45 protein-coding genes and 1 pseudogene (2 of these 46 running past the window's edge) are annotated in these 57671 nt (G+C 73.4%); 18 read left to right on the plus strand and 28 right to left on the minus strand.

Going from position 1 to position 57671, the window contains the following annotated elements; translation table 11 throughout:
- The 3 genes from tilS to dacB all read right to left on the minus strand — a co-directional run.
- Window positions 1-642: the 5' portion of a tRNA lysidine(34) synthetase TilS gene (gene tilS / locus LIX60_RS13755; RefSeq protein WP_227958663.1), read on the minus strand. The gene continues 546 nt to the left of window position 1, outside the view; only the first 642 of its 1188 coding nucleotides appear in the window; the start codon lies at window positions 640-642; the stop codon falls past the left edge of the window.
- 286 nt (window positions 643-928) lie between these two features.
- Complete coding sequence (locus LIX60_RS13760; RefSeq protein WP_227958664.1) at window positions 929-2068, minus strand: zinc-dependent metalloprotease; 1140 nt, start codon at window positions 2066-2068, stop codon at window positions 929-931.
- A 193-nt stretch (window positions 2069-2261) separates the two neighbouring features.
- The gene (gene dacB / locus LIX60_RS13765; RefSeq protein WP_227962764.1) at window positions 2262-3656 is read right to left on the minus strand and encodes a D-alanyl-D-alanine carboxypeptidase/D-alanyl-D-alanine-endopeptidase; all 1395 of its coding nucleotides are present in this window, start codon (window positions 3654-3656) and stop codon (window positions 2262-2264) included.
- A 188-nt stretch (window positions 3657-3844) separates the two neighbouring features.
- Between dacB and LIX60_RS13770 the strand changes: the two genes are divergently transcribed.
- Both LIX60_RS13770 and LIX60_RS13775 read left to right on the plus strand, forming a co-directional pair.
- Complete coding sequence (locus tag LIX60_RS13770) at window positions 3845-4339, plus strand: inorganic diphosphatase (protein ID WP_019707647.1); 495 nt, start codon at window positions 3845-3847, stop codon at window positions 4337-4339.
- Window positions 4340-4557: 218 nt separating this feature from the next.
- Entirely contained in the window at window positions 4558-6270 is a 1713-nt protein-coding gene (locus tag LIX60_RS13775; protein WP_227958665.1) for a threonine/serine exporter ThrE family protein, read from the plus strand.
- Window positions 6271-6387: 117 nt separating this feature from the next.
- Here the strand turns inward: LIX60_RS13775 and LIX60_RS13780 are convergent, their stop codons facing one another.
- Window positions 6388-7590 carry a DedA family protein gene (locus tag LIX60_RS13780; RefSeq protein ID WP_227958666.1) on the minus strand — a complete coding sequence of 401 codons (1203 nt, stop codon included), beginning with the start codon at window positions 7588-7590 and terminating at the stop codon, window positions 6388-6390.
- Window positions 7591-7839: 249 nt separating this feature from the next.
- Here LIX60_RS13780 and wrbA point away from each other — a divergent pair.
- Window positions 7840-8465, plus strand: a pseudogene (gene wrbA, locus LIX60_RS13785) (NAD(P)H:quinone oxidoreductase).
- A gap of 108 nt (window positions 8466-8573) precedes the next feature.
- Here the strand turns inward: wrbA and LIX60_RS13790 are convergent.
- The 4 genes from LIX60_RS13790 to LIX60_RS13805 all read right to left on the minus strand — a co-directional run bounded on the left by LIX60_RS13790 (window position 8574) and on the right by LIX60_RS13805 (window position 12497).
- Window positions 8574-9245 (minus strand): PadR family transcriptional regulator, encoded by a 672-nt coding sequence (locus LIX60_RS13790; protein ID WP_227958667.1) that lies wholly within the window; start codon window positions 9243-9245, stop codon window positions 8574-8576.
- 94 nt (window positions 9246-9339) lie between these two features.
- Window positions 9340-9915, minus strand: coding sequence for a DinB family protein (locus tag LIX60_RS13795; protein ID WP_227958668.1), 576 nt, complete (start codon window positions 9913-9915; stop codon window positions 9340-9342).
- Between the two features lie 201 nt (window positions 9916-10116).
- A complete protein-coding gene (locus LIX60_RS13800) occupies window positions 10117-11574 on the minus strand; it encodes an aldehyde dehydrogenase family protein (RefSeq protein ID WP_227958669.1) in 1458 nt (485 codons plus the stop codon).
- Between the two features lie 86 nt (window positions 11575-11660).
- Window positions 11661-12497: a helix-turn-helix transcriptional regulator gene (locus LIX60_RS13805; RefSeq protein WP_227958670.1), complete on the minus strand. Its 837-nt coding sequence runs from the start codon at window positions 12495-12497 to the stop codon at window positions 11661-11663.
- Window positions 12498-12842: 345 nt separating this feature from the next.
- Between LIX60_RS13805 and LIX60_RS13810 the strand changes: the two genes are divergently transcribed.
- Window positions 12843-13385 (plus strand): ATP-binding protein, encoded by a 543-nt coding sequence (locus LIX60_RS13810; protein WP_227958671.1) that lies wholly within the window; start codon window positions 12843-12845, stop codon window positions 13383-13385.
- A gap of 380 nt (window positions 13386-13765) precedes the next feature.
- The gene (locus LIX60_RS13815) at window positions 13766-16273 is read left to right on the plus strand and encodes an ATP-dependent Clp protease ATP-binding subunit (protein ID WP_308101291.1); all 2508 of its coding nucleotides are present in this window, start codon (window positions 13766-13768) and stop codon (window positions 16271-16273) included.
- A gap of 292 nt (window positions 16274-16565) precedes the next feature.
- Here LIX60_RS13815 and LIX60_RS13820 read toward each other — a convergent pair whose 3' ends face one another.
- Window positions 16566-16805, minus strand: a complete 240-nt coding sequence (locus LIX60_RS13820; RefSeq protein ID WP_030543907.1) for a DUF397 domain-containing protein — start codon at window positions 16803-16805, stop codon at window positions 16566-16568.
- A gap of 598 nt (window positions 16806-17403) precedes the next feature.
- On the opposite strand from LIX60_RS13820, the gene LIX60_RS13825 reads away from it, so the two are divergent.
- Both LIX60_RS13825 and LIX60_RS13830 read left to right on the plus strand, forming a co-directional pair.
- On the plus strand, window positions 17404-18945 hold the full coding sequence (locus LIX60_RS13825; RefSeq protein ID WP_227962766.1) for an ATP-dependent DNA ligase: 1542 nt from the start codon (window positions 17404-17406) through the stop codon (window positions 18943-18945).
- 129 nt (window positions 18946-19074) lie between these two features.
- Window positions 19075-19338 carry a GlsB/YeaQ/YmgE family stress response membrane protein gene (locus LIX60_RS13830; RefSeq protein ID WP_227958672.1) on the plus strand — a complete coding sequence of 88 codons (264 nt, stop codon included), beginning with the start codon at window positions 19075-19077 and terminating at the stop codon, window positions 19336-19338.
- A gap of 219 nt (window positions 19339-19557) precedes the next feature.
- Here the strand turns inward: LIX60_RS13830 and LIX60_RS13835 are convergent, their stop codons facing one another.
- The 4 genes from LIX60_RS13835 to LIX60_RS13850 all read right to left on the minus strand — a co-directional run bounded on the left by LIX60_RS13835 (window position 19558) and on the right by LIX60_RS13850 (window position 24791).
- Complete coding sequence (locus tag LIX60_RS13835) at window positions 19558-20436, minus strand: 1-acyl-sn-glycerol-3-phosphate acyltransferase (RefSeq protein WP_227958673.1); 879 nt, start codon at window positions 20434-20436, stop codon at window positions 19558-19560.
- Window positions 20437-20498: 62 nt separating this feature from the next.
- On the minus strand, window positions 20499-21251 hold the full coding sequence (locus LIX60_RS13840) for a GNAT family N-acetyltransferase (RefSeq protein ID WP_227958674.1): 753 nt from the start codon (window positions 21249-21251) through the stop codon (window positions 20499-20501).
- A 108-nt stretch (window positions 21252-21359) separates the two neighbouring features.
- Window positions 21360-22310 carry a LacI family DNA-binding transcriptional regulator gene (locus tag LIX60_RS13845; RefSeq protein ID WP_227958675.1) on the minus strand — a complete coding sequence of 317 codons (951 nt, stop codon included), beginning with the start codon at window positions 22308-22310 and terminating at the stop codon, window positions 21360-21362.
- Window positions 22311-24791 (minus strand): glycoside hydrolase family 2 protein, encoded by a 2481-nt coding sequence (locus tag LIX60_RS13850; RefSeq protein ID WP_227958676.1) that lies wholly within the window; start codon window positions 24789-24791, stop codon window positions 22311-22313.
- Window positions 24792-24969: 178 nt separating this feature from the next.
- Here LIX60_RS13850 and LIX60_RS13855 point away from each other — a divergent pair, with 178 nt between their 5' ends.
- The gene (locus LIX60_RS13855; RefSeq protein WP_227958677.1) at window positions 24970-27189 is read left to right on the plus strand and encodes an alpha-galactosidase; all 2220 of its coding nucleotides are present in this window, start codon (window positions 24970-24972) and stop codon (window positions 27187-27189) included.
- 111 nt (window positions 27190-27300) lie between these two features.
- On the opposite strand, the gene LIX60_RS13860 is transcribed toward LIX60_RS13855, so the two are convergent.
- The 4 genes from LIX60_RS13860 to LIX60_RS13880 all read right to left on the minus strand — a co-directional run bounded on the left by LIX60_RS13860 (window position 27301) and on the right by LIX60_RS13880 (window position 33107).
- Window positions 27301-28302, minus strand: a complete 1002-nt coding sequence (locus tag LIX60_RS13860) for an ABC transporter ATP-binding protein (RefSeq protein ID WP_227958678.1) — start codon at window positions 28300-28302, stop codon at window positions 27301-27303.
- On the minus strand, window positions 28299-30347 hold the full coding sequence (locus tag LIX60_RS31945) for a dipeptide/oligopeptide/nickel ABC transporter permease/ATP-binding protein (RefSeq protein WP_374117852.1): 2049 nt from the start codon (window positions 30345-30347) through the stop codon (window positions 28299-28301). Before LIX60_RS31945 ends, LIX60_RS13860 begins: the two co-directional genes overlap by 4 nt.
- Window positions 30348-30364: 17 nt before the next feature.
- A complete protein-coding gene (locus LIX60_RS13875) occupies window positions 30365-31354 on the minus strand; it encodes an ABC transporter permease (protein WP_227958679.1) in 990 nt (329 codons plus the stop codon).
- A gap of 73 nt (window positions 31355-31427) precedes the next feature.
- Entirely contained in the window at window positions 31428-33107 is a 1680-nt protein-coding gene (locus LIX60_RS13880; protein WP_227958680.1) for an ABC transporter substrate-binding protein, read from the minus strand.
- A 386-nt stretch (window positions 33108-33493) separates the two neighbouring features.
- On the opposite strand from LIX60_RS13880, the gene LIX60_RS13885 reads away from it, so the two are divergent.
- Window positions 33494-34801, plus strand: coding sequence for an ROK family transcriptional regulator (locus LIX60_RS13885; protein WP_227958681.1), 1308 nt, complete (start codon window positions 33494-33496; stop codon window positions 34799-34801).
- A 214-nt stretch (window positions 34802-35015) separates the two neighbouring features.
- Here LIX60_RS13885 and LIX60_RS13890 read toward each other — a convergent pair whose 3' ends face one another.
- Entirely contained in the window at window positions 35016-35678 is a 663-nt protein-coding gene (locus LIX60_RS13890; RefSeq protein WP_227958682.1) for a sigma-70 family RNA polymerase sigma factor, read from the minus strand.
- 184 nt (window positions 35679-35862) lie between these two features.
- Between LIX60_RS13890 and LIX60_RS13895 the strand changes: the two genes are divergently transcribed.
- Window positions 35863-37152, plus strand: coding sequence for a MerR family transcriptional regulator (locus tag LIX60_RS13895; RefSeq protein ID WP_227958683.1), 1290 nt, complete (start codon window positions 35863-35865; stop codon window positions 37150-37152).
- A gap of 203 nt (window positions 37153-37355) precedes the next feature.
- On the opposite strand, the gene LIX60_RS13900 is transcribed toward LIX60_RS13895, so the two are convergent.
- Window positions 37356-38729, minus strand: a complete 1374-nt coding sequence (locus tag LIX60_RS13900) for a deoxyribodipyrimidine photo-lyase (RefSeq protein WP_227958684.1) — start codon at window positions 38727-38729, stop codon at window positions 37356-37358.
- A gap of 531 nt (window positions 38730-39260) precedes the next feature.
- Here LIX60_RS13900 and LIX60_RS13905 point away from each other — a divergent pair.
- Genes LIX60_RS13905 through LIX60_RS13920 form a run of 4 tightly spaced genes read left to right on the plus strand, consistent with a single transcriptional unit; the run spans window position 39261 to window position 44275 of the window.
- A complete protein-coding gene (locus LIX60_RS13905; RefSeq protein WP_227958685.1) occupies window positions 39261-40550 on the plus strand; it encodes a polyprenyl synthetase family protein in 1290 nt (429 codons plus the stop codon).
- 5 nt (window positions 40551-40555) lie between these two features.
- On the plus strand, window positions 40556-42136 hold the full coding sequence (gene crtI / locus LIX60_RS13910) for a phytoene desaturase family protein (protein WP_227962767.1): 1581 nt from the start codon (window positions 40556-40558) through the stop codon (window positions 42134-42136).
- Window positions 42123-43217: a phytoene/squalene synthase family protein gene (locus LIX60_RS13915; protein WP_227958686.1), complete on the plus strand. Its 1095-nt coding sequence runs from the start codon at window positions 42123-42125 to the stop codon at window positions 43215-43217. Before crtI ends, LIX60_RS13915 begins: the two co-directional genes overlap by 14 nt.
- Window positions 43217-44275, plus strand: coding sequence for a DUF5914 domain-containing protein (locus tag LIX60_RS13920; RefSeq protein ID WP_227958687.1), 1059 nt, complete (start codon window positions 43217-43219; stop codon window positions 44273-44275). The genes LIX60_RS13915 and LIX60_RS13920 overlap by 1 nt, the downstream gene beginning before the upstream one ends.
- A gap of 166 nt (window positions 44276-44441) precedes the next feature.
- On the opposite strand, the gene LIX60_RS13925 is transcribed toward LIX60_RS13920, so the two are convergent.
- From LIX60_RS13925 to LIX60_RS13950, 6 genes are all read right to left on the minus strand, one after another.
- Window positions 44442-45479, minus strand: a complete 1038-nt coding sequence (locus LIX60_RS13925; protein ID WP_227958688.1) for a sodium:calcium antiporter — start codon at window positions 45477-45479, stop codon at window positions 44442-44444.
- A gap of 143 nt (window positions 45480-45622) precedes the next feature.
- On the minus strand, window positions 45623-47242 hold the full coding sequence (locus tag LIX60_RS13930) for an FAD-dependent oxidoreductase (protein WP_374117853.1): 1620 nt from the start codon (window positions 47240-47242) through the stop codon (window positions 45623-45625).
- A 136-nt stretch (window positions 47243-47378) separates the two neighbouring features.
- Window positions 47379-48602 carry a lycopene cyclase family protein gene (locus tag LIX60_RS13935; RefSeq protein WP_227958690.1) on the minus strand — a complete coding sequence of 408 codons (1224 nt, stop codon included), beginning with the start codon at window positions 48600-48602 and terminating at the stop codon, window positions 47379-47381.
- Window positions 48603-48987: 385 nt separating this feature from the next.
- The gene (locus LIX60_RS13940; RefSeq protein WP_227958691.1) at window positions 48988-49173 is read right to left on the minus strand and encodes a hypothetical protein; all 186 of its coding nucleotides are present in this window, start codon (window positions 49171-49173) and stop codon (window positions 48988-48990) included.
- On the minus strand, window positions 49170-50573 hold the full coding sequence (locus LIX60_RS13945; protein WP_227958692.1) for an OFA family MFS transporter: 1404 nt from the start codon (window positions 50571-50573) through the stop codon (window positions 49170-49172). The genes LIX60_RS13940 and LIX60_RS13945 overlap by 4 nt, the downstream gene beginning before the upstream one ends.
- Before the next feature lie 117 nt (window positions 50574-50690).
- Window positions 50691-51020, minus strand: a complete 330-nt coding sequence (locus tag LIX60_RS13950) for a hypothetical protein (RefSeq protein ID WP_227958693.1) — start codon at window positions 51018-51020, stop codon at window positions 50691-50693.
- A gap of 498 nt (window positions 51021-51518) precedes the next feature.
- On the opposite strand from LIX60_RS13950, the gene LIX60_RS13955 reads away from it, so the two are divergent.
- Together LIX60_RS13955 and LIX60_RS13960 are read left to right on the plus strand one after the other, a co-directional pair.
- Complete coding sequence (locus LIX60_RS13955) at window positions 51519-52313, plus strand: helix-turn-helix transcriptional regulator (RefSeq protein WP_227958694.1); 795 nt, start codon at window positions 51519-51521, stop codon at window positions 52311-52313.
- On the plus strand, window positions 52306-52527 hold the full coding sequence (locus LIX60_RS13960; protein WP_227958695.1) for a DUF397 domain-containing protein: 222 nt from the start codon (window positions 52306-52308) through the stop codon (window positions 52525-52527). The genes LIX60_RS13955 and LIX60_RS13960 overlap by 8 nt, the downstream gene beginning before the upstream one ends.
- Before the next feature lie 84 nt (window positions 52528-52611).
- Here LIX60_RS13960 and LIX60_RS13965 read toward each other — a convergent pair whose 3' ends face one another.
- Together LIX60_RS13965 and LIX60_RS13970 are read right to left on the minus strand one after the other, a co-directional pair.
- Window positions 52612-53754 (minus strand): Fic family protein, encoded by a 1143-nt coding sequence (locus tag LIX60_RS13965; protein ID WP_227958696.1) that lies wholly within the window; start codon window positions 53752-53754, stop codon window positions 52612-52614.
- Between the two features lie 98 nt (window positions 53755-53852).
- Entirely contained in the window at window positions 53853-54389 is a 537-nt protein-coding gene (locus LIX60_RS13970; RefSeq protein ID WP_227958697.1) for a GNAT family N-acetyltransferase, read from the minus strand.
- Between the two features lie 204 nt (window positions 54390-54593).
- On the opposite strand from LIX60_RS13970, the gene LIX60_RS13975 reads away from it, so the two are divergent.
- Window positions 54594-56138 carry a fused MFS/spermidine synthase gene (locus tag LIX60_RS13975; RefSeq protein WP_374117854.1) on the plus strand — a complete coding sequence of 515 codons (1545 nt, stop codon included), beginning with the start codon at window positions 54594-54596 and terminating at the stop codon, window positions 56136-56138.
- 85 nt (window positions 56139-56223) lie between these two features.
- Here the strand turns inward: LIX60_RS13975 and LIX60_RS13980 are convergent, their stop codons facing one another.
- The gene (locus tag LIX60_RS13980; RefSeq protein ID WP_227958699.1) at window positions 56224-57252 is read right to left on the minus strand and encodes a LacI family DNA-binding transcriptional regulator; all 1029 of its coding nucleotides are present in this window, start codon (window positions 57250-57252) and stop codon (window positions 56224-56226) included.
- A gap of 220 nt (window positions 57253-57472) precedes the next feature.
- Between LIX60_RS13980 and LIX60_RS13985 the strand changes: the two genes are divergently transcribed.
- On the plus strand, window positions 57473-57671 hold the 5' end (the start) of the coding sequence (locus tag LIX60_RS13985; RefSeq protein ID WP_227958700.1) for an ABC transporter substrate-binding protein. It continues 1175 nt past the right edge of the window; only the first 199 of its 1374 coding nucleotides appear in the window; the start codon lies at window positions 57473-57475; the stop codon falls past the right edge of the window.

Consider the following 57671-nt stretch of genomic DNA (forward strand, 5'->3'; position numbering starts at 1 on the left):
GGGGCGCCGGTAGCGGCCGTCCCTGCCGGAGACGGCGGCCATGCCGGAGAGCGAGCGGATGCCGGAGCCGCGGGCGAGGCCGAGGAGAACGGTCTCGGCCTGGTCGTCGCGGGTGTGGCCGAGCAGGACGGCGCGGGCGCCGTACCGCTCCGCGACGGAGTCCAGAGCGGCGTAGCGGGCGTCGCGGGCCGCGGCCTCGGGGCCGCCGGAGCGGCCGACGTCGACCGCGACCGTCTCGACGGGGTCGAGACCGAGTTCGCGCAGGCGTGCGGCGACCTCCTCGGCGCGCTTCGCGGAGCCCGGCTGGAGGCGGTGGTCGATGGTGACCCCGCCGGCGCGGATGCCCAGCTTGGGGGCCTCGAAGGCGAGCGCGGAGGCGAGCGCGACGGAGTCGGCGCCGCCGCTGCAGGCGGCGAGCACCAGCGGGGCGCCGGGGGCGCTCGGGGCCGGACGGCCGGACGGCTCGGGGCGTCCGGCGGGCAGGGCTGCGGGCGGCGTCGGGGAAGGGGCGGAGGGAGCGGAGGCAGAGGCGGGCGGGGAGGGAGTGGCGAGCGTGCCGGCGCCGGCGAGCTCGGCGAGGAGGTCGTGGAGCGTGCGGCGGACCGCCAGGCGTATCGCCGCGACCGCTGGATGGGGACCCATGTCCGGTTCCCTTCCTGTCAGGGGGGAGATGTCTCGGGGGCCGTGCGGACCGGGGGCGGTGGACCGCCCGACGGCACTCGGCCTTCCGTCACACTGTGTGTGTAGATGGTGACAGAGGCGAGCCATTACCCGAGCATCGCACGCCTTCCGGGGTCGCACGGTCCCTCGGACGGGTGATCCGCAGGACTTCCATTCGGCTCCCGGCCCCCGGCTCCGGTCCGGATCGGCCCCGGACCGGAGCCTGGGCTCGCGGGCGGGGCCGGACGGGGAGGGGCGGACCTGCGGGTCAGCTCTCCTTGCGGTGCACCCGGGCGACCCACTCGGCCGGGGCGGCGATCTCCGCCTTGGTCGGCAGGGTGTTGGGCGAGGTCCACACCCGGTTGAAGCCGTCCATGCCGACGTCCTTCACCACGGCCCGGACGAAACGCTCGCCGTCGCGGTACTGGCGGAGCTTGGCGTCGAGGCCGAGGAGCTTGCGCAGGGCCTGGTCCAGCCGACCCGCACCGCTCGCCCGGCGCTGCTGGAACTTCTCGCGGATCTCCGCCACGGAGGGGACGACGTCCGGGCCGACCCCGTCCATGACGAAGTCGGCGTGGCCCTCCAGCAGGGACATCACGGCGGTGATGCGGTCGAGGACCTCCCGCTGGGCGGGGGTCTGCACCAGTTCGACGAAGCTGCGCCCGCCGTCCGCCTCGCCCTCCGCCCGGCCGCCGGCGAGGGACTGGGCGGCCTCGCGGACGCGTTCCAGAAGGGTGCCGGGGTCGATGTCGGTCTCGGCGAGGAAGGTCTGGATCTCGCCCTCGATGTGGTCGCTGAGCCAGGGGACGGCCGAGAACTGGGTGCGGTGGGTCTCCTCGTGCAGGCAGACCCAGAGCCGGAAATCGTGCGGTTCGACGTCGAGTTCCCGCTCGACGTGGACGATGTTCGGGGCGACCAGGAGCAGGCGGCCGCCGTTCGCCCCGGCGGGCAGGTCGCGGCCCGGCGGGGCGAAGGTCTCGTACTGGCCGAGGACGCGGGAAGCGAGGAAGGAGAGCAGGGCCCCCAGCTCCATGCCGGTCACCTTGGAGCCCACGGCGCTGAGCACGGCTCCGCCGGGGCGGCCGGCCCGGCGGCCCTCGACCTTCTCCAGCAGGGGTTTCAGCAGCTCGCGGAAGCCGGCCACATTGGCGCGGATCCAGCCCGGCCGGTCGATGACGAGGACCGGGGTGCCGCCGCCGGGGGCCGGTGCCACACCGTCGGCGGGCGGAGCCGCCATCCGGGTGAAGGCGCGCACGTGTTCCTCGGAGGAGCGGGCGTGCCGGCGCAGCTCGGACACGACCGCGCGTGCCTCGTCACGGCTCACCTCGGGGCCCGGCCGTACCAGCCGGGTCGCGGTCGCGACCGCGAGATTCCAGTCGACCATCTGGGCACCGCCGAAACTCGTCATGACTTCACCGTACGTGGCGCGCGGAGAGAGCGGGAGGAGTGCACGTCGGGGGTGCGGCCCGGCGCCTCCCGCGGCTCCGGCGGGGCCGGTGCGCCCCGCCCGTCCCGTCCGTCCCGCCGGGCGAGGGGGGCGGGCGTCACGCGGGCGGCCGCCGCCGCGGCGCTCCCGGGCGGGTCCGGCCGTGCCGGGGCGGTCAGCGGCAGCCGCAGTTGGCCAGGGCCGAGGCCAGGCGGTCCAGGGCCGCCTGGGCACCGTGGGCGTCGGTGCTGCCGTTGGTGATGAACGCGAAGGCCAGCAGCCGGCCGTCGGCGTCGACGACCGTGCCGGCGAGGGCGTTCACGCCGGTGAGGGTACCGGTCTTGGCGCGGACCATGCCGGTGCCCGCGGAGGCGTCCGCGTAGCGGCTGCGGAGGGTGCCGCTGAATCCGGCCACGGGCAGTCCGGTGAGGACCGGGCGGAGCTCGGGGCGCTCGGGGTCGGTGGCCCGGACCAGCAGCTGGGCGAGGAGGGCCGCGGAGATCCTGCCGTCCCGGTCGAGGCCGCTGCCGTCGGCGAACCGGGCGCCCTTGAGCGGCAGGTCCAGCTCGGCGAGCCGGTCCCGTACGGCCTTCTCCGCGCCGGTGAAGCTCGCCGGTCTGCCGTCGGCGACCGCCGTCTCCCGGGCGAGGGCCTCGGCGATGTCGTTGTCGCTGTTGGTCAGGGCCCGTTCGACGAGGGCGGAGACGGGCATGGAGCGGACGGCGGCGACCCGCTCGGCGTCCTCTCCGGCCTTGGCGCGGCGGGGCTCCCCCTTGATCTTGACGCCGCGGTCGCGGAGGAGGTCCGCGAAGGTCTTCGCGGCGTCGGCGGCCGGATCGGCGGAGCGGGGCGCCGGGCCGCGGTGGCTGTCGTCGAGGCGGCCCGCGTCGGTGCTCAGCGGGACGACCGGGGCGATGTTGTCGTTGAGCCCTATGGGGTGCCGGTCGGGTCCGGACCAGCGCGAGGTGTCGTACGCCAGGACGGCCTTCCCGGTGCCGTCCTCCTTGAGGGCGCGCGCGGTGCGGTCGGCCAGGTCGCGCAGCCTCGCCGGGCTGCCGGGCTGCCGGGAGCCGCGGGCCGTGAGGGTCGGGTCGCCGCCGCCGACCAGCACGATCTCGCCCTCGCCGGAGCCGGTGACGACCTCGGTGGTCAGCCGGTGGTCGGGGCCGAGCGCGGTGAGGGCGGCCACCGCCGTCGCGATCTTGATGGTGGAGGCGGGTACCGCCGGGGTGTGCGCCCGGGTGCCATGGACCAGTTCGCCGGTGACGGCGTCCGCCACCGCGGTGCTGCTCAGCGAGCCCAGGGCCGGGTCCTCCAGCAGCGGGGTGAGGGCGTCCTCCAGACCCGTCGCGGTGGGCGGCGGGGCGGCTCCGGACGAGCCGGTGGCGCCGCCGAGGGCGGCGAGGACCGCGGTGGCCGCGGGCGCCGACTCGTCCGTGGCCGACGTGCCGGGTGACCGGCCATCGTGACGCTCACCACCCTCGCCGTTCCAGTGGGCCGCGCGGGCCCGCTCGGCCGTACGCTGTCCGGAGTCCCATGGGCCGGCCGCGGTCACCGCTCCGGCCGCCATGACGAGCCCGAGTACGGCGGAACCCGCCGCCAGGTGCCACGGCGGCAGGGCCAACCACCCGCCGACGGGCCATCTGTACCGCCACCATCCGGCCTCGGGCACTTCGGACCAGCCCCTTTCGCACCCACGCCCCCGCGTAAGGGACACTTAACCATCAGAATTATGGCCTGATCATGGAGGAGCCACCCGTGGAGTTCGACGTCACCATCGAGATCCCGAAGGGTTCGCGCAACAAGTACGAGGTGGACCACGAGACGGGCCGTATCCGCCTGGACCGCCGGCTCTTCACCTCGACGAGCTACCCGGCCGACTACGGGTTCGTCGAGAACACCCTCGGCGAGGACGGCGACCCGCTGGACGCCCTGGTCATCCTGGACGAGCCGACCTTCCCCGGCTGTCTCATCAAGTGCCGCGCGATCGGCATGTTCCGGATGACGGACGAAGCGGGCGGTGACGACAAGCTCCTGTGCGTGCCGGCCTCGGACCCGCGCGTCGAGCACCTGCGCGACATCCACCATGTCTCGGAGTTCGACCGCCTGGAGATCCAGCACTTCTTCGAGGTCTACAAGGATCTGGAGCCCGGCAAGTCGGTCGAGGGCGCCAACTGGGTGGGCCGCGCCGAGGCCGAGGCCGAGGTCGAGGCGTCGATCAAGCGCCTGGAGGCCTCCGGAGGGGCGCACTGACGACGGTCGCGCCGGAGTGATCCGGCCACGGTGCCGCCGACGCGGCGGCACCGTATGACGGTGGTATGGGCGGGCGGCGCACTCCTCGGGGTGCGCCGCCCGCTCGCTGCCCGGACCCGGCGGACGGGACATACCGGGCGAGCGCCCCGGGAATGCGCCATGGTGGCCTGAGGGGCGCGGGATGCATACGAGTTCTACGAGGAGGAACGGAGCACGTGGTGGCGGACGCCCAGCGGCACGGCGGTGCCCCCGGGTCGGAGCGAGCGGAGGAACCCGAGGACCGCAAACCGCAGTCCGACGAGGCGCGCAGCGCCTTCACACCACCGCTCGGCCTCCCCCTGCCGCCGCCCCCGGAGGAGGAGCACCCCACCTCGGAGTTCGCCCTCCCCACGGGGCTGGCGCCGGAGCCGCCGCCCGAGCCCGAGGGCTCGGCCTTCGCACCGCCGGGCGGGCGGCAGCCGGAGGGGACCGGCCGGGGCCGGCCCAGCTCCTTCCCCGCCTTCACTCCCCCGAACGGCATACCCGCCGTCCGGCTGTCCAAGGAACAGCCCTGGCAGGACCGCATGCGCACCATGCTGCGGATGCCGGTGGGCGACCGTCCGGTGCCGGAGCGGGCGGAGCGCCACGAGGACGAATCGGGGCCCGCCGTCCCCCGGGTCCTGGACATCTCGCTGCGGATCGGGGAACTGCTGCTGGCGGGCGGCGAGGGAGCCGAGGACGTCGAGGCGGCGATGTTCGGCGTCGCGCACGCCTACGGGCTGGACCGCTGCGAGCCGACCGTCACCTTCACGCTGCTCTCCGTCACCTACCAGCCGTCCCTGGTGGACGATCCGGTGACGGCCAGCCGGACGGTGCGCCGCCGGGTGACCGACTACACCCGGCTGTCGGCCGTCTACCGGCTCGTGGACGACATCACCACGGAAGATGCCGAGATCACGCTGGAGGAGGCGTACCGGCGGCTCGCCGACATCCGGCGGAACCGGCACCCCTACCCCGGCTGGGCGCTGACCCTGGCCGCCGGACTGCTCTCCGGATCGGCGAGCACCCTCGTCGGCGGCGGCTGGCTCGTCTTCCTCGCGGCGGCGGCCGGCGCCATGCTCGGTGACCGGCTGGCCTGGCTGGCCTCGGGCCGCGGACTCCCGGAGTTCTACCAGTTCGTGGCGGCCGCGATGCCGCCCGCCGCGATGGGCGTGGCCCTGGTGCTGGTGCACGCGGAGGTCAAACCGTCCGCGGTGATCACGGGTGGGCTGTTCGCGCTGATCCCGGGGCGGGCTCTGGTCGCGGGGGTGCAGGACGGGCTGACCGGCTACTACATCACGGCCTCCGCCCGCCTGCTGGAGGTCGTGTATCTGATCGTGGGCATCGTGACCGGGGTGCTGCTCATCCTGGTGGTGGGCGTGGAACTGGGCGCCGGGCTCAAGGCGGCCGAGTCGCTGGGCAGCGACTACCGGCCGGTGACCCAGATCGTGGCGGCCATGCTGCTGGCGCTGGCCTTCTGCATCATGCTCCAGCAGGAACGTTCCACTGTGCTGGCGGCCACCCTCAACGGCGGCATCGCCTGGGTCGTCTACGGCGCCATGAACGATGTCGGCGGGATCTCGCCGGTGGCGGCGACCGCTGTGGCGGCCGGGCTGGTGGGCCTCTTCGGGCAGTTGCTGTCCCGCTACCGGTACGCCTCGGCGCTGCCGTACGTCACGGCCGCGATCGGGCCGCTGCTGCCCGGTAGCGCGACCTACTTCGGTCTGCTCGGTGTCGCGCAGGGCGATCTCAACGCCGGCCTCGGCTCACTGACGAAGGCCGTGGCGCTGGCGCTGGCCATCGCCATCGGGGTGAACCTGGGTGGCGAGCTGGCCCGGCTCTTCCTCAAGCGGCCGACGGTGGAGGCCGAGACGGGCGAGCGGCGGGCGGCCAAGCGCACCCGCGGATTCTGATCCGGATCCCGGCCGACGGCGGCCGGGCAGGCCCCGGCCACCGGGCGGGCGCGGAGGGGAGCGGGTGGCGGGCCGCGGCGGTGAAGGGCTGCCGGCGGGCCGCCCCGCTCCCGGCTGTCAGGGCTGCTCCGGCTGCCCGTACCGGCCTTGCTCGCCGTACTGCGCCGGCTGTCCGTACGCGTCGGGCTGCCGGCCGTACTGATCGGGTCGGCCGTAGGGCTGCGGCTGCCGGCCGTACTCGTCCGGCCGGCCGTAGGGCTGGGGCTGCGGCTGGGGCTGGGGCTGCGGCTGGGGCTGGGGCTGACCGTACTGCTGCCGGCCGTACTGGCCCGGCTGACCGTACTCGTCCGGCGCCTGCTGACCGTACTGCTGCGGCTGCTGACCGTACTGCTGCCGGCCGTACTGACCCGGCTCGCCGTACTGATCCGGCCGGCCGTACTGGTCCGGCTGACCGTACGGCTGCGGCGGCTGCTGGCCGTACTGCTGGGGCTGCTGACCGTACTGCTGCTGACCGTACTGGCCGGGCTGCCCCTGCTGGTCCGGGCGGCCGTACTGGCCCGGCTGACCGTAGGGCTGCTGCGCACCGTACGCGGGTGCGGACTGCGCCGGCTGTCCGAACGCCGCCTCGGGGCCGTCGTGCGGCTCCGGCGCGGGCTCGGGACGGACCAGGGCCGGCTCGTCGGGGAGGGGCACGGCCCGGCGGGACTGGGCGCGGGCCCGGAGCAGCTCGATGATGATCGGCAGCACCGAGAGCAGCACGATCAGGATGAGGATCTTCTCGATGTGCGCGTGCACGAAGTCGATCTGGCCCAGGAAGTAGCCGAGAACCGTCACACCGGCGCCCCAGAGCAGGCCGCCGATGACGTTGAAGGTGATGAACGAGCGGTAGTTCATCCGGCTCACACCGGCGACGATCGGCGTGAACGTCCGCACGATCGGCACGAACCGGGCCAGGACCAGGGACTTCGGGCCGTACTTCTCGAAGAAGTCGTGCGCCTTCTCGACGTTCTCCTGCTTGAAGAACCGGGAGTCCGGCCGTTTGAACAGCGCCGGTCCGACCTTGCGCCCGAAGAGGTAGCCGACCTGGTCCCCCAGGATCGCCGACACCACGACGAGCGCGCAGATCAGCCAGAGCGGATAGCTGAGCGTGTCCGTCGCCACCAGCAGACCGGTGGTGAAGAGCAGCGAGTCACCGGGCAGGAAGAAGCCGAAGAACAGGCCCGACTCGGCGAACACGATCGCCAGCACGCCGATCAGGCCGAAGGTCTGGATCAGATAGTCCGGGTCGAGCCAGCTGGGGCCGAGCGCGATGGTGGTCACGAAGGGGAGACTCCAGGTTCGGGGCGCAGGCTCAAGCGGGGCCCGGGCGCGGTTCGTGGGGCGACTGTACAGCCCTCCCAAGCTACCAACGCCCCGCGAACGCGGGGGGTTCCGGAGCCCCGCGCCCGGGGTGCGGCCCGCCGCGCGGGGCCGGCGGACACCGGTGCGGGCTTGCGGGGCGCTGTGCCGGGCAGGCGGTAATGTCCGCCCTCTGATCAGGGGGGTTCGTCACATGAGAGGAGCCGTTCCATGACCAGTGCCGTGCGTCTGGCCGTCATCTACTACTCGTCCACCGGGACCAACACCACCGTCGCCAAGGAGATCGCGGACACCGCGGCGAAGGCCGGGGCCGAGGTGCGGCTGCTCCGGGTGGCCGAGCTCGCGCCCCGGGCCGCGGTGGACTCCAACCCGGCGTGGGCCGCGAACGCCGATGCGACGGCCGGCATCCCCGAGGCCGGACCGGACGACATGGTCTGGGCCGACGCGGTGATCTTCGGGACCCCGACCCGCTACGGGAATGTGTCCTCGCAGCTCAAGCAGTTCCTCGACAGCCTCGGCGGACTGTGGTCCGAGGGGAAGCTGGCCGACAAGGTCTACAGCGGCTTCACCTCGTCGGCGACGCTGCACGGCGGCCAGGAATCCACCCTGCTCGCGCTCTACAACACGATCTACCACTTCGGCGGGGTGGTGGTGGCCCCCGGCTACACCGATCCCTCGAAGTTCGCGGACGGCAATCCGTACGGCACCTCGCACGTGGACGCCAGGGGGAGAACCCGGTGGACGAGACCACGCTGCGGGCCGCACGGGTGCAGGCCGAGCGGGTGGTGCGGCTCACCCGGGCGCTCAAGGCCGGGGCCGCCGCGGACGGGGGATGACCGGGCGGGGGACGACCGGACGGGGGATGACCGGGCGGGGGACGACCGGACGGGGGCGGCCCGGGACCGGCGGGCTCCGGTCCCGGGCCGTCTGCCCTCGGTGCCCCCTCAGGCGTCCCGGCTCCGGTCCCGGTTCCCGCCGCGTTCCCTGTCCCGGTCCCGGTCCCGGTCCGCGAACGGATTCTCCGCGCCCTCCGGCAGGACCTGCACGGACCGCTCGCCCTCACCGGCCATCACATAGGCGCCGCCCTCCAGCCGGGCGATCAGTCCGCGCGTCCACTCCGCGCCGCTCTCGGCGCGATGGGTCCACAGCTTCATGATCTCCCCGATGTGGCCCCACTCCTCGGGGGGCGCCGTCGGCAGCCACTCCCGCTCGACCTCGTCCCGCCACGCCTCCAGCGCCGCCACCCGGCGCCGCAGCAGGGAGACGGCCTCCTCGCGGGGCAGGTCGACGAGGAAGCCGACCCCGGCGGTGAGCAGATCGGGCTTCTGGTCGTGCCGGACCAGGGCCTCGCGGAGCAGTGCGAGATACTCCCGCTCCCCCTCCGGCGTCAGTTCGTACTCGGTGCGCGGCGGGCCGCCGGCCGGGCTGGGCTCGGTGTCGTGGGCCAGCAGCAGGCCCTCCTTCGCCATCTGCTTGAGGGCGTGGTAGATCGACCCCGGCTTGACGTTGGACCACTCGTGGGCGCCCCAGTACTCCAGGTCGCCGCGGATCTGGTAGCCGTGCGCCCGGCCGTGCTGGCGGACGGCGCCCAGCACCAGCAGTCGTGTCGCCGACATCGGCCGTCCTCCCCCTGCCGCTTTCCGCCGCCGGTCCGTACGGCGTCACCCTAGCCAAGACGGCGGGGTCCGGCCGGAGCGGGGAGGGCCGTTCTCAGGCGGTGGCCGGTTTGCGGCGGCCGCGGTCCGCCTCCGCCTCGACCTCCATGTCGACCAGTTCGAACGCCGTCTTCCCGTCCAGGGATTCGCGGATGATGTCGGCGTGGCCGGCGTGCCGGGCGACCTCCTGGATCAGCGTCAGGACCAGCCAGCGCATCGACCGCTCCGCCCCGGGCGGGAACCACGGCGCCTCGGGCAGCGCGAAGGCGGCGTTGAGATCGGGCACCTCGCGGACGAAGCTCTCGGTGCGGGCGGCGACCGCGTCCCACTCGGCCAGTTTGCCGGCGATCGTCTCGTCGCCGATCAGTTCGAAGCTCTCGTGCCAGTTGGAGGCGTCGCGCTCCGTCGCGTACTTCAGGCCCCGGGCCGTCCGCACCCAGCCGTCCTCCGTCTCCACCAGGTGCTTGAGCAGGCCGGAGAGGGAGAGCTCGCTGACGCTCGGCTTCCGCGCCGCCTGCTCCTCGGTGAGGCCGAGCAGCGAGCGCCGTACCGCTCCGCGCTGTGCCTCCAGGTAGGCGAGGAGGGCGCTGCGCTCGTCGCCGCGGGCCTCGGCTTCCACGAGAGTGGGCATGTTGGGATGGCCTTTCTGTACGCGTACGCTCCGGTCCGGGCCGGATGCGTACGGGTTGTTCGGAACATCCCTCACGCTACGGGTACTTGCGGTCAGCTCCTGTCCGCAACATACGGGGGAACGGCAAAAGCACCGAGGCCCGGGCGGCTGGGCCCGGGCCTCGGTGCGGTGGTGTGGGTGGTGCGGGTGGTGCGGGTGGTGTCAGAAGGGGAAGACGCTCCTGCCGTGCTGGATCGAGATCCACTTGGTGGTGGTGAAGGACTCGATCATGGCGTCACCGTTGAGCCGGCCGAGGCCGGAGTGCTTCTCGCCGCCGAACGGCACGATCGGCTCGTCGTGCACCGTGCTGTCGTTGACGTGGATCATGCCCGTCTCGATCCGCTGCGCGACCCGCACGCCGCGCTCGACGTCGGCCGTGTGGACGGCGCCGCTGAGCCCGTACGGGGTGTCGTTCGCGATCCGTACCGCCTCGTCCTCGTCCTCGACGGGGACGATGACGACCACCGGGCCGAAGATCTCCTGGCAGAGGGCGTCCGAGCCCTCCGGCACATCGGTGAGGACGGTGGGCGAGACCAGGGTGCCCTCGCTCCCGCCGCGGACCAGGGCGGTCGCGCCGGCCTCGATGGTGCGCTCCACCAGCGAGGTGACGGCCTCCGCCTGCGCGGGGTTGATGAGCGGGCCGATCTGGGTCTCCGGGTCGGCCGGGTCGCCGACCTTGAGGGAGCGGACCTTGGCGGTGAACTTCTCGGTGAACTCGTCGAGGACCGCGCGGTGCACCAGCACGCGGTTGGCGGACATGCAGACCTGCCCCTGGTGGACGAAGCGGCTGAATACCGCCGCGTCGACCGCGTAGTCGAGGTCCGCGTCCTCCAGCACGATCAGGGCGCTGTTGCCGCCGAGTTCGAGCACCGAGCGCTTGAAGTGGGAGGCGGCGACGGTACCCACATGGCGGCCGACCTTGTCCGAGCCGGTGAAGGAGATGACCTTGGGCACCGGGTGCTCGATGAAGGCGTCGCCGATCTCGGCGATGTCGGTGATGACGACGTTCAGCACGCCGGGCGGCAGGCCGGCGTCCTCCAGGATCTTCGCGACCAGGGAACCGCCGACGATCGGGGTGTTCTGGTGCGGCTTGAGGACGACGGCGTTGCCGAGGGCGAGGGCCGGGGCGACGGACTTGAACGACAGCAGGAACGGGAAGTTGAACGGGCTGATGACGCTGACGACGCCGACCGGCTGCCGGTAGACCCGGTTCTCCTTGCCGTCGGCGGCCGCCGGGAGGATCTGCCCCTCGGGCCGGACCGCCAGCAGGATCGCCTCGCGCAGGAACTCCTTGGCGAGGTGGAGTTCGAAGGCGGCCTTGAGGCGCGTGCCGCCGAGCTCCGCGATGATCGCCTCGGTGATCTCCTCCTGGCGCTCGTCGATGAGGGTGAGCGCCCGCTCGAAGACCGCCCGGCGGGTGTACGGGTTGGTGGCCGCCCACGCGCGCTGGGCCTGCTCGGCGGCCCGGTAGGCCTCGTCGACCTCGTCGACGGTGGCGATGGTGATGGCCGCCAGCTTGTCCCCGTTGTAGGGGTTGAAATCGATGATGTCCCACGAGCCGGTGCCGGACTTCCACTCACCGGCTATGTACTGGTGGGCCAAATCTGCGAAGTAGGACATGCCACCCCTGACGTGGAGACCGGAGCGCCGGGCGGGGCGCCCGCGGAGGGATCGGACTCCTGACGGATTGTCATCGTACTGATGTCTCAGTAGTCCCGGAGGATTTTCCCGATGAGTTCACGGCTCGCGGCCGGGTCGGGGCTGTCCGCGCGCAGGCGGTCCAGCACGCGGCGGTACTGCCGGACGTCCTCGGGCTTGTCGAGGTAGAGCGCGCTGGTGAGCTGCTCCAGATAGACGATGTCCGAGAGATCGGACTCCGGGAAGCGCAGCAGGGTGAAGGCCCCGCTCTCGCCGGCGTGACCGCCGAACGAGAACGGCATGATCTGGAGCGTCACCCGCGCGTGCTCGGACATCTCGGTGAGATGGCGGAGCTGGCCGCGCATCACCTCCCGGTCGCCGTAGGGCCGGTGCAGCGCCGCCTCGTCCAGGATGAGATGGAACTCCGGTCCGCGCTCGGCGACGAGCAGCTTCTGCCGCTCCAGGCGCAGGGCGACGCGCCGGTCGATCTCCGACGGCGGTGCGCCGGGCTGGCCGCGGGTGACGACGGCGTGGGCGTAGGCCTCGGTCTGCAGCAGGCCGGGCACGAACTGCACCTCGTAGCCGAGGATGCCGGAGGCCGCGCCCTCCAGGCCGACGTAGGTCTGGAACCAGCCCGGCAGCACATCGCCGAAGCTGTGCCACCAGCCGGCGACGTTGGCCTCCCGGGCCAGGCCCAGGAGGGCGTCGCGCTCGGCCGGGTCGGTGACTCCGTAGAGCGTGAGCAGGTCCTCGACGTCCCGGGCCTTGAAGCTCACCCGGCCCAGCTCCATCCGGCTGATCTTGGACTCGGAGGCGCGGATCGAGTACCCCGCGGCCTCGCGGGTGACGCCCCTGGATTCGCGGAGCCTTCTGAGCTGGGAGCCGAGGAGGATGCGGCGCACCATCGAGCCACTGGATCCTCCTGCTCCGCCCGTTCCGCTTCCCGGCTGCCCTGTGCTCATGTGCCGACTACCTGTCTCCGTAGTTGATGCACTGCGACCGTCAACAGGCGAAGTCTGCCACTTCCGGGCTCCGTTGCGTGCCGGTCCGGTTACACAAAGCGGAGACGGGCGGGAAGTCCGGTGGAGCCGGGCCCGAAGATTAACCGTGCAAACCAGCGCGAGCAGGGGCAATACCGTCAGCTGCACGTGCATCTGCCCTTGCATCTGGCGTACGCATTGGGAACGATGGCCACCAGCACCACAGCACGGCTGCCTTGACCGATTCCACTTGGGCCAGGAGTGCCTCGCATGGGGACCAAAGGATCGACCATGCTCGAGCCGTTACGGCGGGAGCTTCCGCCCATCGGCTATGAGGCGGTCTCCAGCAGCGCCACCTGCTCGCTCGCGCCGCACTACGAATCGGTGGGAGGCGCACGCCGGTTCACCCGGTCCGCGCTCTCGGAGTGGGATCTCGACGACCACTTCGACACGATCGCGCTGGTCGTCTCGGAACTGGTCACCAACGCGCTGCGGCACGCCCTGCCGGACGCCCTGTCCGCCGCCGCCCGCCAGGACCCGGCCGCGGGGGCGCGCACGGCGGAACCGGCCGTGCGGCTGCATCTGATGCGCTGGAGCACTCATCTGGTCTGCGCCGTACGGGACCCCAGCCGGGACAGCCCGGTCACCGGGAGACATCTGCCGGAGGACCCGGAGCGCGCCGGGGAGTCCGGCCGCGGTCTCCATCTCGTCGAGGCCTTCAGCGACAACTGGGGCTGGCATCCGCTCGCGGGGACGCTGCGCGGGAAGGTCGTCTGGGCGCTGTTCCGGCTGCCGGCGCTCCGGGTGCGCTAGGGCCTGTCGTCGAATGATCTCGACCGACGGATCATGGCCGGGTGGCACGTCGCCATGAACGGTCCGATGCAGAGCAGGAGTTCGTCCAGGCCGCTGCTCCCGTAGCCGTTGTGGGGCCGGAAGCTGCCGGACCACCGGACGGTCCTCGACGGGCTCGCGGGGAAGTTCCGGCCGTGGCTTCTTCCGGCACGCCCCGGACGCGGACGCGAACCACGGCCGCCTCCTCCCCCATCCCCCATGGCCTCTGCAGCTCCGCACCAGGATGCCCGTCGCTCACCTACTGCGTTCGCGCGCCGGGGCAGTCCGGCGGAGAATAGCGGCATAAGGGATAATTCAACGACGGCAGGCTGCGCACAGCCGCCGGCCGCCCGCATGACGGGATGATCTTGGTGACAACTTCGCCCTTTGGAACCGGCGACCCGTTCTCCGATCTCTTCAACCGTTTCTTCGGCATGAGTCCGGGGGCCTCGCCGCCGGCCGTGCAGCGCGTGCCCATCGGGCGACTGCTCAGTGATTCCTCTCACGAGTTGCTGGCGGCGGCAGGCGGCCGGGCGGCCGAGGACGGGTCCGATCTCGACACGGTGCACCTGCTGTGGGCCGCCACCCAGGTGCCGACCGCCCGGCAGGTGCTGGAGCAGGCAGGCGCTGATCCGGACCAGCTGGCCGCGGACCTGCAGGAGAATCTTCCCACCGGCACCGGAACCGGCGACCCCGGGCTCACGCCGGCGGCGAAGCGCGCCCTGCTTGCCGCCCACGCGCAGTCCCAGGCGACCGGTGCCTCGTACATCGGTCCGGAACACATCCTCACCGCGTTGGTGGACGATTCGGGCCTCGCCCGCACGCTGGAGTCCGAGGGAGTCTCCCCCGGCTCGCTGAGCGGCGGCGGAGCCGGCTGGAAGGCGCCGTCGGGCGGGCACAGCGACACCCCGACCTTGGACGAATACGGGCGCGACCTCACCGATGAGGCCCGCAGCGGACGCCTCGACCCGGTGGTCGGCCGGGCCGAGGAGATCGAGCAGACCGTGGAGGTCCTGTCCCGGCGCACCAAGAACAACCCCGTGCTCACCGGGGATCCCGGGGTCGGAAAGACCGCCATCGTGGAAGGACTGGCGCAGCGGGTCGTCGCCGAAGAAGTCCCGAAGGCTCTGCGCGACCGACGCGTCGTGAGCCTCGACATGGCCGGTCTGGTCGCCGGGTCCAAGTACCGGGGGGAGTTCGAGGAACGGCTGAAGAAGGTCATCGACGAGGTCACGGAGTCCGAGAGCGGCATCATCCTGTTCATCGACGAACTGCACACGGTCGTCGGCGCCGGCGGAGGCGCCGAAGGCGCCATGGACGCCGGAAACATCCTCAAGCCCGCGCTCGCCCGGGGCGACCTCAGCGTCGTCGGCGCCACCACCATCGACGAGTACCGCAGATATATCGAGAAGGACGCCGCCCTCGAACGCCGCTTCCAGCCGGTCATGGTGCGCGAGCCCACCGTCGAGGAAACGGTCGAGATCCTGCACGGGCTCCGCGACTCCTACGAGGCCCACCACCAGGTCCGTTACACGGACGAGTCCCTGGACGCCGCAGCCGCCCTGTCCGATCGCTACATCACCGACCGCTTCCTGCCGGACAAGGCGATCGACCTCATGGACCAGGCAGGAGCACGCGTGGGACTGCGCGGCCTCGCCGCCCCGGCCGGGACGGCGAGCCTGGAAGACCGCCTCACCAAGCTCCGCAGGGAGAAGGACGAGGCCGTCAGCACCGAGGACTACGAACGCGCAGCACAGCTCAAGGGGCAGATCCGGCAGGCGGAGCGGGAGCTCGCCGACGCCGGCGGAGAGCCGGAAGAGGTCGGCACCGTGACTCCCGAGGACATCGCCGATGTGCTCTCCGCGCGCACCGGCATCCCCGTCTCCCAGCTCACCGAGACCGAGCGCGAGCGGCTCACAAAGCTCGAAGAGGCCCTGCACGAGCGTGTGGTCGGCCAGGACGAGGCAGTCACTGCCGTCTCCCAGGCCGTGCGCCGCGGCCGGGCGGGCATGGGAGATCCCGACCGGCCGACCGGCAGCTTCCTCTTCCTCGGACCCACGGGGGTCGGCAAGACGGAACTGGCCAAGGCACTTGCGGAACTGCTCTTCGGAGACGCCGACCGGATGATCCGCTTCGACATGAGCGAGTTCCAGGAGAAGCACACCGTCTCCCGGCTCGTCGGCTCCCCGCCCGGATACGTCGGTTACGAGGAGGCCGGGCAGCTCACCGAGGCGGTGCGCCGCAAGCCGTACAGCGTCATGCTGTTCGACGAGGTCGAGAAGGCCCACCCGGACGTCTTCAACCTGCTGCTGCAGGTGCTGGACGACGGACGGCTCACCGACGCCCAGGGACGCACGATCGACTTCCGGCACACCGTGGTCATCATGACCAGCAACATCGCCTCCCAGCGCATTCTGGACCACCGGGGGGCGGTCGACGCCATCAGGGATGACCTGATGGCCGAACTTCAGGCGCATTTCCGGCCCGAGTTCCTCAACCGCATCGACGAGATCATCGTCTTCCACGCCCTGACCCGGGCGGACCTGGTGCGCATTGTCGACCTTCTGCTGGAACGCAGCAGGCGCAGGCTCCACGCCCAGCAGATCAACCTCGAGGTCACCGAGACCGCCAAGGAGTGGCTGGCCAACCGTGGCTACCAGCCCGAGTTCGGAGCCCGGCCGCTGCGCCGCACCATCCAGACGGAGCTCGACAACCGCCTTTCGAACATGCTGCTCAGCGGCTCGCTCAATCCGGACGACACCGTCATCGCCGATGTCAAGGACGGGGAGCTGGCACTGGCCCTCGGTCCGGCGGTCGACGCGGGCGGTGCGGAAGGGCCGGAGCCGAACGCAGCAAGTCCGACCGGGTAGCCGATCCGAGCTGGAATCTCCCCGTCTTGAGCCGGGGGTGGACAGCGTCGCCACCGGAATCGAGGGCGTCACGGCGGCGCCCGCCGGCGACCTGCTCGACTGTGTGATCCGCCGGCTCCGGCTCCGGCTCGGGTAGGCGCTGCCGTCCGGCCGGCGGGTGCGGCATGAGGGAGCGTGCGGGGCGTCCGGCGACCGCCCGTACGGAGGGTGGGGGTCTGCGATCTGCGAGGTGGTCCGGGAGTTCCGGGGACCGGCCGGGGACGGCGACCCGGCCCGCCTGCCGCGGAGCGGGTCAGTCCCTGATCAGGTGATCGAACTCCCCGTCCTTGATGCCCAGCAGCATCGCCTCGACCTCGGCCGGCGTGTAGATCAGCGCGGGCCCGTCGGGGTGGCGCGAGTTGCGCACCGCGACGTCACCTCCGGGCAGCTTGGCGAACTCCACACAAGCACCCTGTGAATTGCTGTGCCGGCTCTTCTGCCACACGACCTCCCTCAGTTCCGTGGCGGCCATACCGTTGTACGCGTGATGCACAGGACTCTCCCGAAATGGCTCGGCGGTATCCCGCCGTATGTGTGGGGGGTTGTGGGCTGCCCGGATCATAACCGCGTTCACATGCCCATGCATGAGCCTTTGCACGTGCACCATCGGTATGCGGACCACTCCGCAGGGTTTCGGCGGAGTCCGCAATTCCCCCTTTTCCATGGAGCGGCGGGTACCGCTCCAGCCCTCGCCGCTTTCCCGGGGGCGCACGTCAGCGCCGTTACCCCACGCCGTGACATGCGTCACTCCACCCCCACGGGCCTTCTCCCCGGGGCAGGAGAAGAAGGACGGCAACCCAATGCAGGTCTCCTGGTCGATATGGATGACGTGAAGAACGTTCATCTGGTTGGTTCCCGGCCGGGAATTTCCCCGGTTTCTTCGAAGAGAGGGCGCGGAGACTTTTCTCCGTGGACACCGCCCCCGTTTTCGTCGCGCCTTGTACCGCGCTTCGTCGCGCTGGGCGAGGGGCAATGGACCCCGGGTCACCTCCCCGCGGAACCGCGGGAAGAAGCGGAAGAGGCATCCCCGGTATGCGGCCGAATGCCGGTGCCCCGGGCTGCGGTGCGGGAGCGGGGGTATGGATGACGGCATGCTGCTGGCCGAACTCGCGGAGACGTCCAGAGATGTCGCCGCCACCTCCGCCCGCTCGGAGAAGACGCGTCTGCTCGCCCGGCTGTTCCGGGACGCCGAGCCCGCCGAGGCTCCGCTGATCATCACCTATCTGGCGGGCCGGCTGCCCCAGCGGCGGATCGGGGTCGGCTGGAGCGTCCTCAAGGAGCCCCGGCCGCCGGCGCCCGAGCCGCGGCTGTCGGTCCTGGAGGTCGACACCGCGCTCGGCGCCATCGCGGCCGTCTCCGGCACCGGCGCGCTGGCGGAACGGAAACGGCTGGTGGGCGCACTGCTGGAGGCGGCGACCGAGGAGGAGCAGCGGTTTCTGCTCGGGCTGCTCTCCGGCGAACCGCGGCAGGGCGCGCTGGACGCGCTCGCCGTGGAGGGGCTGGCCGCCGCCACCGGAGCGGAGCCGGCCGACGTGCGCCGCGCCGTGATGCTGGGCGGTTCGCTCGGCGGGGTCGCCGAGGTGCTGCTGGAGCGGGGGCCGGCCGCGCTCGCCGACTTCCGGCTGCGGGTCGGCCGCCCGGTGCTGCCGATGCTGGCGCACACCGCGAAGAGCGTGGACGAGGCGCTGGACAAGCTGGGCCCGTGCGCGGTGGAGGAGAAGCTCGACGGCATCCGGGTGCAGGTGCACCGGGACGGCGACTCCGTACGGATCTGGACCCGCACCCTGGACGAGATCACCGACCGGCTGCCGGAGGTGACGGAGGCCGCCCGGGCACTGGCGGCCCGCAGCGCCGTGCTCGACGGTGAGGTGATCGCCCTGCGGGAGGACGGCCGGCCGCGGCCCTTCCAGGAGGTCTCCGGGCGGGTCGGTTCGCGCGCGGACGTCTCCGCCGCCCGGCTGTCGCTGCCGCTCTCCGCCGTCTTCTTCGACCTGTTGTCGGTGGACGGCCGCGACCTGCTCGGACTCCCCGCCTCCGCGCGCCACGCCGAGCTGGCCCGGGTGGTGCCGGAGCCGCTGCGCGTACGGCGTCTGGAGGCCGCCGCGCCGGAGACGGAGGAAACCCGGCGTGCGGTACGGGAGTTCGCCGCGCAGACCCTGGAGCGGGGGCACGAGGGGGTCGTGCTGAAGGCGCTGGACTCGGTGTACAGCGCGGGGCGGCGCGGTTCCTCCTGGCGGAAGGTGAAGCCGGTGCACACCCTCGACCTGGTGGTGCTCGCCGCGGAGTGGGGCCACGGGCGGCGCAGCGGGAAGCTGTCCAACCTCCATCTCGGCGCGCGGCGCCCCGACGGCTCGTTCGCCATGCTCGGCAAGACGTTCAAGGGGCTCACCGACCGGCTGCTCGCCTGGCAGACGGAGCGGCTGCTCGGTCTGGCCACCGCGCGGGAACCGTGGGGGGTGGTCGTCCGGCCGGAGCTGGTCGTCGAGATCGCGTTCGACGGGGTGCAGCGCTCGTCCCGCTATCCGGAGGGCATCACCCTGCGCTTCGCACGGGTGCTCCGCTACCGCGAGGACAAACAGGCGTCCGAGGCCGACACCGTGGACGCCGTACGGGCGCTGTACGCGGGGGGCTGACGGAACGGCCGGGCGGGCCCGGAGACCGGGCGCCGTGGCGGCGCGGAGTGACGCGCACATGTCGGGGCAGAAGGACCGGTACGTACCGCGGTTCGCACATCACTACGGAGTCAGTACGGAGAGGCAGACATGGAGATCTCGGGCATCATCAGTGCGATCATCATCGGCATCATCATCGGTGTGCTGGGCCGGCTGGTCATCCCCGGCCGGCAGCGGATCGGCGTGCTGTGGACGATCCTCGTCGGTATCGTCGCCGCGCTGATCGGTACGGCTCTCGCTGGTGCGCTGGGTGTCTCCGACACGAACGGCCCCGACTGGATCGAGTGGCTGATCCAGATCGCGCTGGCCGCCGTCGGTGTCGCCGCGCTCGACCGCGCCAAGGCACGGACCTGACCGCGCGGGCACCGGCCGCCGGCGGGTCAGGGGCGGGCCGGGGAGCACCGGCGCCAAGCACCGGCCCCATCGCCGGTGGAGGACCGGTCAGGGGATGCCGCGGAGGCCCGGACCACTCGCCGGCCAGTGGTCCGGGCCTCTGCCGTGCCCGCCGCCGCCTCTGCCGTGCCCGCCGCCGCGTCCGCCGTTCCGGGTACGGGTACGGGTACGGGTACGGGTTCAGGCCCGGGCCGGGTCCCGCCCCGCCCGGCCGGCGGGGACGGCCGCGGGTGCCCGGCCCGGAAGAGGGTCCGCCGGGCGCGGACCCGCGGGGCAGGGGGTGGAGGAGTGCGGGCCGGCGGGGTGCGCGGCCGGGTCCGTGCCCCGTACGAGCGCCTGTGCGCGTGCGGCCAGGGAGCGCCGGTCGTCCGCGCCGGGCGCCGTCCGCAGCGGCGGGTGGACGCGGACGCGGACGGTGAGCGCGCGGGCGGTCAGCACCCGGCGCAGTGAGCCGCCGAAACCGTCCTCGCCGACGAACGCCGCCACGGTGCTCGGGACGCCCGCCTGCTCGTAGCCGAGGGTGACGGGCCGCACGGGCGCCCCGGCGTCGAGCGCCGCCTGGAACGCGGCCGGGCGGAACCGGCCGCCGGGGGCGGAGCAGTGCGTGATCGCCTCGGGGAAGACGGCCACGGACCGCCCGGCGCGCAACAGTGCGGCCAGGGCCTCCACGGTGCCGGGCAGGCCGCGCAGGCTGCCGCGGTCGATGAAGCGCGTACCGGCGCGCCGGACCATCGGTCCCAGCACCGGCCAGTCGCCGACCTCGCGCTTGGCGAGCAGGGTCACCGGCTCGACGGCCAGCAGGGCGACGGCGTCGAGCCAGGAGATGTGGTTGGCGACCACGAGGGTGCCGGGCGCGGGCTCACCCCGCGCGCCGGGTCCGTCCGGTGCGCTCAGGCCGGTGCCGTCCGGGATCTCCAGCCGCACGCCGAGGGCGTCGAGCAGGGCGCGGGCCCGGCCGCGCAGCACCTCGGGCCGGGCGATGCCGTCGCCGTCGCGCAGTGCTCCGGCCAGTTCCCGGGTGAAGGCGGCCGTGCGGCGGAGGGCGGGCGCCGGGCGCACGGGCGGAGCGGTGTGCGCGACGCAGCCGGCCGGAGTGCAGGCCGAGCCGGGGGCCCAGAGGTTCACCGGAGGTCGCCCAGGAAGAAGCGCCGGTAGCGGTCGTTCATCCGTTCGGTGTCGAGCAGGACGAAGAAGTCGGCGTCGCCGAACACCCGGTCGTGCTGCGGCGGTCCGCACATCCAGGCACCGGCCCGCAGATAGCCGCGGAGCAGCGGGGGCAGGGCGAGCGGGTCCGGCTCGGCGTCCACCGGGCGGGGCGGGGTCCACGGGTCGAGCGGCTGGACGCGCAGCGCGGGCGGGGCGGCGTGCCGGGTGGTGCCCAGCAGCCAGGCGTTCGCCGCCGCCTGCCCGCCGTCGCCCAGCGGCACCGAGGCGCAGCCGGCGAGATAGCGGTGCCCGGACAGCAGGACGTAGCGGGCGAGCCCCGACCACATGAGGTTGATGACGCCGCCCGAGCGGTGCGCGGGGTGCACGCAGGCCCGGCCGGCCTCGACCATGGAGGCGCGCACCTCGGCGGGCAGGGTGCGCAGATCGAACTCGGTTTCGGAGTACAGGTGCTCGCTGCGGCCGGGGGGCAGCAGCCGGTAGGTGCCGACGGCCTCGCCGGTCGCCGTGTCGGTGACGACGAGGTGGTCCATCACGTCGTCGAAGGCGTCGGTGTCCCGCCCGTCGGCCGTCGGGCGCAGCCGGGCGCCCCGCTCCTCCGCGAAAACCTGGTGGCGCAGTCGCTGCGCGGCGTGGATCAGCTCATCGGTGTCGGCTATCGCCATGGTGTACGAGGACGTGCCCGCCGAAGCGGTCGATGTCGAGAGCATGCCATGACTGTGCCGGGCACCGCCCAATGCCCGGTGTCCGTACGGTGAGGGGGGCACAGCGGGCGGATGACGGCGGCGCGCCGCCGGCCGCACGCCCCGCCGGACGGCTCAGGCGCCGGTGGTACCGGCGGCTCCGGCGACACCCGCTGCGCCCTCGGCGCCGGCGGCCTCCTCGGCGCCGGCCGCGCAGGGAGCGGTGCTCCCGCGCTCCACATAGCGGGCGGTGGGCAGCGAGCGCTCCGCGACCGGGCGTCCGTCGACGAGTTCGAGCACGGACCGGGCCACCAGGACGCCGTACTGGTGCACGTCCAGGCTCATGGTGGTGAGCGGCGGGGAGGCCAGCCGGCACAGGGTGGAGTCGTCCCAGGCGATGAGGGAGAGCCGCTCCGGCACGACGAAGCCGAGCTCCTTGGCGGTGGCCAGCCCGGCGACCGCCATCACGTCGTTGTCGTAGAGGATCGCGGTGGGCGGCCGGTCCGCGCCCAGCAGCCGGGCGGTCAGCCGCTCCCCCGCCTCGGCGGAGTAGTCGCCCTCGACGATCACCGGGGGTTCCAGGCCGGCCGCGCGGCAGCCGTCCTCCAGGGCGGCGGTCCGCGCCCGGGTGTGCAGCAGCTCCGCCGGGCCGCTCACCCGTGCGATGCGCCGGTGGCCCAGTTCCAGCAGCCGCGCCAGCGCCTCCCGTACGGGCCCGGCGTCGTCGGTGCGGACGGCGGGCGCGGCCGGGTCCTCCTCCCAGGTGCCGACGAGCACGGCGGGCAGGCCGAGTTCGCGCAGGCGGGCGGGCCGCCGGTCGCCGGCGGTGAGGTTGACGACCGCGACGGCGTCCACCAGCCGCCGTTCGGCCCACCGCCGGTAGGCGGCCAGTTCGGCGTCCTGGGCGGGGACGACGTGGAGGAGCAGGGACATGCCGCGTTCGGCCAGGCTCTCCTCGATGCCCGCGATGAACTCCATGAAGAAGGGTTCGACGCCGAGCAGCCGGGCGGGGCGGGCGAGGACCAGCCCGACCGCGCCCGTTCCTGTCAGCTCACGTCCCGTCGGCTCACGCTCCGCTCCGGCCACTCAGGAAGACACCGCCGGTGCGTGGAGGGCGTTGGCGCTGCGCAGCACCAGCGGGCCGGTCAGCCGCTCCGGGTCCAGCCGTGCGGCGGTGCGGACGGTGAAGGAGTGCGTCTCGCCCGCGGGGATCGGCACCAGCATGTCGTCCACCTCGGCGTCGGGCGCGAGCCGGTCGGCGAGCACGGCCACGTCGCGCGCGAAGGAGGCGGCGGTGACGTCGATCCGGTAGCCGCCGGTCACGGCGACGGCCTTGGCCGTCAACGGTGCCGGGTCGTAGGCCAGGTCGACGTCTTCCCGGAAGAGGTGAACGGCGCGCGCGTCGTCGCACGTCAGCACGAGTACCTCCTGGGCGGGATCGGCGGGCGCGAGCAGGGACTCGGCCAGGGCGTACGGAACGGCCGACCGGGGCTTCACGTCCAGCTCGATGGTAGCCGTGCCCAGGACGGTGCCGTCGAACGCCTGCCGCTCCGCCCGCACCGGGCCCGTCCAGGGTTCCGCCGTGTCGTTCACCGCGACGAGCACGGTGGCCCCGTCGCGCGGCTGGAGGGTGAGCAGCCGGGGCGCGTAGGCGTGCTTCAGGGCGTACCAGAGCGGCTTGGGGCGCTCGCCGCCGTCGACGGCGGCCCAGGAGGTGACCGGCCAGCAGTCGTTGAGCTGCCAGACGACACTGCCGGCGGTCCGGGGCCACCAGGAGCGGAAGTGCTCGACGCCGAAGGCGACCGCGCGGGCCTGGTTGAGCTGGGTGGTCCAGTGCCAGTCCTCGAAGGTCGCGGGCGCGGGGAGGTGCGGGGCGAAGCCGCGGTCGAGCTTGCCGTTGCCGTCCTCGGCCTTCTGGTGGAGCAGGAAGGAGGGCGAGGTGGGCGTCAGGGGCTCGTCGTGCACCCAGTCGGTGAGGGTGGCCCAGGTGGGAGGCCCCTGGAAGCCGAACTCGGAGCAGAAGCGGGGGATGTGGTCGCGGTAGGTGGTGTAGTCGCGTTCGTTCCACACCCTCCACTCGTGGCGGGTGCCGTGGTTCTCGTCGTTGGGGTGGGTCTCGTCGAGCGGGATGCCGGGGTTGTAGGGGCTGTTGGCCGCGTAGAAGCGGGTCGGGTCGAGCTCGGCGACGATCGACGGCAGCAGCTCGGTGTAGTAGCGCAGACCCCAGGTGCGGCCCCGCAGCTGCTCGGGCCAGCCCCAGTCGCGGTAGCCCCACATGTTCTCGTTGGCGCCGTTCCAGAGGGCGAGCGAGGCGTGCGAGGAGAGCCGGGCGACGTTCTCGCGGGCCTCGGCCCCGACCTCGCTCCACAGCGGCTCCTCCTCGGGGTAGGAGGCGCAGGCGAAGGGGAAGTCCTGCCAGACGAGGACGCCGCGTTCGTCGCAGACGTCGTAGAAGTCCTCGGTCTCGTAGATGCCGCCGCCCCAGACCCGCAGCAGGTTCATGTGCGCGCCGAGGGCCTGTTCGACCCGGCGGGTGATGCGCTCGCGGGTGACGCGGGTGAGGAAGTGGTCGTCGGGGATCCAGTTGGCGCCCTTGGCGAAGACGGGCGTGCCGTTGACGGTGAGGGTGAAGGGGGTGCCGGTCTCGTCGGGGGTGGTGTCGACGGTGATGGTGCGGAAGCCGACGCGGCGGCGGGCGGAGTCGAGGGCCGGGCCGCCCTCGCCCGCACGGAGCTCGGCGCCCAGGTCGTACAGCGGCTGGTCACCGTAGCCGGCGGGCCACCACAGGCGGACGCCGGGGACGTCCAGGATGAGCACCGCGGAGGTCTCCCCGGCGGGGACGGTGACGTCGCCCTCGCGGCCGGCGACAGTGGCGGTCAGCCGCAGCTCGCGGGGGGCGGCCGGGTCGGCGTGCTCGATGTCCGCGTGGAGTTCGACGCGGCCGGTGCCGTCCGCGCCGGCGGTGACCAGGGGACGCAGCCGGTGGATGCGCGCGGTGGTCCAGCGCTCCAGGCGGACCGGCTTCCAGATGCCCGCGGTCTGCAGGTCCGGTCCCCAGTCCCAGCCGAAGCTGCAGGCCATCTTGCGGACCATGTTGAAGGGGTGCGGATAGACGTGGTCGCGCCGGCCGAGCCGCTGTTCGATCTCCTCGGCGTGCTCCAGGGCGGAGCGGAAGGTGACCACCAGGTCGTTGGCGCCCTCACGGAGGGCCTCGCGGACATCGAAGCGGTAGGAGCGGTGCATATTGGCGGTGCGGCCCAGCACCCGGCCGTTCAGCTCGATGGTGGCGACGGTGTCCAGCCCGTCGAAGGCGAGGTCGACGCGCTCGCCGGGGCGCGCCGCCTCCGCCTCGAAGGTGGTCGCGTAGCGCCAGTCGGTGCGGTGCGCCCAGACCAGCTCCTCCTCGGTGCGGTCGAGGTAGGGGTCGGGGATCAGGCCCGCGGCCAGCAGGTCGAGATGAGCGCTGCCGGGCACCCGGGCGGGGACGGTCCGGCCCGCCACGTCCGCGGGCACCGGCCCGGCGGCCGCCGTCAACTGCCATCCCACGTGCAGGGTCTGACGGATCATCCTCGATCACTCCAAGGTCGGCTCCGCGGGGCGCGGCGGGCGCCCGCGGAGGTGCAGGGATTCGGCCGGTGCGTCCTCTTGTGCGGTCCGGGGACCGTCCTGGATTCTTACGCCACTGAATTAAGTAAGTCAACAGCGTTGCGATCGTTCCCCCGGCGACCGACAGCAAGGGACCCACATGACCGCCGTACCACCCCCCGAACAGCACGGACAGCACGGACAGCACGGACAGCCCGGCTCCGGCCTCACCCACCTTCGCGCGGCCGGGGTGAGCCTCGTCCTCGACCTCTCCGGCTCCACCCTCCCCCGGGTGCTGCACTGGGGCCCCTGCCTCGGCGAACCGACCGGCCCGCAGCTCGACGCGCTGCGGCTCGCCCGGCGCTGCCAGCCCATCGGCTTCTCCGTCGACGGGCCGGTGGAGGTCGCCGTGCTGCCCGAGCAGTCGGCCGGCTGGCTGGGCACCCCGGGGCTCTCCGGCCACCGCGGCGGCAGGGACTTCTCCGCCGCCTTCCGGGTCGAGCGGGCCCGCCTCACGCCCGGCGCGGACGCGCCGGAGGGCGGCGGGGGCGGACGGCTCACCGTGCGGGCCGCCGACGGCACCGCGGGGCTCGGGCTGGACCTCACCATCGAGCTGACCCCCTCGGGGCTGGTGCGCCAGCGCGCCACCGTGACCAACCAGGGCTCCACCCCCTACACCGTCGACGCCGTCAACCTCACGCTGCCCGTGCCCGCCGAGGCGGTCGAACTGCTCGACTTCACCGGCCGCCATCTGCGCGAGCGCAGCCCGCAGCGCACCGCCTTCACCCAGGGCCTGCGGATGCGCGAGAACCGCACCGGCCGCACCGGCTACGACTCCGCGTATCTGCTGGTCGCCGGAAGCGCCGGCTTCGGCAACCGCTCGGGCGAGGTCTGGGGCGTCCACACCGCCTGGTCCGGCAACCACCGCACCTTCGCCGAACGCACCTTCCACGCCGTGTCGCTCCTGGGCTCCGGCGAGCTGCTGCTGCCGGGCGAGGTGGTGCTCGCACCGGGGGAGTCGTACACGAGTCCGTGGCAGTACGGCTCCCACGGCACCGGGCTGGACGAGCTGTCCGCCCGCTTCCACCGTCATCTGCGCGCCCGCGCGCACCACCCCTCCGCCCCGCGCCCCGTGGTGGTCAACACCTGGGAAGCCGTCTACTTCGACCACGACCTGACCCGGCTGCGCGAGCTGGCCGACGCGGCGGCCGCCGTGGGCGCCGAGCGCTTCGTCCTCGACGACGGCTGGTTCGGCTCCCGCCGCGACGACCGGCGGGGCCTGGGCGACTGGTACGTCTCCGACGAGGTCTGGCCGGACGGGCTGGGCCCGCTGACGGACCATGTGACCGGCCTCGGCATGGAGTTCGGGCTCTGGGTGGAGCCGGAGATGATCAACGAGGACTCCGAGCTGGCCCGCGCCCACCCCGACTGGATCATGGCCACCGGCGGCCGGCTCCCCGGCGCCGCCCGCTCCCAGCAGGTGCTCGACCTGGCCCGGCCCGAGGCGTACGCGTACATCCTTCAGCGGCTGGACGAGCTGCTGGCCGGCTACCCCATCGGCTACCTCAAGTGGGACCACAACCGCGATCTGGTCGAGGCCGGCCACCGGCCCACCGGGCGCGCCGGGGTGCACGGCCAGACCCTCGCCGTCCACCGGCTCCTCGACGAGCTGCGCCGCCGCCACCCGGACGTGGAGATCGAGTCCTGCTCCTCCGGCGGCGCCCGCGTGGACCTCGGCATCCTGGAGCGCACCGACCGGGTGTGGGTCTCGGACTGCATCGACGCCCTGGAGCGGCAGCGGATCCAGCGGTGGACCAACGCGCTGATCCCGCTGGAGCTGATGGGCACCCATGTCGGCTCGGGCACCGCGCACACCACCGACCGCCGCCACCCGCTCGACTTCCGCGCCGGGACGGCCCTCTTCGGCCACTTCGGCATCGAGTGGGACCTGACGCGGGCGGACCCGGCGGACGTCGAACGGCTGGCCGAGTGGGTCGCGCTCTACAAGGAGCTGCGCCCCCTGCTGCACTCGGGCACCGCCGTGCACGCCGACCTCCCGGATCCCTCCCACGAGCTGCACGGCGTGGTCGCAAGGGACGGCTCCGAGGCCGTCTACGCCCTGGTGGCCACCGCCACCTCGGCGAACTACCCGACGGGCGCGGTACGGCTGCCCGGGCTGGACCCGGACGCCGTCTACCGGGTGCGCCCGCTGCCCCCCGGTGACGTACCGGACGGCAACGCGCACCGGTGGGGCGTCGAACTGCCGTGGTGGACCCCGGAGGGTGTCGAGCTGCCCGGGCGCGTGCTCGCGGCGGCGGGGCTGCAGGCTCCGGTGCTGTTCCCGGAGCGGCTGGTGCTGCTGCGCGCGGTGCGCGTGTGAGACCGCGTCCGCACCACCGACGCCGGGCCACTCGGATGGGCCGCACGATCCGCCGGACGGTTCCCAGCCGCGCTGTCCCGGGGCGCCGGTGCCGGCCGGGGGCCCGGTCCCTTACCGGGACTGGGCGGCCACCGTCCCCTTCACCTCCTCCGCGTACAGCCAGCACTTGGCGAGGTGGCCCTCCCCGACCGTGTGGTCGGGCACCGGGCGGGAGCAGATGTCCATCGCCTGCGGGCAGCGGTCGCGGAAGGTGCAGCCGGAGTCGGTGGTGGGCAGGCTCCCGGCCCCGGCCGGCTCCACGCCCGTCCCGGCGAGGAGTTCGGCACGGCCGCGTCCGGACTCCGGGTCGGGGGCGGCCGAGGCCAGCAGCCGGGTGTACGGGTGCTTGGAGCGGAGGATGACGTCGTCCGCCGCGCCGCGTTCCACGACCCGGCCCCGGTACATCACCAGGATCTCGTCGGAGAAGTGCCGTGCGGTGGCGAGGTCGTGGGTGATGTAGAGGACGGCCAGCCGGTCCTCGCGCTGGAGCCGGGCGAGCAGGTTGAGCACGCCCAGCCGGATGGAGACGTCCAGCATGGAGACGGGCTCGTCGGCGATGACGACCTGGGCGCCGGGCGCCAGCGCGCGGGCGATGGCGACCCGCTGCCGCTGCCCGCCGGAGAGCTCGTGCGGACGGCGCTGGGCGACGGAGGCCCCCGGCGTCAGATTGACCCGCTCCAGCAACTGTTCGACCTGCTGCCGGAGTTCGTCCTTCCCCTTCGCCCGGCCGTGCAGCTTCAGCGGGCGGACGAGGTGGTGCTCGATGGTGTGGAAGGGGTTCAGCGAGGCGAACGGGTCCTGGAAGACCATCTGGACATGGTGGCGGTACGAGCGGTCGTCCACCCGGCTGCCGTCCGGCCCCTCGGCCTCGATCGTGCCCGCGGTCGGTTTCTCCAGCCGGGCGATCATGCGGGCCACCGTGGACTTGCCCGATCCGGACTCCCCGACGAGCGCGACGGTGCGGCCGGGCACGAGGGTGAAGGAGACGTGGTCCACCGCGCGCAGCCGGGAGTGGCGGAAGCCGGAGCGGACGGAGAAGTCCTTGACCAGGTCGCGTACCTCCAGGGTGGTCATCGGGGGGCCCTCTCGTTCGGGTGCTGCTGCTTTTCGGGCGGTTCTTCGGGCGGTCCGGCTTCAGCGGACGGGGCGGGGACGTCCGCCGCGGGCAGGTCCGTCCCGGCGCCTTCCGGTGCGGATGTCTCCGTCGCGGCGGTGTGGTCGCGGGCGCTGGACTCCCCGGTGCGGATGAACGATCCGCGTTCGCCCGTGAGGCTGGGGAAGGAGTCGAGGAGCTCGCGGGTGTAGGGGTGGCGCGGGTGGTCCTTGATCTCCCCGGCGGCCGCGTACTCGACGACCTCGCCCTCCCGCATCACGGCGATGCGGTCGCTCAGTTCCAGCAGCAGCGGCAGGTCGTGGGTGATGAAGACGACGGCGAAGCCGAGTTCGTCGCGGAACCGCAGGATCTCCCGGAGGATGCCGCGCTGGACCACCACGTCGAGCGCGGTGGTCGGCTCGTCCATGATCATCACTTGCGGGTCCAGCAGCAGCGCCATGGCGATCATGACCCGCTGGCGCATCCCGCCGGAGAGCTCGTGCGGATACGAGTCCAGCCGGCGCGGGTCGACCCCGACGAGGCGGAGCACCTCCGCGCACCGCCCGGCGCGCTCGGCCCTCGTCATCTCCGGGCGGTGCGTGGTGAGGACGTCGTCGAGCTGGGCGTGGACGGAGATGACGGGGTTGAGGGCGTTCATCGCGCCCTGGAACACCATCGACAGCTTCGACCAGCGGAAGGTGCGCAGCTCCTCCCGCTCCAGGGCGAGGACGTCGAGGTCACCGCCGTCGCGGTCGTGGAAGACCACCGAGCCGGAGGTGACCTCGGCGGGCGGCAGATGGAGCCGGTTGACGGCGTAGGCCAGGGTGGTCTTGCCGCAGCCCGATTCGCCGGCGAGACCCAGGATCTCGCCGCGGCCCAGGGTCAGCGAGACGTCCTTGACGGCGTGGACGGGGGTCTCGGCGTCGTAGACGACGTTGAGGTTCCGGACGGTGAGGACGGGGTCCCGGTGACCGGTGTCCCCGGCCGGCGCGGCGGTCGCCGGGGCTTCCGTACCGGCCGGGACGGCCGGGGTCCCGGACGGCGGTGTCCGCCGTGAACTCCGTACCGCGCCGGCCTTCTTCCGGGGGATGTTCCGCAGCTTGGGGTTGATGATCTCGTCGATGCTGAAGTTGATCAGCGAGAGCCCGCAGCCGAAGGCCGCGATGATCAGACCGGGCGGTACGAACCACCACCAGGCCTCCCGCTGGAGCGCGAAGCCGTTCTGCGCGTAGTAGAGCATCGTGCCGAGCGTCGAGGAGTTGGAGGCACCGAGGCCCAGGAAGGACAGGCCCGCCTCGCTGAGGATGGCCAGGATCACCGCGAAGACGAACTGCGAGGCCAGCAGCGGCAGCAGATTCGGCAGGATCTCCACGGAGACCACCCGCCAGGGCTTCTCCCCCGCCACCCGCGCCGCGGCGACGTAGTCCCGGTTGCGCAGGGAGAGGGTCTGGGCGCGCAGCACCCGCGAGGAGGCCGCCCAGCCGGTGATCGCCAGGACGATCGCGATGGTCCACCAGCCGCGCTGCGCCGCCGGGACGAAGCCGGCGATGACGATGACCAGCGGCAGGCCGGGGATGACGAGCATGACGTTGGAGATCAGCGAGAAGCCCTCGTCCACCGCGCCGCCGAGGTAGCCGCCGATGATCCCGAAGAAGGCGGAGAGCAGGGTCGCCATGACGCCGACCAGCAGGCCGATCTGGAGCGATCCGCGGGTGGCGTGGGCCAGTTGGGCGAAGACGTCCTGGCCGGTCTGGGTGGTGCCGAGGAGGAAGCCGTCGCCCGGCGGGGCCATCCCGGAGTTGCGGACGGTGTCCGGGTCGCCCACCAGGAGCGGGCCGATCAGGCCGAAGAGGGCGATGGCGGCCACCAGGCCGAGGCCGACGCCGAGCTTGGGCGACCACCTCGGCACCAGGGAGTGCCAGCCGCTCCTCGCCCGCGTGGAGGGGGCGGTGCCGCCGGGGCCTTGCGCCGGGTCCGGCGCGCCGGATTCGGCCGTCTCGGTGAGGGCCGGGCTGAGATTCGTCACGGTGTCGGCTCCTCGGCTCAAGCGCCGGCTCGGGTGCGGGGGTCGATGAGTCCGTACAGCAGGTCGACGACGAGGTTGGCGCCCAGCACCGCCACCGTGATCACCAGGAAGATCCCCTGCATCAGGGCGTAGTCGTTGTTCTGCACGGCCTGCAGCAGCTTTCCGCCGATGCCCGGGTACGAGAACACCTGCTCGGTGATGATCGATCCGGCGACCACGAAGCCGAGGGAGATCGCGAAGCCGGCGACCGACGGCAGGACGGCGTTGCGCGCCGCGTAGTGCGTCATGATGCGGCGGTCGCGCAGGCCCTTGGCCCGGGCGGTGAGGACGTAGTCCTCGTCCACGGTGGAGACCATCATGTTGCGCATCCCCAGCAGCCAGCCGCCGACCGAGGAGATGACGATGGTCAGCGCCGGAAGTGTGCCGTGGTAGATCGCGGACCCGATGAACTCCGGGCTCCAGCCCGGGTCGAGGATCACGTCGTAGCCGCCGAGCAGCGGGAACCACCGCAGGGCCGAGCCGAACACGGCGACCAGGATGAGCGCCAGCCAGAAGTACGGCACCGCCGCGAGGACGGTGGTGGCGGGCACCAGCGAGTCCAGCCAGGTGCCGCGCTTCCAGCCGACGAGCATGCCGAGCGTGACGCCGATGAGGAAGGACAGCAGAGTCGCGATCCCCACCAGGACGATCGTCCAGGGCAGTGACTGCCGGATGACCTCGGCGGCGGGCGTCGGGTAGACGCTGACCGAGATCCCCAGGTCCCCCCGGAAGAGGTTGGCCAGATACGACAGGTACTGATCCACCAGGGGTTCCTGCGTCCTGGTGCCGAGGAGGAGCTCGTAGGACCGGCGGACCGACGGGTCCACGGAGCCGCCGCGCTGGGCGAGCCTCGCCATCAGGGTGTCCACCGGATTGCCCGGCATCAGCCTCGGGATGAAGAAGTTCAGCGTCAGCGCGGCCCACAGGGCGACCACATAGAACCCCAGCTTCCGGATGTAGTACCTCAACGGTTGCCGCCCATCACCATGGCTCCTCCTCGAAACCGCTCGCTGATCCCGCCCGGCCCGGTCCGCTCGGCTGCTACTCGGCGGGCTTGAGGTTCATGAAGATCTGCGAGTGGTCGGGGCGGCTCCACACCGCCGGGAAGGCGTACATGTCGTCCTCGGTGGGCCAGCCGGTGAACTTCTCGGCGTTGTACTCGCTGGTGGTGCCGCCGGTCAGCACGGGGATGTACGGCATGCCCTTCTCGATGGCCGTCTGGATGGTGTCGAACCGCTTCTGGCGCTCCGCGGTGTCCTCGCGGCTGATCTCCTTGAGCTCGTCGAGCGCCTGGTCGACGGTCTCGTCCGTCCACCGGGAGAAGTTCGGGTTGGCGGCCTCGCCGACCTTCGCCGTGGTCGCGGAGGAGAAGAAGTAGTTGTAGAGGTAGTACGGGTCGGGCGCCGGGCCCTGGTAGAGCGAATCGATCAACAGCTCGAACTCACCCTGGCCGCGGGCGTCGGACCACTCGTTCCAGGACAACTGCTGCGCGGTGACCTTGATGCCGGCCTTCTTGAGCTGCTGTCCCATCGTGTCGACGGCGGTGATGTAGTCGGTCCAGCCGGTGACGACCTTGACGGTCATCTCCAGCGGCTCGCCGTCCTTCGCGTAGATCCCCTCGCCGTTCTTCCGGTAGCCGGCATCCTCCAGGACCTCGGCCGCCTGAGCGGTGTCCGGCTCCATCGGCGCGAGTTGCTGCTCCAGGTCGTCGGAGATGAGGGCCTTGTCGCGCTCGGGGAGGGCGAAGCCGGGGGATATGGGGAAGGAGGTGCCCTGGAAGGCGAGCTTGTTGATCTGCGTGCGGTCCAGGGCGTGGTAGATCGCCTTGCGGACGGCCGGATCGGTCTGCGGGCCCTTGCAGCCCTTGTCCGTGGCCGCGCAGGTCATCAGCACGGTCTGGTTCATCGGGACCGTGATCGCCTTGTAGCCGGGGTAGTTCTTCTCCACGTTCTGTATGTCGGGCACCGGGCCGGTCTGCCAGTCGATCTTCCCGGCGGCGAGGGCGTCGGCGCCCGCCTGGTTGCCGGAGAGGGAGAGGTAGCGGATCTTCTTGACGGCCGGCTCGCCGTCCCAGTAGCCGGCGTTGGCCTTCAGGGTGAACGCCTGGGCCTTGAAGGAGTCCAGCGCGAACGGGCCGGTGCCGACCGGCTTCTTCATGACGTCCTTGGACGGGTCCTCGATCTCGCCCCAGATGTGCTCGGGGACGATCCAGATGCGGCCGAGCACCTGCGGGCCCTCCATGAAGGACGGCTTGTCGAAGGTGACCTTGACATGGGTGTCGTCGACGGCCTCGGCCTTGCCCCGGTAGCCGGTGCCGTTCATGGTCGGGTGCTTGGTGATCATGTCGAGCGTGAAGACGACGTCGTCGGCCGTGAACTTCTCACCGTCGCTCCACGTCACGTCGTCACGGAGGGAGACGGACAGTTCGGTGCCGTCCTCGTTCCAGGAGTACTCGGTGCCGAGCCTGGGCGCGGGCTCCTCGTCCTTGGTGAGGTTGTAGAAGAAGAGCGGCTCGAAGATCGTGCCGGGCCCTTCCAGCACGGACGGCGAGTACGGGTTGAAGTTCGCCTGGTAGTCGCCGGACTGGCCGGTGTAGACGACCAGCGTCTCGTCGGACGCGCCGGAGCCGCCACCCCCGGAGCACCCGGCCAGCAGCGCGGCCGCCGCCACCGCGCCGACCGCTGCCGTGCGTGCGCGCCGGCGGTTTGCCTGCAGGAACATAGTCGGTCCTCTCACTCGCTGGCCGGCACGCCGATGGGCCCGGTGCGCCCGCCCCGTCGGGGGCGTCTGTCGTTGTGTCGAGATTGTTAAGACGCCGAATAAAGAAAGTCAATACCCCGGCGATCGCGGGATGCGGCGGCTCCCGCGCCACCCGGCCGCTCCCGTGACCACGCGACGGCCACACCGTCATCCCGCAGCACGCACGGACCCCGGAGGCGGCGGACGGGCTCCGGCTCCGCCCAACCCGCGCCTCCGCGCAGGCCCCGCCCCCACCCCACGGCGGGGACTTCGTCAAGCGGCTAAACTAAGCAGGCCCGCGCGGTGCGATCCGCTGTGGAGGGCATCGATAGCGTGAGCGCGCACAGCGAGCGCGGGCGGAGGATTCAGTGAGCGGACCCAGCGGACCGGCGCAGGCCACACCCCATACGAGCAGCAGATCCGCCGTACTCGACGTGATCCGGGCCGCGGGCACCATCAGCCGGGTCGGGCTCGTCCGGGCCACCGGCTTCACCGGGGCCACGATCTCCACCGTCGTCCGCCGTCTCATCGACGACGGGCTGGTGGTGGAAACCGGCCGCGCCGAGTCCACCGGGGGCAAGCCGCGGGTGCTCCTCCAGCTCAACCAGTCCTCGCGGTACGCGGTCGGCGTCCACCTCGACCAGGCCGGCATCACCTACGTCCTGACGAACCTCGGCGGCTCGGTCGTCGCCCGCATGTCCCGCGCCGGGGTCGGCGCCGAGGACCCGCCCGTGGTCGTCGAACGGATGGCCCGGGAGGTCGACGCGCTGATCGACGGCGTCGGCGTCGAACGCGGACGGGTACTGGGCCTCGGCCTCGTCTCCCCCGGCCCGCTCACCCCCACCAGCGGGATGCGGCTCACCCCGCCCGCCATGCGGCCCTGGGAGGACTACCCCCTCGACCGCGCCCTGGAGAAGGCCACCGGGCTGCCCGTCGTCCTCGACAACGACGCCACCGCGGCGGCGCTCGGCGAACACTGGTCCGGAGTCGTCGGCGGCACCTCCACCTTCGCCGCCCTCTACATGGGCACCGGCATCGGCGCCGGGCTGCTCATCAACGGCCTCGCCTACCGCGGCGCCAGCGGCAACGCCGGCGAGATCGGCCATATCTGCCTCGACGTGGAGGGGCCGGAGTGCTGGTGCGGGGCGCGCGGCTGCACGGAGGTGATGGCCGGGCCGGCCTCCGTCGTCGCCGCCGCCCGGGCGGACGCCCATCTCGCCCGGGTCACCGGGCTGACCGGCGAGAACGGCGCGCGGGGCGCCCGGCCGTCGGTGGTCGCGGAGTTCGCGGCGGTCGCGCGGGCCGCGCGCGGCGGTGAGCCGGCGGCCCGGGCGCTGCTGGAGCGGTCGGCGCGCTATCTGGCGGTGGCGGCCCGCACCCTGGCCAATGTGATGGACCTCGAACTGCTGGTGCTCACCGGGCCGAGCCTGGCGATCGCGGGCGCCACGTATCTCCCGGTCGTCCAGGAGGAGCTGGACCGCTCCTTCTTCTCGCGTGCCACCCATTCCGTCGCCGTACGGCTGTCCACCTCGGCGGCCACGGCCCCGGCCATCGGGGCGGCGACCATGGTGCTGCAGACCGAACTGGTGCCCCTGCGGCAGGGGTTGCGCCTCCCGGACAACCTCTCCGACGCGGAGCCGGGACGGGCCCGGGCGGCGGGGGCGGCCGGGGCGTAGGGGCCCGGGCGGCCGGGGCGCAGCGGGCCGGGCTCCCGCGGGCAGCGGGCCGGGCCCCTGCGGGCGGCGGGCCGGGCCCCTGCGGGTGAGCGGCGTCCACGTGCACCGTTCGTGCAGCGTTTACCGGCCGGCGCGCGCACCGGCGTCCCGCGGCGGGCGTGTCCGGCGCGCGGCGTCCGGCGGCGGGCCGGCTCGTACGCATGTGCGCCCGGCGTCAGGCCGCCTCCTCCGTCTCCTCCGTGCCGAGGAGCTCCGGGCCGAGGGCGTCGCGCAGACGGAGCAGGCCGCGGCGGACATGGCTCTTCACGGTGCCGAGCGGCAGCCCGGTGCGGACCGCTACCTGGGCCTGGGTGAGGTCGTCGTAGAACGCCAGGCGCAGCACCAGGCGCTGCGCGGCCGGGAGCCGTTCCAGTTCGTGGTGGACCAGCACGCGATCGATCACCGCTTCCGGGCGGGCCGCGGCCTCGGGGAAACCGGACCGGACCGTGCCCGCGGCCGCCGCCAGTTCCGCACGCCGCGTACGGTGCGCCAGCGCGTCGGCGATCTTGAACCGGGTGATGCCCGTCAGCCAGCCCGGCAGGGAACCGCGCTCCGGCCGGTAGCCCGCGCGGCCCCGCCAGGCCGCGATGAAGACCTGCTGCGTGACGTCCTCGGCCTCGCGGTCGTCCCCCAGGGCCCGCCGGGCGAGCGTGTGCACCAGGGCTCCCCAGCGGTGGTGGGCGGCGGCCAGGCAGTGCTCGTCCCCGGCGGCGAGACCGGCGGCCACCTCCTCGTCGGACAGCTGCTCCGGACGACGGAGTCCGTCCCGGGTACGGGGGTCCGGTGTGCCGTGCGGCGGCGCGGGGACGCTCCGCGGGGCGGTGTGCTGTGCGGTCATGACGAGCTGCTCCTCCTGCCGGTTCGGAGCCGGCCGGTGCGACGGGCGGCCCCGTGTCCGCCGGAGGCCGGGTGGCGGACACGGGGCACCGCCGGACGCCTCGGCGGCGCCGCGGCCCGGCCAGCATCGGAAGAGAACACGGAAGCGGGCAACTCGCATCGTTTGTGCAACGTATGGTGTTGCCATGAGCGCATCGGAACGCCGGGGACCGGCGGCTGCCGGGACCGGCATGACGGATACGGCGCCGGATCCGGGCACGGTGGCCGGGGCGGGCGCGGCCCCTGCGGACTCGGCGGACTCGGCGGATCCGGCGGACTCGGCTGACTCCGTGCGGGCGACCACGGGTGCGGTGGCGCGCCGGCTCGGGGTCTCCCCCGCCACCCTGCGCTCCTGGGACCGCCGTTACGGCATCGGGCCGGAGGTCCGGCGGGACGGCCGGCACCGCCGGTGGGCGCCGCGCGACATCGCGGTGCTGGAGGAGATGTGCCGGCTCACCGCCTCGGGCATCCCTCCGGCCGAGGCGGCCCGCGCCGCCCGCGCCGCCGGCCGTCCCCTCACGGGCGCACCGGAGGACTCCCCCGCCGCACCACGCGCCACGTCACCCGGCGCGTCCTCCGGGGCGTCACCCGGCGGGCCGTCCGGGGAACCGTCCGGCGCGCCGTCCCCCGCCGCGGGTCACGCTCCCGCCGCGCCGCCGCCCACGGCACCGGCCGCCGCGACCGCCGGTGCGTCCCCCGTACCGGCCCTGCCGGCCCCGCGCGGTGCCGCCCGGCAGCCCGGTTCCGGCAACGGGCTGCCGCTCGGTGACGTACGGCAGGAGTGCCGCGGTCTCGCGCGCGCCGCCGTGCGCCTGGACGCGGCGGCCGTGGAGCACCTGCTGGCGTCCGCCGTCGGACAACACGGCCTGGTCACGGCCTGGGAGGAGGTGATGGTGCCGACCCTGCGCGCGGCGGGCCGCAAGTGGGAGACGGCCGGGGACCGTTATGTCGAGGTGGAGCACCTGCTGTCCTGGCACATCTCCTCGGCGCTGCGCCGGGTGCCGTCCGCCCCGCCCGGGCCGCCCGGAGCACCCGGGGCTCCGCCCGTGCTGCTGGCCTGCGTCCCGGACGAGCAGCACGCTCTCCCGCTGGAGGCACTGGCTGCCGCTCTGGCCGAACAGGGTTTCCCCGTGCGGATGTTCGGTGCGGCGCTGCCGGTGGAGGCACTGGACGCGGCGGTGCGGCGCACCGGTCCGGCGGCCGTCGTCCTGTGGTCGCAGAGCCGTTCGACCGCCAACCGCCCGCTGGCACGGCACGTCGCCGCCAGCGAGTGGGGGGTGAAGGGCGCGCGGACCCATCCGGCGGTGCTGCTCGCCGGTCCGGGCTGGGCGGGGTCGTCCGTCCCGGGGACGCTGCGGCCGCTCGGGCTGCGGGAGGCGCTGGAGGCGCTCGGCCGCCTGTGCCGCACGGTGCCGGCAGGGCCGGCGGTGCCGTAGCGGAGGGCCGCGGCCGCCTCGGTCCGGGCGCCACGGCGGACCGTGGGAGTGGCCGGCGGGCGCCTGCGGCACGGGCCGGGCACGGGCACCATCGCGGCGCGGGAACGAGCCGGTGCGGTGGCCGGGAGCCACCGGCGGCGCGCGGAGCCGCGCCCTCCGTGGCGCTGCCGACCGGCCTTCCGTGGCGGCCGCCGACCGCGCGGTCAGTCGCGGCCGCGGGCCCGTTTGAAACGGGCCAGGCCCTCCGCGAGGCCGATGACCGGCTCCGGATAGCCGTACCGGGCCCGTTCGGCCGCCGGCATCCGCCACGGCTCGTGGACGAACCGGCGTTCGACGTCCGCCAGTTCGGGGACCCAGCGGCGGACATAGGCGCCGCCGGGGTCGAAGCGGCGTCCCTGGGCGACCGGGTTGAGCACCCGGTGCGGCCGGGTGTCGGTGCCCGTTCCGGCGACCCACTGCCAGTTGAGCTGGTTGTTGGCCAGGTCCCCGTCGACCAGCCACTCCAGGAAGTGCCGGGCGCCGGTGCGCCAGTCGACGTACAGGGTCTTGGAGAGGAAGCTCGCCGCGAGCAGCCGGCCGCGGTTGTGCGTCCAGCCCTCGTGGGCGAGCTGGCGCATCGCCGCGTCGACCACGGGATAGCCGGTGCGCCCCTCCTTCCAGGCCGCGATGTCCGCCGCGGCCTCCGGCCCGGTGCGCCAGCGGTCGTGGCGGGTGCGGTAGTCGGCGTGCGCGGCGGCGGGCCGTGCGGCCAGCACCTGGTGGTGGAAGTCCCGCCAGCACAGCTGCCGTACGAAGGCGTCGGCGCCGGGGCCGCCCGCCTTGCGTGCCCGGTGCGCGAGCTCGGCCGCGGAGACGGTGCCGAAGTGGAGGTGGGGCGAGAGGCGTGAGGTGGCGTCACCGGCCATGTCGTCGTGCCGGTCCTCGTAGTCCGCGAGGCCGTTCCGCAGCCAGGCCGCGGCACGCCGCCGCCCCTCGGTCTCGCCGCCCGCGGCGAGCCCCGGGGAGACGCCGGGCACCGCGGCGCGGGAGGGCAGCGGCTCCGAGCCCGGCCCGTCCGGCACGCGTACGGCGCGCGGTGCGGCCAGCGGCGCCCGCGGGGACTCGGCCGACCAGCGCCGGAAGTACGGGGTGAACACCGCGAAGTGGTCCGAGCCGGCCGGGGTCACCGCTCCGGGCGGGACCACGGTGACCACCGCGTCATGGACGACCAGCCGCCGCCCGCCGGCTTCGAGCGCCCTGCGCAGCCGCTCCTCGCGGCGCCGGGCGTAGCCGCTGGCGCCGGCCGCCGTGTGCACCTCCGCCGCGCCCGTCTCCGCGGCGATCTCGCACACCCGCTCGACGACGGGGCCGGAGCGCAGCACCAGCCGGCCGCCCCGGTCGCGGAGGCCCGCGTCGAGCGCGGCCAGGCAGTCGGCGAGGAACGCCCGCCGGTTGGGCCCGGCGAACCCGGCTGCCTCGATGCCGTCGTCGCGAACGAAGAGCGGCACCACCGCGTCCGCGGAGGAGAGTGCCGCCCGCAGCGGCGGATGGTCGTGCAGCCGCAGATCGGCGGTGAACAGGACGACCGAGACGGTCATGGCGCCCCTCCGGCGGCTGGGAGTGCTCGGGTGGTCCGGGCGTCGCGGCCCGGGCGGACCCCGCGTGCCGCAAGCCGCGCGGCTCCGCCGGTGCCCGCGGCGTCGCGGTGCCCGCCGCCCATCGTGCCCGTACCGCCACTCGTCGGCCGCCGCCCGGGCTCCGGGAGGGCGGCGGCGTCCTCCGAACGGTCCTCCGCCGGACGTGGCGCGGGGCGCGGCCGGGTCCGACGTGATCGACTGGAACGGCGGCGTCCGGCGCCGCCTCCGAGCCACATCGGCGACGTGCCCCGCCCGGCCGCATCCGCGGGGCACCTCTGCTCCGAATGAGATGGGACCGCAGCCGATCGACGCGACGAGAGGACGTGCGAATTGCGCCGCACACGGGCAGAGGAGCCCCCGGCCACCGGCCGCCACCCGGGTCCGTCCGCAGCGCCCCGGCCGCCGGGCGGTCCGCGGGAGCCGTTCGACGACGCCGTCAACGGCCGGACGGAGGAACGGGGTTCGGATGCCGAGCCGGGGTACCCGGACTCCGTGGAATCGAAGACCGCGGACGCGGACCTCAGGGAACCGGGCACCGTGGACGCGGATGTCGCGGGCGCCGTCGGCCACATACTCGACGGCGTTCTGCGGGAACGGGTCACGGCCGCGGCGGGCATCGACGACGTCTTCGCCCGCGACATCGCCGAGCGCGTCATGCGCTTCACGCTCGGCGGCGGCAAGCGCATGCGCAGCCAGTTCCTGTGGTGGGGGCTGCGGGCCTGCGGCGGAGGCCGCGATCCGGAGGCGGCCGAGGCCGCGCTGCGCGTCGCGGCCGGGCTGGAACTGATCCAGACCTGCGCGCTGGTGCACGACGACGTGATGGACGACTCCCCGCTGCGCCGCGGCCGGGCCACCGTCCACGTCGAACTGGCGGCCCAGTACGGGAAGTCCGGGCGCGGGGCCGCCGGCCGCACGGCGGGCGGGCGGCGGCCGTCCCGGCAGGGAGCGGACGCCGGACCGGACGAGCCCTTCGGCCGGGCGGCCGCCATCCTCGCCGGGGACCTGGCCCTCGCCTGGGCGGACGACACCCTCGCCGAGACACCGCTCGCGCCGGACACCCGCCGCCGGGTGCGCGGCATCTGGCGGGCCATGCGCACCGAGATGGTCGCCGGGCAGTACCTCGACCTGCACGGGCAGGCCACCGGTTCGCGCTCCATGGTGCGCGCGATCCGCACCGCCTGCCTGAAGAGCGCCCTGTACTCCGTCGAACGCCCGATCGCACTCGGTGCCGCGCTCGCCGGCGCCGGTGACCGCACCACGCGGGCGCTCTGTTCGGCGGGCCGCTGCGCCGGCATCGCCTTCCAGCTCCGCGACGACCTGCTCGGCGTGTTCGGCGATCCGGAGCGGACGGGGAAGCCGTCCGGGCACGACATCCGCGAGGGCAAGCCGACCTATCTCGTCGCCGTGGCCCGGGCGCGTGCCGAGGCGGACGGGGACGGCGCGGCGCTCGCCGTCCTCGACGGCGCCCTCGGCGACCCCGGCCTGTCCGGGGAGGACCTGCGCCGGGTGCGGGCCGTACTCACCGGCACCGGGGCACGCGCCCTGACCGAGAGCAAGATCGACCGGCTGGTCGGCCAGAGCGCGCGCCATCTGGCGGGGGCAGCCGTGGAGCCCGCCGCGGGCCGCCGCCTGCGGGCCCTGCTCTCCGCCGTGGCGGGGGTGGGCGCGTGGCCGGACGGCGCGGACCCCGCGACGCCCGGCCGCCGTACCCCCGCGGGAGCGCCGGACGGCATGCCCGTACCGCTGCTCCTCTCCGCCGCCGCCGAAGGAGACCGCCGATGACACCGATGCGAACCGTCCCGGGCCGGACCGACCACGTGGTGGTGGTCGGCGCCGGACTGGCCGGACTGGCCGCCGCGCTGCACCTGCTGGGCGCGGGCCGGCGGGTGACCGTCGTCGAGCGCGGCACCCTGCCCGGTGGCCGCGCGGGCCGCCTCGACCGCGGGGGCTACCGCATGGACACCGGACCCACCGTGCTGACCATGCCCGAACTGGTGGACGACGCGCTGGCCGCCGTCGGCGACAGCCTCGGCAACCGGCTGGACCTCGTACCGCTGCACCCCGCCTACCGGGCCCGGTTCGCCGACGGGTCCCAGCTGGACGTGCACACCGGCGCCGAGGCGATGGAGGCCGAGGTCGAACGCTTCGCCGGCGCCCGCGAGGCCGTCGGCTACCGGCGGCTGCGCGGCTGGCTGGAGAAGCTGTACGCGGTGCAGATGCGCCGCTTCATCGACGCCAACTTCGACTCCCCGTTCCAGCTCCTCCACCCCGACCTGGCGCGTCTCGCCGCGCTCGGCGGCTTCGGCCGGCTCGACGCCCGGATCGGCCGCTTCCTCTCCGACGAGCGGCTGCGCCGGGTGTTCTCCTTCCAGGCGCTGTACGCCGGGGTGCCGCCGGCCCGCGCCCTCGCCGCGTACGCCGTCATCGCCTACATGGACACGGTCGCCGGGGTGTACTTCCCCCGGGGCGGCATGCACGCCCTGCCGCGGGCGCTGGCGGACGCGGCGGCCGACGCCGGGGCCGGCTTCCGCTACGGGGAGGAGGTGACGGAGCTGGAGCGCTCGGGACCGGGCTCCCGCTCCGGCCCGGGTTCCGGTGACCGGATCACCGCCGTCGTCACCGACCGGGACCGCATCCCCTGCGACGCGGTCGTCCTCACCCCCGACCTGCCCGTGACGTACCGGCTGCTGGGCCGCTCCCCGCGCCGCCCGGTCGCCCTGCGCCACTCCCCCTCGGCGGTGATCCTGCACGCGGGGACCGACCGCACCTGGCCCGGGCTCGCCCACCACACCATCTCGTTCGGCGCCGCCTGGAAGAGCACCTTCCGCGAACTGACCCGCACCGGAACCCTGATGAGCGACCCTTCGCTGCTCATCACCCGGCCCACCGCCACGGACCCCTCGCTCGCGCCCCCCGGCCGCCATCTGCACTACGTCCTCGCGCCCTGCCCCAACACCGACATCGGCCCCGGCGTCCGCGCGTGGACGGACCTCGCGCCCCGCTACCGGGACAGCCTCCTCGCCGAACTGGAGCGCCGCGGCCTCACCGGCCTCGCCGCGGCGATCGAGGAGGAGTGCCTGGTCACCCCCGCCGACTGGACCGCCGAGGGGCACGCCGCCGGAACGCCGTTCTCGGCCGCGCACACCTTCGCGCAGACCGGCCCGTTCCGCCCCCGCAACCTCGTCCGCGGTACGGAGAACGCCGTGCTCGCCGGCTGCGGCACCACCCCGGGGGTGGGGGTGCCGACCGTCCTGATCTCGGGGAAGCTCGCCGCCGCCCGCGTCACCGGGCCGCTCCCCCCGCCGCGCTCCGCCACCGGCCGCATCCCCGGCCCCGCAGGAAAGGCACGCACGTATGACCGAACGTGAACTGGACGCGGCGGGCATCACCGACCCCGCTCTCCGCGCCGCCTACCGCGAGTGCCGCCGGCTGAACGCCCGCCACGGCAAGACCTACTTCCTCGCCACCCGGCTGCTCCCCGTCGAACGGCGCCCCGCCGTGCACGCCCTGTACGGCTTCGCCCGCTGGGCCGACGACATCGTGGACGACCTGGGATGCGACACCTCCCCCAGCGAACGCTCCATGGCGCTCGAACGGCTGCGCGAGCGGCTCACGGCAGGGCTGCGGGACGGGGGCCGGTACGGGGACGGCGCCCCCGCCGACACCCCCGCTGACGCCCCGAACGGCACCCCTGCCGGCGCCGACGACGAGCCGGTGGTGCGGGCCCTGGCGCACACCGCGCACCGCTACGCCATCGACCACCGCCACTTCACCGACTTCATGGACTCGATGCGCAGCGACCTGGAGGTCACCGACTACCCCACCTACGACGACCTGCGGCGCTACATGCACGGTTCGGCGGCGGTCATCGGCCTGCAGATGCTGCCGGTCCTGGGCACCGTCGTGCCCCGCGAGGAGGCGGCGCCGCACGCCGCCGCGCTGGGAGTGGCGTTCCAGCTCACCAACTTCCTGCGGGACGTCGGCGAGGACCTCGACCGCGGCCGGGTCTACCTCCCCGCCGACCTCCTCGCCGCCCACGGTGTCGACCGCGACCTCCTCCAGTGGAGCCGCGCGACGGGCGCCCGCGACCCCCGCATCACGGCGGCCCTGATGGCCGCCGCCGACCTGACCCGCGGGGTGTACCGGGAGGCGGCGCCCGGCATCCCGATGCTCGACCCGGTCGCACGGCCCTGCATCCGCACCGCGTTCGTGCTGTACGGCGGCATCCTGGAGGCGGTCGCCGACGACGGCTACGCGGTGCTGCACCGCCGGGCGGTCGTCCCGCGCCGGCGCCGCGCGGCCGTGGCGCTCGACGGACTGGCCCGGGTCACGGCGGCCCGGCTGCGGGCCCGTACCGGCCGGTCCCCGTCCACCGCGTCCGCCCCGTGGCGGACCGCGCGGCCCCGCCCGGCCGTCGCCGCCGAGCGGGCCCACGGGGAGGCGGCCTGATGCCCACCGCGGCGGACGACAACGGGCGACGCCCCGGCCGCTTCCCGCTCCGGCTGCGCCGCGACCCCGTCCCCTGGGACCGGCAGCGGCCGACCTGGCGCGACGCCAAGCCGGCGCTGATCGCCGGCGCGCTGAAGCGCTCACAGGCCCGCCCCTCCGGCAACTGGTACGTCCTGGGCGCCACCCGCGACATCACCGGTGACCGCCCGCTCGGCCGCACCGTCGCCGGTACCGAGGTCGTCGCCTGGCGCGACGCCGAGGGGCGGCTGCGCGCCGGGCCGGGCGCCTGCCCGCACCTCGGCGCGCCCCTGAAGGACAGCCCGGTGCGCTGCGGCACCCTCGTCTGCCACTGGCACGGACTGGCCCTGACCGGCGCCCCGTTCGCCGGCTGGGAGTCGTATCCGGTGCACGACGACGGGCTGCTGGTCTGGGTGCGCCTCGACGCGATCGGCGGTGAGGAACCGCTGGAGCGGCCGGTGGTCCCGGTCCGGCCGGAGCCGGGGGGCGCGCTGCCCGCCGTCTACCAGGGCGTCGGGCGGTGCGAGCCGGAGGACATCGTGGCCAACCGGCTCGACCCCTGGCACGGCGCCTGGTTCCACCCGTACTCGTTCGTGGACCTCACCGTGGTGGACACCCCGGAGGGGGACGGTACGGCGGGCGAGGGGGCGGGCGGCGCGGCGGGCGAGGACGGCTTCGCCGTGGACGTGTCGTTCAAGGTGGCGGGCCGGGCGGTCGTTCCGGTGCGAGCGGTGTTCACGGCGCCCGAGCCGCGCACCGTCGTCATGCACATCGCGGAGGGCGAGGGCCGGGGATCGGTCGTGGAGACGCACGCCACGCCGCTGGCGGCCCCGGACCCGGCGTCCGGACGCCCCCCGCGCACGGCGGTGATCGAAGCGGTGGTCGCCGCCTCGGACCGCAAGGGCTTCGCGCTGGCCCGCGCGGCGGCGCCGCTGCTCCGCCCGCTGATGCGCGCCGCGGCGGGCCGCCTGTGGCGCGACGACCTGGCCTACGCGGAACGCCGCTGGGAGCTGCGCAGCACGGGACGTTTCCCGGGGTGAACCGGACGGACGGCGACGGGGCCGCGCCACGGCCCCGCGCCACCGGCCGCCACCGCGCGGCACCATCGCCGCCGCCGCGCCGCGGCCGTTCCGCCGTCGCCGCCGTGCGGCCCCCGCCGTGCCGTGGCGGCGCGCGGCGGGGTCACAGCGGGGGTCACAACCGGGGTCACACGGCCAGCGTCACCACGACGGTCGCGTAGACCGCGATGAGCAGGATGCCGTCGAAGCCCAGCCGCAGCCACCCCCGCCGCTGGCGCACGAGCAGCCCGGCGAGCAGAACGGCGGTCATCACCAGGGAACCACTGGTCATGAACAGCTCCTCCGGCTCCGCGGCCTGGAACAGCGAACCCTCCCGGTAGGCCACATCGCCGACCACGAGGTTCAGTACGTCGAGACAGTTACCGCCCAGCACCGCCGCGATCGCCAGGGTCACCGCACCGCGCCGGACGGCCGCGATCGCGGTCACCGTCTCGGGCAGGGCGTTGACGATGCCCATGAAGACCGCGCCGACCAGTCCGGCCTTCAGACCGGTGGCCTCCACGAGACTCTCGGCGGCACGCGCCACCGCCCAGCCGCCCACCACGACCACGGCCGCGAGACCCGCGAACTCGGCCCAGATGCTTCCGGTCCGGCGCCCGGGGAACGAGGGGGACTCGTCGGGCTCGTCCTCCACGGTGTCCTTGGTGCGCACCGCGCGCCACAACGGCCGTTCACCGTTCTGGATCAGCCGCAGAGCGCCGAGGTAGACGGCCACCAGAACGGCGGACGCGGGATGGACCCCCAGGAACGTCCCCTGGGGGCCGAGGGACGCCATGAGCGTGATCCCGAGCATCGCCAGCAGCAGGGAGCCGAACAGCAGGTTCTGCGAGGAGGACGCCGCGTGCTCGAGGTTCACCCCGCGGTACGCCGCGTCGGCGACGACGACGGCGAGCGTCTGGGCGGCGATGCCGCCCACGGCGTTGCCGTAGGCCAGCTGGGGCTGTCCGGCCGCCGCGCTGACGCCGGTCATGACGATCCCCGAGAGGGAGGTCGCCAGCCCGAAGAACACGGCGCCGAACAGGGCCTCGCCCCAGCCCGTCCGGTCCGCGAGGGTGTCCCCCAGGGCGGTCAGCCGTACCCCGCAGACCACGGTGGCCGCGCCGGCGATGACGAAGGCCGCGATGCTCCAGCCCACCGACCATTGACCGCTGATCTGTTCGAGCACTCGGTGGACTCCAGCCTCTCTGCGGTCGGTCACGGCCCGCTTCGGATACCCCCGGGCCCGTCCTCGACACGCGCCCGAACAGGCGAACGAAGCCGGGGCAGGCGGGGCCCGGCCCTCTCACCCCAGCCGACGACCCGGCCCTCTCACCCCAGCCGGCCGGCCAGCGTCCGCAGCAGCGCCGTGCGCCCCTTCTCCGGCACCGTCCACAGCGTCTGGCCGCGCACGCCCCACCGCTCCAGCAGGGCGTTCGAGGCGAGGAAGCCGGAGGTCGCGGCGCGCTCCATCAGCGCCACGGGGAGCCCCGTGCGCACCAGGTCACCGGCCACCACCAGCGCCGGGTCGGGCGTGTGGACGGTGGGCCGGTCCGGGTATCCGCCCACGGGGAACAGCGGGCAGTCGGCCCGCCATTCGTGCCGGACGTCGACGGTCTTCGCGTCGCCGGTCTCCGGGTAGACCCGGTGGAGCTCGGCGAGGAGCCGCTTCTCCTCGGCCTTCCGGTCGGCGGCCGGGTCGACGGCGTAGGCGTGCAGTTCGACCACCGAGCCGCCGGTACGGGCGGCCCAGCGCGCGGCCTCGCCCTCCCAGCGGTCGAGCACGCTGACGTTGTCCAGCGGCCCGTAGCCGCTCGTCCCGAGGAAGCCGGGCCGGTCGGCGGCCACGGGGCGGTCCAGCCAGAGCCGGGAGACCAGGAAGGGCGGCGCGGTGCGCAGCCGGGCGATCCGCTCGCGCCAGCGCTCGTCACCCAGCCGGGGCGAGCGGCCGACGAGTTCGCGCAGGCCGCCGGTGTCGAGGGCGAGCACCACGGCGTCGCAGTCCTGCCGTCCGTCCGCCGCGGCGACGGTGAAGCCGCCGTCCGGGCCGGGCTCCACGGACTCGACGGCGCACGCCGTGCGCAGCTCGGCGCCGTGCCCGGCGAGATAGCCGCCCAGCGGCTCCCAGAGCGCCTGCGGGAACGGCTCGTCCGGCACGTCGAAGAGCAGCCCCTCACTGGAGCCGAGGAAGTAGATGTGGAACATCAGCACCATCTCGGCGGCCGACAGCCGGCGCGGGTCGGCGAAGAAGCTCCGGGAGAACACCTCGAACGCCAGATGGTGCGCGGCCTCCGGGAAACGGATGCGGGACAGCAGTTCGGCGGCGCTGATGCCGTCCAGCTGTTCGTAGACGTCCGGCACCCGGACGTCGAGCAGGGGCAGGGCCGCGCGCGGGTTCATCCGGGCGAGGTCGCGCCAGCCGAAGGTGGGGCTGAGGGCGGCGAAACCGAGGGCGCTCCACGGCGGGGTGCGCGGGACGCGGGCGAAGCTGTCGCGCAGTCCGCCGCTGTGCTGCAGCGGGTAGTCCGGCAGGCCGGTGAGCACGGAGAGCCCGGGATCGGCCCGCCGCAACAGCCCCCGCAGGTTGTAGTACTGCCGGAAGAAGGCGTGGAAGCCGCGGCTCATGGTGGCGGACGAGCCGTCGGAGAGCTCGACGGGCCATCCGGCGAGGCGCCCGCCGAGACCGGGTTCCCGCTCGTACAGGGTGACGCGGACGCCGCGCTCGGCGAGCCCGGTGGCCGCCGCCAGCCCGGCGATGCCGCCGCCGATGACGGCCGTCCGGGGCGGTTCGCCGGTGATCCGGGGCCGGCCGGACGGCGCGGGCAGGATGCGGGCCCGCCGGTCCCGTCCCCGGCGCGGGGGGCTCACCGGGCGCCCTCCGGAACCTCCGTAGCCTCCGGAAGCGGACGGGGACGGGACTGCGGAGCCGGGGCCGGAGGCGGGCGGAGCCATGGGCGGGTCCTTCCTGTTCGAACAGTGGGGGCGGGACGGGCGGACGGGCACGGCCTCGGGGCCGGCGCGGAACGGGACGGGGAACGGGACGGGAAGGGGCGCCGATGCGGGGCGGTGCGGGGCGCGCCCCGCCGCGTCACGGCCGCCCGTCGCCCGGGCCGGTGCGGAGCGGGAGGGAGCGTCTGCGCAGCCAGGGCAGCTCCGCCACGGTGCGCAGCATGGGCAGGACGGGGGTGCGCAGTCCGATGGCGAAGTCCTCGCGCATCCGGGTGTGCCCGTCGAGGAAGCGCAACAGCCGCTCCATGGGCACGTGTTCGAAGAGCCCGGTGAAGAACCGGTCGCCGTCCACCCGCCCGCTGTCGAGCGCACGCAGCATCACCGCGTCCATGGCGCGGGAGCGCGCCGGGTGCGGAGGGGGCGGCACGGGGGTGCGCCCCTGGTGGTACGCCTCGGCGACGGCCCGCGTCTGCCGCTGCACGGCGGCGAAGGTGTACCCGGTGGAGGGCCGGGTGGCGCCCCCGGCGGCGCCGATGCGGAACACGGACTGCCCGACGCGCCGGGGATACCGGCCGTCGCTCATCGGGATCACCCCCTGCTCGGCGCCGGTCACCTCGTACGGTCCCGCCTTGAGCACCTCGCCCAGGTAGTGCCGCAGCGCCTGCTCGTACTCCTCGCGTGCCAGCACGGCCGGCGAGAACTCGGTGTACTCGACGAGGGCTTCGTCCGGGCCGGTCGGCAGCACGTAGCCGAACGACAGTCCGTGCGCGGGCTGCGGGGTCCGGAAGTCCATGAGGTCCGCGACCGCCGGATCGAACACCGGCCGTTCGGTGCGGACGAACCAGCCGCGGAAGTGCTGGAGCAGCACGGTCCGCGCGGGTGGCAGCCGCTGCGGCGGCCGGGAGTCGAACACCCACCGCGCCCGCAGCCGCACCGGCTCGCCGCCCGCGGTCGTCCCGCGCACCTCGGCGCCCTGCGGCAGCTCCGCCACATCGGCGACGTCTGCGGTCAGGCGCCGGAAGAAGGGGGAGGGGCCGAGCCGCCGCTCCACCGCCGCCTCGAAGTCCCGGGAGCGCAACATCTTGTACCGCAGCGGGGCGGGCTGCCCGACGACTTCGGCGCCGCCGGCCCCGCGCACCCGCAACCGCTCCCAGGAGGCGGCCAGGACGCCGTCGTACTCTCCCCCGGGCTCCTCCCAGAAGCACCAGGTCCGCTCGGGCGGCCGGAGGGGACCGGGCGGAGCGTCCACCAGGGTCACCTCGGGCCCGAGCCGCCCCCCGGGTTTGGCGGCGTCGCACAGCCGGTACGCGAGCGACAGCCCGGCGGCCCCGGCCCCCACGATGGCGACCTCCGTGTCGTACACGACGACTCTCTCTCCTCACCTGCCGCTCGGCGGACTGCGGACGTACACCGCGGGCCGGCGGCGGAAGCCGGTCCTGCGGTCTTCGTCCCTCGGTCCGGCGCCCGGCGCGGTGGCCGCGGACTCCCAGCATTCCGCAGGGGGGCGCCATACGGATGCAGGCGCGAGGCGGGACACGGCGAAAATCCGTCAGGTGTTCGACATCCGGCGCGCGGGCAGGCGGGAGCGCACGGCGGAGGCGTGCGGCGTCCCTGCGGTCTGCGGTCTGCGGTCTGCGTGCGGACACGCGCGGCGGCGGAAACGAGCCGCCGGGCCTCCGCGCCGGGGGAGGACGGCGAACGGAGACCCGGCGCGTGCGGGGCGGGGCGGGGCAGGGCAGGAGGGGCGGTCAGCCGGTGAACAACAGCCGCATCTTCAGCAGGAGTTCGTAGGCGCCGTAGGCGAAGGGCGCCCCGACCCAGAGCCAGGCGAGGGCCATCAGCGGCCGCCGCCCACCGGCTTCGGGCCGCGCGTCCGGCGGGGTGCTCGACGGGGTGTCCGACGGGGCGGGCGCGGTGGAGTCGGGGTCCGTCACTGAGCCGCCTCCTCGGGCCGAGCGGTCGGGAACCGCGGCCCGGAGCGGGCCGGTCCGGACGAGTCCGGTTCATGGTGGCGTTCATGGACCGGCCGGACCAGCTCGTTGGCGAGGAAGCCGACCACCAGCAGCCCGATCATGAGAGAGAAGGAGAAGGTGTAGAGGCCGGGCCCGGTGCGCCCGGCGGACTCCCCGGCGTCCGCGACGGCGTTGACGATCAGCGGGCCGAGGATGCCGGCCGTGGACCAGGCGGTGAGCAGCCGGCCGTGGATGGCGCCCACCTGGAAGGTCCCGAACAGATCCTTGAGATACGCGGGCACGGTCGCGAAACCGCCCCCGTAGAAGGACACGATCACCGCCGTGCAGACGATGAACAGCGCCTTGGAGGAGTCGCCGAGCAGGGCGATGGCCAGATACATCAGCATCCCCACGCCCAGATAGAGGCGGTAGATGTTCTTCCGCCCCACCAGGTCGGAGGTGGAGGACCAGGTGAAGCGGCCCAGCATGTTCGCCAGGGACAGCAGGCCGACGAAGCCCGCGGCGGCCGTCACGCCGACGGGGGCGGAGGTGCCGGAGAAGAAGTCCGTGATCATCGGGGCCGCCTTCTCCAGGATCCCGATGCCCGCCGTGACATTCGTGCACAGGACCACCCACAGCAGCCAGAACTGCGGGGTCCGCAGGGCGTTGTCGGCCGAGACGTGACCGGTGGTGACGAGGGGCTTGGCCACGGCGGCGGACGGCACCCACCCGGGCGGCCGCCAGTCGTCGGCGGGCACCCGGACCAGCAGCACGCCCAGCGTCATGAACACCGCGTAGACCAGCCCCATGACGAGGAACGTCCGTGCGATCCCCGCGGAGCCGGGCTCGAACGAGGAAAGCATCTGCGCCGACCAGGGCGAGGCGATGAGCGCCCCGCCGCCGAAGCCCATGATGGCGATACCGGTCGCCATGCCCGGGCGGTCGGGGAACCACTTCAGCAGCGTCGACACCGGGGAGATGTAGCCGATACCGAGCCCGATGCCACCGACGAACCCGTAGCCGACGACGACCAGCCAGTACTGCCCGGTCCCGGCACCCAGCGCCGAGATCAGGAACCCGGAGGAGAAACACAGGGCGGAGACCGCCATGGCCCAGCGCGGCCCGTTCCGTTCGACCAGCTTGCCGCCGAACGCGGCGGAGAGCCCCAGCATCACCATGGCGAGCTGGAAAGGGAGTGCGGAGGCGGTCCCGGACAGACTGAGCGATTCCTCCAGCGGGGGCTTGAAAACGCTCCACGCGTAGGCCTGCCCGATGGCGAGGTGGACGGAGAGCGCGGCGGGCGGCACGAGCCAGCGGCTCCAGCCCGGCGGGGCGACGCAGCGGGAGCGTTGCAGCACACCAGGGACGAGAAGTGGGGCCATACGGTTCTCCTCCACACGGCTTGCGGAAAAGTTCGTCCACGATGAGGAATCAGGGACTGACCGGCGACCGTACAGCTTTCACCCATCCCCGTGAAGGCTCCGCGCACAGCGTCAGCCTCAACTGTCCTTTTCGGACCGTCCGTTGGGCCCCGCAGCGTCGCCCTCCCGTAGGGGAAGCCGGGCGCCGCGGCTCTCCGCGATCCGGTGGACGTCGCGCAGGGACTCGGGCAACCGGGCTGCCAGGAAGCGCAGTTGGGGCGGCGTCGCCCGCGGGTCACCGAGCAGGTCGGCGGCGTGCCCGAGCAGTTCCCCGGCCATACCGAGCTGCACGCGCTCCATGTCGTCGGCGAGCCGCGAGACGTATCCGCTGCCACCGCCGAGCAGATAGCACGACTTCCCTTCGTTCGACCACGGCAGCAGCCGCGCCACCCCGGCCTCATCGCTCACCGGGCCACCTCCTCGGCACGGAGGGGACGCGGCCCATGTCCGGGCCACGCCCGCAGCCCGAACCCGTCCTCGACCACCCACAGCACCCGCCGCCGCGGCGCCGTGCCCCGCGGCGGCGCAGCCGCACAGACGCAGGCGGCCGGGCACCCGGAACCGGGGGACACCGACCGCCGCACCATGGCACCGTGCGGCAACGGGATCACGGACGGCGGGACGGACGGAGCAAGGCGCGCCCCGGGCACCCCGGACACTCCAGACACTCCGGCGGACCGATGCCGCCCCGGTCCGGCACCCGGGTCCACGCCCACCAGCCCCCACCACAGGAACCGCCGGAACGGTTCGAGGGCGCGGGCCATGCGATCCAACATGTTCAACTCCTGCACACCTGAGGTCTCGCCTGTCGCTCTGTAGCGATCTCCTCACACTGTGAGACGGCACGGGCTAGGCTCGCCAGAGAACAGCAGGTGACGGTGTTTTTGTCGCACAAGGGGGGCGGCGATGGGCAACGCGTACGGGGACTGGCTCCGGGCACAGCGCGAGGCGGCGGGCATGACGCAGCAGGAGCTGGCGGACGCGGCGATCATGACACGCTCGCACATCTCGCACATCGAGGCGGGCCGCCGCATCCCGTCCAAGGACGACGCCCGCCGCCTGGACAAGGCGCTGAACACGGGGAATGTGCTGAGCAGCTTCCTTCCGCAGACGGAGATGGCGGTAGCGGACTACTTCGAACCCGCCCGCCTCCTCGAACAACAGGCGACAGTCATCCGCGAGTTCGCGCTGTCCTTCGTTCCCGGCATCCTCCAGACGGAGGCGTACGCGCGTGCCGTCCTCTCAACGAGCTTCCCTCCCCGGAGCGATGAAGAACGTGACGGCCTCGTCGTCACACGCCTGGACCGGGCGAAGATCCTCAACGATCCGGTGACGCCCGTAGTGTGGGCCCTGCTGGACGAGTCGGTACTGCGCCGTCCAGTCGGCGGGCCAGCGGTCATGGCCGAACAGATCACGCACATGGTCCGGCTCGCGGAATGCGAACGCGTACGGGTTCACGTCCTGCCGCTCGGCCTGGGCAGCCACCCCTTGCTGATGGGCATGGTGACGCTGATGTGGTTCGAGGACCAACCGCCGGTCGCCTACAGCGAAGGCACGTTCATGGGCAAGCTCCACGAGTCCCCGGCACTGGTCGAGCGCATCCACGGCGCCTACGCTCTCGCCATGGGTGAAGCGCTCCCGCAGAAGGAATCCCTGGCCCTGATGAGGGCCACCGCGAAGGAGTTCGGGCACCATGACTGAGCACATGATCCGGAACGCCGGCGCACTCACGGGCTGGCGCAAGTCGTCACACAGCAACAACGACGGCGGCAGCTGCGTGGAGGTCCTGGACGACCACCCTGCGGGTATCCCGGTCCGCGACAGCAAGAATCCCCACGGCCCGGCCCTGGTCTTCCCGTCCCCCAACTGGTCGGCCTTCGTCACCGCCGTGAAGACCGGAGCCCTTTCGGCCTGACACGACCCGGCTTGCCGGGGTGACGCTCAGAGCCGCCCCGGACTTGCCGCCCCGCAGTCCCACCCCTCCTGACAGATCCGTTCCTCAGGGGCGGTCGTAGGGCTCCCGGTACAGGTCGGCGTGGACCTCCGCGCGGACTTCACCGCGAAGTCCGCGAAGCACCGGGCCCCCGATGTACCGCTGCGTCCGCGCATGCCCGACGGGCTCGATGAGACCCAGGCCCCGCAGCCTGCGAAGGTCGACGAGAGCCTGGTCCCGGGTGAGCGCTTCCTCGGCCTGGTAGGTGGTGCGCCTCAGGTGCCCCTGCGCGGCGGCGTACAAGGCGGAGACGGTGCGTTCGTCGAGACGGTGCTTCTCCGCGAGACGCTCCAGGCGGAACCAGAGCCGGGCTGCCGCTTCGAAACGGCGCTGCACTTCCTGAGCCTGGAGGTGGTGGGCGGTGAGGCAGAACCTCACCCAGGAGGCGGTGTCGCGCTCCGGTTGCCAGGAGGTACGGACATCCCGCAGAGCGGCGTAATACTCGCGGGTGTTGAACTCGTCCGCGCCGAGCCACTCCTCAATGCTGGAGAACTCCGGGGCGAGGACTCCGTCCCGGGCCAGGACGAGCGTGTGCACGGCGCGGGACATCCGGCCGTTGCCGTCACACCAGGGATGGATGGAGACAAGGTTGAAGTGCGCCATGGAAGCCCGTACGAGAGCCGGGGCGTCCAGGTCTCCTTCCGCCAGCCAGTGGATGAGTTCGTCCATGAGTGCGGGAACCTGCTCAGGATCCGGAGCGGTGTAGACCGGCGGACGATTCGGGCCTCCGGAAACCCAGACGCCGCCGGTGCGGTACTCGCCGGGGCGCACCTCCTTGTCGGCGGCCCTGGTCATCATGAAGTGCAGGGCCGAGAACAGGGTGTGGTCCCAGGAGAAGATCCGGAAATCTGCGGCATGTTGGACGTAGGTGAGGGCGTCACGGTAGCCGATGACCGCGTTGCGGGTGACTTCATCGGTCTCGGGGGAGATGTCGCCACCGGCGATCAGCGTTTCCGCCTCGTCGGCGCTGATCGTGTAACCCTCGATATGGGTTGATCCCCGGACGGCGGCGGCGGTGAGCGAGCGGCGGAGCTGCCCTTCCCAGCGGCGAGGCTGGGCAAGCCGGTGCCGGAACTCGGTACGGAAGGCTTCGATCTCTTCGATGACGCGACGGTCGTCCGAGGTCAGGGGAGGCGTGGCGAAGAGCATTACTCGATACTACGACACACGTAGGATCGGAGCATTCAGCTTCGATCCGGCCGAACGGCCCCGGGAGGCTCTTCTTCCCGCCCTCCGGCGAACAAGGATCATTCGCCTGCCCCGCACACCGGTGCGGGCTGCCCGGCGGGTCGGCCGGCCAGGAGCCGCTTCGTCATGACGTGTTCTCTCCGGCCGCTGGGCAACACGTCACCGAGTGGTCCGGCGTCCACGAAGCCGTGACGGCCGTACAGGGCGGTCGCGTGCTCGTTCCCGGGCATGACCGCGAGTCGCAGGATCTCTGCCCGCTCCTCCACGGCCCACTGCTCGACCGCCCGGATCAAGTGATCCCCCACGCCGCGTCCCCGCGCTTCCCTGCTCACCCACAGGGAGATCAACTCGACCACGCCGAGCCGTGGGCCGGGAACACCGCTGACCATCCCGGCCGGCTTCCCGTCGAGCACGGCGAGGACATTGCGCGAGCCGGCGATGCTCAGCCGGGCGCGCCACCGCTCCTCCCGGTCCCCCTCCCCCCGCCAGTCCGCGAGCGTGGCCCCGAAGGCATCCGGGTCCTGGGCCAGCGCGGCCAGCCTCAACGCACGCCACGCGGACCAGTCGTCCGCTGTGAGAACGCGCAACTCAATCATTCGAAGAGGCTGTCCCGGAACGAAGGTCGGCCGCAATGCAATATTTCGCATGGCACAGCAGCGTTACGCACGAGCGATCGGCGGCGGAGTCACCGGGAGATCCGGCACGATGCGGGGGCAGGTCGTCAGCGGCGGTGGCGCGCCGTCGCCAGCAGTCGGCTGCTCCGGGAATGACCGCACCCGCCCGGCGCATCGCGTGCGAGGATGTCGCGCGTGACCGGATCGTCTCCCCCGTCCGCCGCCGAAGGCCCTTCCCGTACCCGCGGTTTGGGGCCCCGTGCCGCTGCCGTGCTGGTGTTCGGATCCTCGGCCGCGGTCCTGGTGGTGGAGATCGTCGCTCTGCGGCTGCTGGCGCCCTACCTCGGCCTCACCCTCGAAACCAGCACTCTGGTGATCGGCATCGCCCTCACCGCCATCGCCCTCGGCTCCTGGCTGGGCGGTCGCATCGCCGACCAGGTCGATCCCCGCCGGCTCATCGGCCCCGCGCTGGGGGTGTCCGGTGCGGTCGTGGCGCTCACGCCCGCCGTGCTGCGCACCACGGCGGAGTGGGCGCCCGCGCTGCTCCTGCTGATCGCGTCGCTGACCATCCTGGTGCCGGGCGCGCTGCTCTCCGCGGTGACGCCGATCGTGACCAAGCTGCGTCTCACCAGTCTCGCCGAGACCGGGACGGTGGTCGGCCGGCTGTCCGGCGTCGGCACCGTCGGCGCCATCGTCGGCACCGTCCTGACCGGCTTCGTCCTCGTATCGCGGCTGCCGGTCAGCGGCATACTGCTCGGCCTGGGGACACTGCTGGTCGTCGGCTCGGCGCTGGCGGAGTGGCGGACGCGCGGGTGGAGCGGCGCCCCCGCCCTGACGCTCGTGGTCGTTGCCGGCGGCCTGGCCACCGCGGTCGCGCCCGGTGGCTGCGACGCCGAGACCAAGTATCACTGCGCGCGGATCGTCGCGGACCCCCACCGGGACAGCGGCCGCACACTCGTTCTGGACGGCTTGCGGCACTCCTACGTCGACACCGACGACCCGACCTTCCTGAAGTTCACGTATGTGCGCGCCATCGCCTCGGTGGTCGATGCCGCCTTTCCCGAAGGCCGGCCACTCGCCGCCCACCACCTGGGCGGCGGCGGGCTCACCTTTCCCCGCTATCTCGCGGCCACGCGGCCCGGGACCCGCAGCCTCGTCTCCGAGATCGACGGGGACATCGTGCGGATCAACCGTGACCGGCTCGGCCTGGGGACGGAGGCCGGGATCGAGGTACGCGCCGAGGACGGCAGGCTCGGCCTGCGGCGGCTGGACGCCAGCAGCCGTGACCTCGTCGTCGGTGACGCCTTCGGGGGCGTGAGCGTGCCCTGGCACCTCACCACAGTGGAGGCGATGTCCGGTATACGGCGGGTTCTCACCGAGGACGGCCTGTACGTCGCCAACCTCATCGACCACGGTGAGCTGGCCTTCGCACGGGCCGAAGTGGCCACTCTCCGCGCGGTCTTCGAGCACGTCGCTCTCGTCGGCGACCCCGCCGACATCGGCCTCGGCCCGGCCTCCGCCTCCGAGGGCGGCAACATGGTGGCCATCGCCTCCGACCGGCCGGTCGACCTGCGAGCGGCCCAGGAGGCGCTGGACGACCGGCGCACCGGCTGGAAGATCGCCACCGGCGACGACCTCGCCTCCTGGACCGGCGGCGCCCGGCCGCTCACCGACGACCACGCCCCCGTCGACCAGCTCCTCCAGCCCTCCGGCTCGCAGACCGGCCGCTGACACGGCGCACGGCCGGGCCCGGCGACGCCGCAACGACGACCAGGGAAACGGCCGGTCGCCGTGCTGCCCTGCTCAGCGGTGCCGTTCAGCGCCCCCGGGGCGGTGCCACCGACTCGCGGGCGACCACGGGCATCGGCAGCAGCACCTCGGCCGGTTCCGCTCTGCCCAGCAGGAGTTCGACCGCGCGGCGGCCCATGGCCTCGTGCGGCAGGGCGACGGTGGTGAGGCCCGGGCGGAGGTAGGCGGCGATCTCGTCGTTGTCGAAGGAGACGACGGAGACGTCCGCGGGGACGTTCAGCCCCAGCTCGGCGAGGGCCTGGTACGCGCCGAAGGCGAGGCGGTCGTTGAGGCAGAGCAGGGCCCGGACGTCCGGGCGCCGGCGGAGCAGCGCCAGGGTGGTCTCGTAGCCGTGATGCGGCTCCCAGTCCCAGATGGACTCCTCGGCCACGAACTCCAGGCCGTGCTCGGCCATGGCGCCCCGGATCCCCGCGACCCGCCGGGCGACGGTGCTGGACCGGAACACGCCGCGCTCGGCCTCGTCGCTCTGGCCGATCAGCGCGATGCCCTCCGCGTGCCCGGCCTCGACCAGGAGCCCGACGGCGGCGCGACCCCCCGCCGTCTCGTCGGGGAGCACCGCCGTGGGGTGGCGGGCGTTGGTGGCGTTGAGCATGACGGCGTCGGTGCCCTCGGGCAGTTCCGGCACGAACAGCTCGCGTGCGCGCACGGTGGCGAAGATGATCCCGTCGACCTGCCGGTCGAGGAGTGCCGCTATCGCCTCCGTCTCGCGCCGGGTGTCCCCGCCGGTCTCCGTCACCAGCACCACGTGCCCGGCCTGCTGCGCGGCGTCCAGCGCGCCCTGGATGAGCCCGCCGGCGAAGCGCGTGGTGGCGACCACGTCGGAGACGAAGCCGATGGTGAGCGTCTTGTCGGTGCGCAGGCCCCGGGCCGCGACATTGGGGCGGTAGCCCAGCTCGGCCGCCGCCGCGTGGACCCGCTCGTGGGCGTCCTTGGAGAGCCGGGTGTCGGGCCGGCCGTTGAGGATCATCGAGGCCGCGGTCGTGGACAGCCCCGCCCGGCGCGCCACATCGACGAGGGTGACCCGTTTCCGCGGCATCGCGCTCCCTCCCGTCCCCGCTGCGGCCGTTGAGGACGAATACGTCACGCCTCTTGACACGGCGACGCTGGCACCGTGAGCCTAACACGCAAGCTAAAACCTTTTAGCAGTGGAGCGACGCAAACTGGAGCGAACGGTTCCCGTGGTGGACGCCGCGGGGCGACCGTCTCCCGCCCCGCAACGGCCGACCGGTCCGCGGACGCTCCCGGAAGGAGCCGAGATGGCAGACAGGGACGAACGGCGCCCACGCCGACGCAGCGGGCGGCGCGCCCCGGCCGCGATAGCAGCGGCCGTCACCACGGGACTGGTCCTCGCGGCCTGCGCGCCGGGCGGGAACGGCGGTTCGCCGGACACGCCCGACGCCACCGACGTCAGCACCGAGCTGACCAAGGAGAAGGTCGAGCTCACCATCGCCGACG

It is taken from the genome of Streptomyces sp. S07_1.15, from assembly GCF_020739505.1.
In the GTDB taxonomy this organism is placed as follows: Bacteria; Actinomycetota; Actinomycetes; order Streptomycetales; family Streptomycetaceae; genus Streptomyces; species Streptomyces xinghaiensis.

What these genes read in the sequence shown, in the direction of transcription:
- LIX60_RS13760 (WP_227958664.1), bottom strand. Translation starts at nt 2,068, where the DNA reads ATGACGAGTTTCGGCGGTGCCCAGATGGTCGACTGGAATCTCGCGGTC.
- dacB (WP_227962764.1), bottom strand. Translation starts at nt 3,656, where the DNA reads ATGGCGGCCGGAGCGGTGACCGCGGCCGGCCCATGGGACTCCGGACAG.
- LIX60_RS13790 (WP_227958667.1), bottom strand. Translation starts at nt 9,245, where the DNA reads ATGTCGGCGACACGACTGCTGGTGCTGGGCGCCGTCCGCCAGCACGGC.
- LIX60_RS13795 (WP_227958668.1), bottom strand. Translation starts at nt 9,915, where the DNA reads ATGCCCACTCTCGTGGAAGCCGAGGCCCGCGGCGACGAGCGCAGCGCC.
- LIX60_RS13800 (WP_227958669.1), bottom strand. Translation starts at nt 11,574, where the DNA reads ATGTCCTACTTCGCAGATTTGGCCCACCAGTACATAGCCGGTGAGTGG.
- LIX60_RS13805 (WP_227958670.1), bottom strand. Translation starts at nt 12,497, where the DNA reads ATGGTGCGCCGCATCCTCCTCGGCTCCCAGCTCAGAAGGCTCCGCGAA.
- LIX60_RS13810 (WP_227958671.1), top strand. Translation starts at nt 12,843, where the DNA reads ATGGGGACCAAAGGATCGACCATGCTCGAGCCGTTACGGCGGGAGCTT.
- LIX60_RS13815 (WP_308101291.1), top strand. Translation starts at nt 13,766, where the DNA reads ATGATCTTGGTGACAACTTCGCCCTTTGGAACCGGCGACCCGTTCTCC.
- LIX60_RS13825 (WP_227962766.1), top strand. Translation starts at nt 17,404, where the DNA reads ATGCTGCTGGCCGAACTCGCGGAGACGTCCAGAGATGTCGCCGCCACC.
- LIX60_RS13830 (WP_227958672.1), top strand. Translation starts at nt 19,075, where the DNA reads ATGGAGATCTCGGGCATCATCAGTGCGATCATCATCGGCATCATCATC.
- LIX60_RS13840 (WP_227958674.1), bottom strand. Translation starts at nt 21,251, where the DNA reads ATGCTCTCGACATCGACCGCTTCGGCGGGCACGTCCTCGTACACCATG.
- LIX60_RS13850 (WP_227958676.1), bottom strand. Translation starts at nt 24,791, where the DNA reads ATGATCCGTCAGACCCTGCACGTGGGATGGCAGTTGACGGCGGCCGCC.
- LIX60_RS13855 (WP_227958677.1), top strand. Translation starts at nt 24,970, where the DNA reads ATGACCGCCGTACCACCCCCCGAACAGCACGGACAGCACGGACAGCAC.
- LIX60_RS13860 (WP_227958678.1), bottom strand. Translation starts at nt 28,302, where the DNA reads ATGACCACCCTGGAGGTACGCGACCTGGTCAAGGACTTCTCCGTCCGC.
- LIX60_RS13880 (WP_227958680.1), bottom strand. Translation starts at nt 33,107, where the DNA reads ATGTTCCTGCAGGCAAACCGCCGGCGCGCACGCACGGCAGCGGTCGGC.
- LIX60_RS13890 (WP_227958682.1), bottom strand. Translation starts at nt 35,678, where the DNA reads ATGACCGCACAGCACACCGCCCCGCGGAGCGTCCCCGCGCCGCCGCAC.
- LIX60_RS13895 (WP_227958683.1), top strand. Translation starts at nt 35,863, where the DNA reads ATGAGCGCATCGGAACGCCGGGGACCGGCGGCTGCCGGGACCGGCATG.
- LIX60_RS13900 (WP_227958684.1), bottom strand. Translation starts at nt 38,729, where the DNA reads ATGACCGTCTCGGTCGTCCTGTTCACCGCCGATCTGCGGCTGCACGAC.
- crtI (WP_227962767.1), top strand. Translation starts at nt 40,556, where the DNA reads ATGCGAACCGTCCCGGGCCGGACCGACCACGTGGTGGTGGTCGGCGCC.
- LIX60_RS13915 (WP_227958686.1), top strand. Translation starts at nt 42,123, where the DNA reads ATGACCGAACGTGAACTGGACGCGGCGGGCATCACCGACCCCGCTCTC.
- LIX60_RS13920 (WP_227958687.1), top strand. Translation starts at nt 43,217, where the DNA reads ATGCCCACCGCGGCGGACGACAACGGGCGACGCCCCGGCCGCTTCCCG.
- LIX60_RS13930 (WP_374117853.1), bottom strand. Translation starts at nt 47,242, where the DNA reads ATGGCTCCGCCCGCCTCCGGCCCCGGCTCCGCAGTCCCGTCCCCGTCC.
- LIX60_RS13945 (WP_227958692.1), bottom strand. Translation starts at nt 50,573, where the DNA reads ATGGCCCCACTTCTCGTCCCTGGTGTGCTGCAACGCTCCCGCTGCGTC.
- LIX60_RS13955 (WP_227958694.1), top strand. Translation starts at nt 51,519, where the DNA reads ATGGGCAACGCGTACGGGGACTGGCTCCGGGCACAGCGCGAGGCGGCG.
- LIX60_RS13960 (WP_227958695.1), top strand. Translation starts at nt 52,306, where the DNA reads ATGACTGAGCACATGATCCGGAACGCCGGCGCACTCACGGGCTGGCGC.
- LIX60_RS13965 (WP_227958696.1), bottom strand. Translation starts at nt 53,754, where the DNA reads ATGCTCTTCGCCACGCCTCCCCTGACCTCGGACGACCGTCGCGTCATC.
- LIX60_RS13970 (WP_227958697.1), bottom strand. Translation starts at nt 54,389, where the DNA reads ATGATTGAGTTGCGCGTTCTCACAGCGGACGACTGGTCCGCGTGGCGT.
- LIX60_RS13975 (WP_374117854.1), top strand. Translation starts at nt 54,594, where the DNA reads ATGTCGCGCGTGACCGGATCGTCTCCCCCGTCCGCCGCCGAAGGCCCT.
- LIX60_RS13980 (WP_227958699.1), bottom strand. Translation starts at nt 57,252, where the DNA reads ATGCCGCGGAAACGGGTCACCCTCGTCGATGTGGCGCGCCGGGCGGGG.